Origin of the sequence: Catenibacterium sp. AM22-6LB (genome assembly GCF_003435615.1) — a bacterium.
GTDB classification, from domain to species: Bacteria; Bacillota_I; Bacilli_A; order Erysipelotrichales; family Coprobacillaceae; genus Catenibacterium; species Catenibacterium mitsuoka_A.
The window spans coordinates 1-57,671 of record NZ_QTUM01000001.1 but is presented as its reverse complement, the minus strand read 5'-3'; the positions used below and the strand labels follow the sequence as shown (position 1 = coordinate 57,671).

Sequence of the window (57,671 nt, the reverse complement as noted above, 5' to 3'; positions counted from 1 at the left end):
ATTTTATGAGAAAAATGGGATTCAAATATGTATGTAATAGTAGGAGGTTATTTTATGGATGAACTATTTGAAACCATTTTTTTCAAAGCTCTGAAGGCAGACTCTACAGATATTCATTTTAAGCTGACAGATCATTTGAGTATTCAATTCAGAGTATTTGGAGAGTTACAGCCCTATCAGGAATATGAAAAGACAACAGGGGCTAAAATCATGAATTATTTGAAATATAAGTCTTTTATTAATGTGAATTATAAGATGGTTCCTCAAACGGGTGCTTTTCATTATTATTTGAATGAGCATATCTATTTCTTACGTGTCTCTTATTTGCCAGGTATGGATTTTGAAAGTATCGTTATTAGAATACTGAATAATCACGAAAACATTACTATTAATGAGATCTCAGAAATAGATGATTTTACTTTCTATCTTAATGAAGTATGTTATCAAAAGTCAGGGTTATTTTTGGTGGCAGGTGCAACTGGTTCAGGTAAATCTACAACTTTATATGCGATTTTAGATAAGATTATTGAAATGGGTGGAAGAAATGTAGTCACGCTAGAGGATCCTATTGAAATAGTAAAGGAACATTGTTTACAGACAGAGATGAATGAAAGCATGGGAATAGACTATTATAATTCATTGAAACAGATTTTAAGACATGATCCAGATGTAATAATGATTGGTGAAATAAGAGATGAGAAGACAGCAAAATTGGCTATTACATGTGCTTTGACAGGACATCTGGTATTATCTACTATTCATGCGAGTAATTCTTTACTAGTTATTAAGAGAATGTTGAATTTAGGTATTAATGAAACGGATTTAGAGGATGTACTTATAGGTGTAGTAACTCAGCGTATTAAATATGATAGAAAAAATAGAAAGGTCATTATACTTCCTGAAACAATGAATAAGAACCAAATTAAAACATATTTTCTTGATCATACTGTCAGCTATCCATCATTTAAGGATAATGCACTTATGCTTATTAAAGAGAAGCATTGTGATCAATATTTGTTTAAGGATGAACTAAATGGACAATGATCTATTGTTTCTAGAAAACCTTTCTAATTTACTTGAGCAGGGTTATGGCATAGAAGAAACATTACTTATTTGTAAAGATATCAATAATCATCCCAGCATTGATACAATACTACAGAAAATATATGATGGGGAAGACTTAACAGACGCTTTATTAGACCCACATCTTCCTAGATTATTTATAGAATTCTTTACCTTCTTTTCTATGCGTTTTACTATTTCTGATGCAATTAAGAATAGCTTAAAGATCTATAATGAAATAATTTCGATAAGAAAGAAATTAACATCACAGATGACTTATCCTTTAATTTTAATTGTGTTTTTACTTTTTTTCTCATTATTTGCGACATTTATTCTCTTTCCAAAAGTGACATCGTTATTTAGTTCATTTGGAATGAATCCATCTTTGAGCTTTAGTATTCTATTTTTTATTATTCGTTTGATTCCTATTCTTATAATCGGTATATTAGTTGTACTTATTGTTTCTTTTGTTTATTTCCTTATCGCACTTAAGAAAAAGAAGTATTGGATTATTGAGCGTTTTCTTAAAGTTCCTTTTTTGAAAAAGTATATTCAAAAGTATTTCACATTTAAGTTCTGTCTTTATTTTAATGAATTATTAGAGGATCACATTGATTCAAATACAATTATAACTATGTTGAATGAGAATATGACTCAGAGTGATATTAAGATAGTATTATATGAGATTTATACAAGATTAAAGGAAGGAGAGCAGTTAGAAAATATTATTGATGGTTTTCCTTATTTTGATCATCTCTTTGTATCTATGTATAAGATGTATTTAAAGAATCCTGAAGAAATAGGCTCAATGAGGGGTTATTTAGATATTTCTCAGGAACAGATTACATATGCAGTGAACAAGTTTACTAAATTCTTTGTACCTATTGTTTATGGGTTTGTCGCATTTTTCGTCATCACTATTTATGTAGCAGTTATAATACCGATGATGAATGTTATTGGAGATATTTAGGAGGTTCTATGAAAAATAATAAAGCAGGTTTTACTTTAATCGAAATGATATTCTGTATTTCTGTTATTCTTGTGATTTTATTACTTGTTATTCCTAATGTTACAAGTAAGAATAATGTAGTAAAAGGCAAAGGATGTGAAGCACAGGTGGAAGTTGTTAATTCACAGATTATACTTTATCAGATAGAACATGATGAATTACCTACAAGTATTTCTCAATTAACATCTGGTTCTAATCCTTACCTCACTCAAAAACAGGCTACATGTCCAAATGGAAAATCTATTTATATATCAAATGGACAAGCTTATGTATAAGAAGGGATTTACGGTTATTGAGATGTTATTTGTTTTGTCTATTACAATCTTTCTATCATCACTTTGTATGACTATGCATACACGCACAATTAATGAACAGGAAGAAATAGCGCTTATTAAAGCAATGTTTGATGAAGCAAGAGCAATGGCTATAGTAGAAAAAGATACAGTAAAGGTATCAGTCTCTAATCATCGCATTGATTTGAGTGGGAAAGAAAATAAGACGTTAAATCTAGAGGAAGGCTATCAGTTTCTTACAAATCATACATTTACATATAATGATCACGGACGTATTAAAATAGCCAAGACTCTTGTTTTAAAAACACCTCATCATACAAGAAAGTTTGTGTTTCAGTTAGGAAGTGGTGCTTATTATGTTACTTAATCATAAAGGAAATACACTTATTGAGTCACTTTTCGCATTGTCTATTTATTTGATGATTGTGGTTTATTTTGTTGGATCTTTGACTGTATTGAATAAGGCACAGCTTAGATTTAGATATGTTCAAGAAAATAGTAATAAACAGGAATTACGCATTGCAGAGGAAGGAGATGATCTCCAATCAAAACTCAAAGAGGCTTTACGCTCGTAGAAATGTTGTTGTCTTTAAGTATTTGTTTAATGATTGTCTTGAATGTACCTTCTATCATACGTGTCTTAAAGATCCCTGTAGTGAGTTATAATCAGGATATTGCGGTAGGCGCTAAACAGCTTGCTGATTATCTTCTTGTTTCCAAGATTAAGACATATAGTGAAGATATTGGATATTATGATGAGAAAGGTGAAGAGAATACCATTATCTTTGATAAGAGAAGGCTTGTTAAAACACCTGGGTATGAAATATTAATAACTGATATAGATGATGTCATTTTCTTTGAAAAAGATGCATATATGTATATGACCATTACGAGAGGACAACAGAAATATACATATATGATCTGTGATTTATATAGAAAGCAGGAAGATTATGTCGAGGAATAGGGGAAGCATATTACAAGTAGTTTTAGTGATCTTCCTAATATTATTTACAAGTATATTCAGCTATTGTACGCTTGTAACAAGACAATATGAATTAACACGCTATCAGAGAATGATGAATGAACAAAGACGTATAGAAATACTATTAAGAAGACATTGGCGTTCTACAATTGATCAGGACATACTACTTAGTGATACCTATGAAATAGAAGAGAGTATTATTAGTTATACTGTAGACGATGATGGAAGGGATTATCTTATTGATTGTGATATTACCACAAAGTCTTATCACTATACCATGCAGGTTAAAATTGATATGGAAACTTTAGATATGCATGAGTGCATATATGGGCATTAATGGATACTTTACTTTATACTATTATTTATGATATAATGATGTCCGATTAGAAAGGATGATATAAAGTTATGATTAATGCAACTGATTTAAGACCAGGAGTAACATTTGAATATGATGGCAATCTTTATGTATGTTTAGATTATAGCCACAACAAGACAGCACGTGCTGCTGCAAACATTCGTGTTAAGATGAAGAACATGAGAACAGGAACTACTACTGAAATGACTTTTGGTAGTAATGCAAAGGTAAAGAAGGCTCAGGTAGAAAAGAGCAAAATGCAGTATTTATATGACAATGGTGGTATGTTAGTATTCATGGATAATGAAACATATGATCAGGTTGAAATTCCTGCAGACCGCTTAGAATGGGAAATCAACTTCATGAAACCTTCTGATAATGTAGAAGTAACAAGCTATGAAGGTGAAATTTTAGGTGTCGCATTACCAGTCAATGTACCATTCAAGGTTATTGAAACTGAAGCAGCAGTTAAAGGTGATACTGCAACAGGTGCAACTAAGTATGCAACTATTGAAACAGGTTACCAGATCAAAGTACCTTTATTTATTGAAGAAGGCGAAGTTGTTGTTGTAAATACAGTTGAAGGTAAATATACAGGAAGAGCTTAATCTCTTCCTTTTTTTCATAGGGGATATTGTATCAATACTTGTAATTATCCCTGTTTTCTTATAAAATATAAGGTAAAGAAAGAAGAGGTAATAGTATGGCACGTAATGAATATTATACATATAAGGATAGCCCAATTAATGGCGATATCATGATGAGTGTTCAAGTTTTTGATATTATCACTAAGCAGGTAGCTGCTGAAGATAAGGATATTAAGCTTGATACATCAAAAGGTTTTTCTGTAACAGGTACTAAGAATCTTGTGAACTGTACAATTAAAGATAATGAAGTTTATATTACAGTTCATGTTCGTATTAAATACGGTACAAACATTACAGCCAAGACAAAAGAATTACAGAAGAAAATTGCTTCTGGAATTAAAGAAATGGCTGCTGTGACAGTAAAGAGTGTTGATGTTGTAGTAGAAGCTATTGATTTCTAAAAGCAAGTCTAACTTGCTTTTATTTTTTTTGAAGAAGCAAAAAGATGTAAAATCTTTTATAAAAAGTGTTGATGTGTTAAAATGAATGAGTATTATGGAGGTCCTTTAAAATGGAAAAAACAATTAGACAAATCGCTAGAGAAAAAGCAGTTATTGCAGTATATCAATGGTTAACAGTTGATGCATCTAAGGAAGAACTTAAAGAATATGTTCATGCTGATGAAGCATTACTTGAAGGAAGATCAGCAGAACAGTTCTGTTATTGGTTGATTGATACAGTTATGGAAAATAAGAGTTCTTATGAAACTTTATTGAATACTAAATTAAAGAGAGGCTGGTCTTTTGATCGTTTAAATAAGATGGAACAGGCCATTCTTCTTGTTGCAACATGTGAATTATTAGAATCAGAATTAGATAAGAGTATTGTAATTAATGAAGCAGTTATTAATGCAAAAGAGTATTGTGATGAAGATTCTTATAAATTTATTAATGGTGTTTTAACTGCAATTGAATAATGGAAAGACAATATGTAAGCGTACATGCTTTAAATCGTTATATTAAAGCTGTACTGGATAGTGATATGCAGCTTCGAACTGTATATATTCGTGGCGAGATATCTAATTATCGTCCACATCCCTCAGGTCATATGTATTTTACTTTAAAGGATGATCAGACAGAATCATCCATTAGTGCAATTATGTTTGCATCACAGGCACGTTATTTAAAGTTTAGACTAAGAGATGGTATGAAGGTATTTATCACAGCACAGGTTTCTGTATTTGAAAGAGCAGGAAGATATCAGCTTTATGTAAGAAGTATGCAGGAAGATGGTTTAGGTAATCTTTACCTTCGCTTCAATGAGTTAAAGCAGACCTTAGAAAAAGAAGGTCTCTTTAATACAATGCATAAAAAGGCTATACCTGTAATGCCTGAACGTTTAGCTATTCTTTCAGCTAGACAAGGGGCTGCCTTGCAGGATGTGTTACGTATACTCCATCAACGTTATCCATTAGTTAGACGAGATATCTATCCTGTACCAGTACAGGGAAGAGATGCTTATAAGTATATTGTAGAGACATTAAGACAGGTTGACCAATTGGGCTATTCTACTATTCTTCTTGTAAGAGGTGGAGGTTCTATTGAAGATCTATGGAATTTTAATGAAGAGGCACTCGCACGTTGTATTTATGATTTAAAAACACCTATTATTACAGGTGTAGGACATGAGACAGATTTTACATTAGTTGATTATGTTAGTGATTTACGTGCACCTACGCCTACAGCAGCTGCAGTAGCTGCAGTACCTTCTCAAAAGGAACTTTTAAGTCATCTCGAAAATAAGATTATGCAATTATCGAATGTCATGAGAAAGACTATTTATCTAGAAAAACAAAAACTAGAACAGTATACACATTCCTATGTTTTTACTGATCCTTCTAGAATATTCGAAACAAAATTCATGAAATTGGATAATGTTCATCTTAAGCTGAATAATTATAAAATTAGAATTAAACAAAAATCACATTATGAAATGCATAAAAAAGCAATTCAACTCAATACGTTGATTAAACAGAAACAATTGATTGAGACAAAGAATATCAGTAATAAACAGGAATTACTTAAAAATTGTTTTGAGAATTATTTGAAAAATAAAAAGACTTCTTTCTCTTATTGTATTGAAAAACTTGATTTATTAAGTCCTTTAAAAACATTACAAAGAGGTTATATCATTTCTAAAAAAAATGATGCAATCATTAAGAGTGTGAAAGATCTTCATACAGATGATACAATTACACTTGTTTATGCAGATGGTGAAAAAGAAGTCATAGTGAAGTAGGTGATGATATGGCAGAAAAGACATATGAAGAAGCAATGGCACGTTTAGATGAAATCATTGATTTATTAGAAAACAATGAAGCGTCCTTAGATGAGAGTTTAGATCTTTATAAAGAAGGCGTGTCACTCGCTGCATTTTGTGATACAAAATTAAAAGATGTAGATCAAGAAGTAACTAAAATTTTTGAGGAAAATCAGTTAAAAGATTATCTAGGTGATGATGATGAATAATATGATTGAAGAAGTGAATGAACGATTAAAAGAAATCTTATCTCAATATCGTCCAGGTTTAGTAAAAGAAGCAATGACTTATTCTGTGATGGCTGGCGGTAAGAGATTAAGACCTCTTCTCTTTATTCAGACATTAAGAGCATATAATGTGGATTATCATAAATATATAGATATTGCATGTGCTATCGAAATGATACATACATATTCTTTGATTCATGATGACCTTCCAGGAATGGATAATGATGATTTGAGACGTGGTAAACCAACATGTCATAAACAATTTGATGAAGCCACTGCCATTTTAGCAGGCGATGCTTTATTGAATGAATCTATGAATGTGATTTTAAGAATGGATTTAAATGATGCACTAAAACTCAAGGTATTAGTTTCTTTATATCAGGCATCCGGGATGGATGGAATGATTTATGGTCAGCAGCAGGATATGTACTTTGAATCGCATAAGGCATCTCTTGAAGAATTACAGGCTATTCATCATGATAAGACAGGTGCACTTATTTCTGTACCAATGAAGATTGCTGGACTTATTGCGAAAGAAGAAGACGCAAACGCTTTAGAAGATATTGGATTCAAACTTGGCCTTGCATTCCAGATTCAGGATGATATTCTAGATGTCACAAGTACAACTGAAACATTGGGCAAAAGAGTAGGTAGTGATATTACAAATCATAAGTCTACATATGTTTCATTACTTGGTTTAGAAGAATCACAAAAGCGTGTAGAAGATTTATTTGAAGAATGCTTAGCTAATGTGTATGGTTTACAACTTAACCATGGATTAATGATTGAATTATTCCAAATTATTATGAAAAGAGTGAATTAAATGGAAATTAAGAAGATTGAGAATCCTCGATTCTTGAAACAATTGAATATTACAGAATTAAATCAATTATCACAGGATATAAGGGATTTTTTAATCGAAAACGTTTCTCAGACTGGCGGGCATTTCTCTAGTAATCTAGGTATTGTGGAATTGACTGTTGCTCTTCATTATGTATTTGATTCACCTGATGATAAATTTCTTTTTGACGTCGGACATCAGTCTTATGCTCATAAGATTTTGACTGGTAGAGCATCTCAGTTTCCTATGTTAAAGAAATATGGTGGATTATGTGGCTTCCAGAATCGTCAGGAAAGTATTTATGATCCTTGGGAAGCAGGTCATTCTTCTACAACTATATCAGGGGCAACAGGTCTGGCTCTTGCTCGAGATCTTAAAAAAGAAAAATTTGAAGTAATAAGCGTGATTGGTGATGCTGCTTTAATGAGTGGAGAATCTTTAGAAGCACTCAATTTCCTTGGTGGTATAGATACAAAGGTTATTGTGATACTAAATGATAATAATATGTCTATTTCACGTAATGTAGGAGGATTATCTAATTTTTTATCTGATGTTAGAATGTCATATCAATATAACCAAGCTAAAAATAATTATACTGAAATCCTTTCACAATCTTCTATGGGACAGAAAATATTTGATGTTACTAAGAAGGTTAAGGATAAGGTAAAAAAGAAAATTTTACTTGATACACCATTTTCACAATTTGATTTGGATTATATTGGCCCAATTGATGGACATAATATAGCTGAATTGATTCGTGCTCTAGAGACAGTAAAGAGTTTAGATCATAGTGTTGTACTCCATGTCCTTACTAAAAAAGGAAAGGGATATGAACCAGCAGAAAAGGATCATTCAGGTATTTATCATAGTGTTGCACCTTTTGATATATCTAAAGGTGTGCAAAAAGTTGTTGATGATGAAAAACATTCATGGAGTCAATCAGTAAGTGATCATATTGAGTATTTGATGAGTAAGAATGATGATATATGTGTGATAACTCCTGCAATGATTACAGGAAGCTGTTTACAGAATATCTTTAAAAAGTATCCTGAGCGATCTTTTGATGTGGGTATTGCAGAAGAACATGCGATGACTCTTGCAGCAGGTCTTTCCCAAGGAGGAGAATTTCCGTTCTTAAGTGTTTATTCTTCTTTCTTTCAGCGTGCTTATGATCAATTGAATCATGATATTGCGAGAATGCATCTTCCATGTCTTATTGGAATTGATCGTGCCGGACTTGTAGGTGGTGATGGTGCAACACATCACGGTGTCTTTGATATTGGTTTGATTGCACCTATTCCAGGAGTAGTTATCATGGCTCCTAAAGATGAAGTAGAAGCGCAGAAACTTATCAATACAGCATATTACAACAAAGACTATCCGTATGTGATGCGTTATTCTAAAAATAAAGTCCTTAATACCCATCAACATACTGATGAGACTATAAAACTAGGTCAGTGGGAATTAATCAAAGAAGCAAATGATGCAATGATTAATGTAGTGACTTATGGCGATAATGTGAACGCTGTAGTAGAAATGGCAGAAGCAGATCATCTACCTATTAATATTATTAACGCACGATTCATTAAGCCGGTAGATACAGAAATGTTGGAAAGAATAAGCGATAAACCAATTATTGTTTATGAAACAGACCTGATCAATGGGTCTTTAGGCAGTATCATGAGTTTATATTATGAAAAGAATCATATAGATGTTGATATGAGTTTTATAGGTATTGAAGATCACTATGTCACTTTTGGAGATAATGAATCCTTATATAAACAGGAACATATTTCGTTGAATGATTTGAAAAATAAAATTGAGGAAATAAAACATGAAAAAAGAAAGAATTGATATTTTATGTGTCCAGCAGGGGTTGTTTGAGTCTAGAAATCAGGCTCAAAGAGCCATTATGGCGGGCATTGTAAGAGATGAAAATGATTATATTGATAAGCCAGGAACAAAGATTCCAGTTGATACAAAACTTTTTGTCAAGGGTGAAAAATTAAAATATGTATCACGTGGTGGTTTGAAACTTGAAAAAGCGATTGAACTATACAATTTAGATCTTACAGATGTCATTATGATTGATATTGGTTCATCTACTGGAGGCTTTACTGATTGTGCTCTTCAGCATGGGGCAAAGAAGGTTTATGCTGTAGATGTAGGAACCAATCAGCTTGTATGGAAACTTCGTAATGATGAACGTGTAGAAGTCATGGAACAATATAATTTCCGTTATGCTAAGCTTGATGATTTTAAGTATGGCATGCCTACATTTGCTTCTATTGATGTTTCTTTTATTTCTTTAAGACATATGTTCAATGCATTAAAGAATGTGATTGCGCCTGATGGTGTAATCGTATCTTTAATCAAGCCTCAGTTTGAAGCAGGTAAAGATGATGTTGGAAAACATGGTATTGTAAAGGATCCAAAGGTTCATAAAAGAGTTATTGAAGAAGTCATTGGCTATGCAAATGATAATGGCTTCTCTTTAAAAGGTTTAACATTCTCACCTATTACTGGTGGGGAAGGTAATATTGAATTCTTAGGTTATTTTGTAAATGATCATCAAGAGAATTCAGCTTATTGTATTGATGATGTTGTAAGTGAAGCACATAAACATTTTAATGAAAGTAGGTGATTTTAAATGTTGAAAAGTCTATTTATCTCTTCTTTTGTCATTATCGATCAAACAACCGTTGACTTTGATGAAGGCATGACAGCCTTAACAGGTGAAACAGGCGCAGGTAAATCTATTATTATTAATGCACTCGAACAATTATGTGGTGCAAGAGCATCTTCTTCACTTGTAAGAAAAGGCTCTAAGAAAGCAGTCATTGAAGGTGTTTTTGATATGAATGATTCAATTCAGAAGATTCTAGACGAATTGAATATAGACGGTGATGATGATCTTATTATCATAAAAGAAATATTAGACAATGGACGTTCAACAATTAAAATCAATTATCGCACTGTCACAAATAGTGCTTTAAAACAAGTGGCTCCCTACTTATTAGATATTCATTCACAATATCAAACACAAGAAATATTTAATGTAAAAAATCATTTAAAGATATTGCAGTCATTTATGAATCACCAGGATGATTCATTACTATCTGAATATCATAAATACTACTTTGAATATAAGAAAATTTCACAGAAGCTCAGGAAACTTGAACAAGAGGATCTGAGTGATGAAAGAATAGAATATTATCAGAAACAGTATGATGAACTAAAGGATTTTGAATATACAGATGAAATAATTGATCAGCTTGAAGAAGAACTCAGAATGATGAAAAACTATGAATCCATGCATAAATATATGACTGAGTTTGATGAAGCTATGTCTGACAAGCAAGGTGCATTAAATCAAATAAATGATGCATTAGGTGCACTTGGTCATATGAGTAATACAGAATCTTTTAATGAATTATATGATGAATTCTATAATCAATATTATAGTATGCAGGATCTTGTAGATCGCATAGAAACAGCGTTTGATTCTATTGATTTTGATGAATATCGTTTCAATGAACTTCAGGAAGAACTTTTTACTATTCATCGCCTGCAAAGAAAGTATGGATACTCAGTAGATGATATCTATCAGGCACAGACAGAATTAAAAGAAAAGCTAGATGCTGCGTTGAATCGTGAAGATGTACTTGCTGATTTAAATAAACAAAAAGATCAAGCTTATCATGAAGCATATCAGATTGCGTCAAAACTAACATCGTTAAGAGAAGAACAGGGACTCATTTTTGTTGATACACTAGAAAAAGAATTAAAAGATCTTTATCTACCTGATGCAAAACTAAAGGTAGATATAAAGGAATGCAGTCTTAGTGATACTGGAAAAGACGACATTACGTTTATGGTTTCTATGAATAAAGGACAGGCTTTTACTCCTTTAAATGAAACAGCAAGTGGTGGTGAAATATCACGTTTGATGTTAGCCATTAAAACAATTACTATGAATCAAAACCAAATGAATACAGTTGTTTTTGATGAAATTGATACAGGTGTGAGTGGTAAAGTTGCTGATGCAATTGGATTAAAGATGCATTCTATTTCATTAAACAATCAAGTATTATGTATTACACATTTGCCTCAAGTGGCCATTCATGCTGATCATCATTATGCGATTAAGAAATCATCTCATGATGAAGAAACATATTCAACGCTTGCAGTATTAAATGAAGATGAAAGAATAGAAGAAATTGCGAAGATGCTTTCTGGTGATGTGATTACTCCAGAAGCAATCGATAATGCGAAAAGATTATTACAGGGATGAGCATATAACACATATGCTCATTTTTTAGGAGGATAGGTATGCGTATTATATTTCATATTGATATGAATGCATTTTATGCAAATTGTGAGATTTCTCAGCATCCAGAATTAAAAGGAAAACCTATTGTCATTAGTCATAATTCTAAAAGAAGTGTTGTCTCTACTGCTTCTTATGAAGCAAGAGAATTTGGTGTTCATTCCGCAATGCCTCTATTTATGGCAAAAGAGAAATGTCCTGATCTAATAGTAGTAGAACCACATTTTAATCTTTATCATAACTTATCACAAAGATTCTTTGAAATCGTTTATACGTATAGTAAAAAGGTAGAAATAGCCAGCATTGATGAATGTTATGTGGATATGAGTGATTATTTCACATCGACTCATGCGCAGCCTTATGTTGTGGCAAAGGAAATACAAGATAAGATTTTAGAAACTTTATCTCTTCCTTGTTCTATTGGGATATCTCCTAATAAGTTTCTTTCTAAAATGGCTTCTGATATGAAAAAACCTTTAGGTATTACTATTATTACTCAAAGAAACTTAAAAGAAGTATTATGGCCTATAAAAGTAGGGGATATGTATGGCATAGGAAAAAAGACAGCACCTAAACTAGAAGAAGTGGGTATTAAGACAATTGCGGATATTGCGAATTATGATAACTATCAGACAATTAGACAATTTCTAGGAAAGAATACACTTATATATTATAATCGTGCCAATGGTAGAGATTTATCTCCTGTTGTTTATGAAGATACGGATATGAAATCTATTGGTCATTCTACGACTTTTGAAAGTGATATTAGTGATGAAGATAGCTTGAAAGAGGAATTCAAGAAGGTATGTTTAACTGTAGCTGAACGTGCATCAAAACATGATATGTATTCTAACTGTGTTGTGATTACATTAAAATATACAAGATTTAAAAGTGTTACAAGACAAATGCTGGTACAGGAATATATGAATGATTATGAGAAAATATATAGCTATGTGATGATGCTTTTTAATAAGCATTATACCCATGAACCATTAAGACTTATTGGTGTTACTCTTAATAATGTAAAAAGAAAAGAAGCAATCATTGAACAGATGAATATATTTGATACAAAGAATAAAGCAGTAGATCCTATTGATAGTTTGATTGAAAATATCAATAAAATGACGAGTGCACATCTGATTAAAGCAAAAGACTATCGTATAAATGGAAAAAGTTAAAAAAAGTTGTTATAATTAGCTAAGAGGTGTGATACGTGCAAGATTATGATTTAAAAGATTTTAAGAGCTATTTAATGTTTGAACGAGGATTAAGCGAGAATACTGTAGATGGTTATATGAGAGATCTAAGAGCTTTTTATGATTATATTGATTATGATATCGAAAAGTTTGATTTGGCTCATCTAGACACTTATTTTAGCGAATTAAAGGATGATGGGTATAAAGTAACTTCTATTCGAAGAAAAATTGTCTCTTTAAGACAGTATAATGAGTTTCTTTCTCGTACAAAAGGGATGAAGGATGTTATGTCCAAATATGAATTACCTAAAACTGAAAAGAAACTTCCACAAGTATTAAGCTTAGAAGAAATAGTTAAGGTGATTAATCATATTGATGATACGACCCCTGCAGGGAAAAGAAATAAGTCAATGATGCTTCTTCTTGTTAGTACAGGTATGAGAATAAGTGAACTTGTTCATTTAGAAATAAATGATATCAATCATTCAGTGTCTAATGTTCGTGTAATAGGTAAAGGTAATAAAGAAAGACTTATTCCTTTAGATCAGGAGACATTTCATTATGTTTATAGCTATATGCAAAATGAACGCTCTTTCTTTGATAAGAAAAATAGCCTTTGGCTTTTTATGATGAATGATGGTCGTCGTATGACAAGAGAAAACTTCTATAACATCTTACAGAAACTTGTACTAGAAGCAGGGGTTAGAGATCATTTTACACCCCATATGTTAAGACACACGTTTGCGACTACGTTATTGGAAAATCATTGTGATTTAAGATCCATCCAGGTTATGCTTGGACATCAGGATATTTCAACCACAACAATATATACACATGTAACACATAAGCAGATTATGGATGACTATAATAAGTTTCATCCAGGTAATGCAAGGAGGAAAGATGATGAGTAAAGAATTATACAAAAGAGTATTTGTGATTGTATGTGATTCTATGGGTATTGGACATGCAGAAGATGCAGCTTTATTTGGTGATGAAGGTGCCAATACGATTGGTCATATTTGTGAAGCAAAAGATGGTTTAAATGTAATTAATATGGAAGGCTTAGGTTTAGGTAATCTAGGAGACTTTAAAGGTATTCATCCAATTGCACATCCATTAGGTACTACTGCTACTTTAAAAGAAGTATCCAACGGGAAGGATACAATGACAGGTCATTGGGAAATGATGGGACTTAAAGTCACTAAACCTTTTAAAACATTTACTGATACAGGTTTTCCTGAAGAATTTATAAAACTATTTGAAGAAAAGACAGGTAGAAAATGTCTTGGAAACTATGCAGAAAGTGGTACTAAGATTTTAGATGATCTAGGAGAAAAGCAATTAGAAACAGGAGACTGGATTGTTTATACATCAGCTGATTCTGTATTCCAGATTGCTGCGAATGAAGAAATAATTCCATTAGAAGAATTATATGAAGCATGTCATATTGCAAGAGAATTACTCATGGATGAAAGATGGAAGGTTGGACGTGTAATTGCTAGACCTTTTGTAGGACGTAAAAAAGGAGAATTTAAACGTACACCTAATAGACATGACTATGCTTTAAAGCCATTTGGTAAAACAGTACTTAATAGTTTAAAGGATGCAGGACTAGATGTAGTAGGAGTTGGTAAGATTCCTGATATTTTTGTAGATGAAGGTATTACAAAAGGTATTCATACTGTTTCTAATAAGGATGGTATGGAAAAGACAATTGCACTTGCAAAAGAAAACCATCATGGACTCATCTTTGTGAATCTAGTAGACTTTGATGCAGTATATGGACATCGTAGAAATGCGATTGGATATGGAGATGCTATTGAAGAATTTGATGCACAGCTCTCTGATTTAATGGCTGCAATCAATGATGATGATTTAATCATGATTACAGCTGATCATGGTAATGATCCTACTTGGAAAGGTACAGACCATACAAGAGAACATGTCCCACTACTCATCTACAGCAAATCATTACATCATCCTAAAAACTTAGGATTACTTGAAAGCTATGCAGTAATAGGTGCAACTATTGCAGATAACTTTAATGTAGAAAATCCAGGTATTGGTGAATCTATATTAAAAGAACTTGAAAGGGATGCTTAATGGAAAAACAGAGAAAAATTATTATAGTCTCTCTTGCAGCAAACTTAATGGCTGTTATACTGTATGTTTTTGGAATAACTCTTGCGAAAGGTAACATCATCATTGAAGCACTATATTTTATTATGGCTTCACTACTTGTTGTATCTGCAGTTATTTCATTATTTAATAATTATAAAAAGTATAAGAAAGCACTTTATATTTATTTGATAATCATCAATGTAGTACTAGAAGTACTATTTATTGGAAATTTGATCATTTAAACGCCGTACAAAACGGTGTTTTCTTTTTTGACAAATAGAGGAGGGGACTAATAAAAAAATCCCCTTCTATTAAAAAGGGGGAGGAATAAACTAGATATATAAAGGCTCATCGTTTTTGAGTACTTGTTTATTTTTTGTTTTCGCAATATAGAAAACTTCACTTGTTTCTGCTTTATAATAAATATCTAAAGTAAGAATTGAAGTCTTCTTATAACCAAGTTCGACAAGGTGATTAATAACCATATTTTCAATATCATCTAAAGATACATCATGATAGTTATACTGTATCTGAATATTCATCTTAACAGGCTTATAAGTAGTCTTAGCAGTTGTTTTCTTAGCTACAGTTTCTTTCTTTACTGTAGTAGTCTTTTTAGTAGCAGCTTTCTTAGGTTTAGCGGCCTGAGTCGTTGTCTTTTTAGATGCTGCAGTAGTAGTCTTTTTCATAATGGAGATCCTCCTTTGATACTCTAATTATTACTATTATTATAGCACACTCAATTTACAATTCAAATGTAACAGATATAATCAAAAAATTACATAATATATATTATGCGAAGTAATATATACAAGAAAGAAACTCCCAATGAAGGGAGTTTTATAGTACTATTTTTCGTCTTTATTTGCACGATCGATAGAATCATATAACTTAGTGACATAATTACCACTAAAGCAAGACATACATAAATCACAGTTTCCATCCATATCATGCTTAACAGATTTCTTTAATCCTTCCATTGAAATAAATGCTAAAGAATCAGCTTCAATGAATTGACATAATTCTTCTACATTCATACGATGTGAGATTAATTCTTCTAGTGTAGAAATATCTACACCATAGAAACATGGGAACTTAATGGCTGGAGAAGCAATTCTAACATGTACTTCTGTGGCTCCTGCTTCTTTTAATAGTTTTACAATACGTTTAGAAGTTGTACCTCTTACGATAGAGTCATCAATCATGATAACTCTTTTACCTTTTACAATAGAAGATACAGCTGAAAGCTTCATTCTTACCCCACGTTCACGCATTTCCTGTGTTGGCTGGATAAATGTTCTACCTACATATTTATTCTTGATAAGCCCCATTTCATAAGGAATACCAGATGCTTCAGAGTAACCAATGGCAGCTGAAATAGAACTATCAGGTACACCAATAACTAAATCTGCTTCTACTGGTGCTTCTTCAAATAAAGTCTTACCACAAGTCTTACGTGCTGTATGAACATTAATACCATCTAGATTACTATCAGGTCTAGAGAAGTAAATATATTCCATTGCACATAGCTTGTTGCAGATAGGCAAAGCTTCAGTATACTTTTTAGATTTAATAATACCATCTTTTACACGGATGATTTCACCTGGTTCTACATCTCTTACATATTCTGCTCCCGCAATATCTAAAGCACATGTTTCAGATGAGAACATATAACCTCCACTTGGAAGTCTACCCATAGATAAAGGTCTTAAACCATATCTATCTCTTGCAACATAAAGAGCATCCTCTACTAAAATAACAAATGCGAATGCTCCATCAATCTTTTCTAATGATTTACAGATACGATCTACAAATCGTCCTGTTTCTCTCTTAATTAAATGACCAAGAACCTCAGTATCACTTGTTGAATTAAAGATTGAACCATTTTCTTCAAGTTCCTTCTTTAATAAGTTAGCGTTTACAATATTACCATTATGGGCAATACCCATCATACCATCAAGAGTACGGAATAAGAATGGTTGAACATTCATGATTCCTCCCCCACCTGCAGTTGAATAGCGGACATGTCCAATAGCTGCATTACCTGATAATTTTTCAATTTTTTCTTTATTAAATACTTCACTGACTAAGCCTTCACCCTTATGGATATTAAGCTTTCTACTTTTATTGCGGACAACAATACCTGCAGCCTCCTGTCCACGATGTTGTAAAGAATGTAAGCCATAATATGTTAATTGAGCAGCATTGTCATCGCCCCATATAGCAACAACTCCACATTCTTCATGTAATTCATCATGATTCTTGATCATAATAGCCTCCCTGTTTAATAGATTTCATTGATATAGCGCTTCTCAAGAGGTGTATTATCCTCCTGATTACACATCATTGTGATCATATCTGTTTTTTCACCATGAATAGACGCCATGCAATCTGTTTCGATGCGAATGTCTTTATAGAAATAAACAGAAATCGTTTTGAGGATGTCATCTAAATATTCTTTATTGTATATAAATTCTGAAATATAGACAAACTTCCCCCTATCATTATAAATCATATATCCCTGTTGTCCATACTCATTTTTAAATGTTAGAACAGAATCGTTAAATGCAGCACATCTAAATCTTAGATAATCATTAAAATAATCTTCATCACGTATTAAATAATGGTTAAAATTTGCTGTATAACGCATGTAATCATCATAGAGATGACATATATCCTGGGACAGGCAGATATTACTAGGAAGGCAATACTTAGCTTTATCAAGCTTATAAAGAATATGTCTATGAGATTCTTTAAAGCCAAAAGGCATATAAATTTCAGGATGATAAGCCTGTAAATAAATACGTTTATCTTTATAAATATCTAATACATGATTCATTAATAATTTCATGAATCCCTGTCCTTCATACTCTCTTCTTGTAGAAACTCCTAGAATAAAATAACTATCTTCGTAATCTTTTACTTTAAAAGGTACAATCTGTAAAGCAGAAATAATTTTGTCTTTAAAACGTACAACGTATGTATTCTCTTTTTTATATCTATACTTGAAATAGAAATCAGTAGAGACTTCATCTTCATCCTCAAAACGGTCCATCCAGATTTCTTTGATTGTTTCAGTATCTTCATCTGTTGCCTGTGTAACGATGGCATCATTAATAAATATACGTGTCTTTTCAACCATATGACAAGGATGCATACGTTCTTTAGAGATACGAAGATTTTCTATTCCCATATCTTCTTCTCTATTTACATATTTAAAATCCGCACATTCATGTTCTAAGAATTCTTTTCTTAAAGTCACATAAAGACCTCTAATAGTTTTATCAGCTTTTTCAATATGAATCTGTATTGTTTCATGCTTTAATGGAGAACCAATCATAAAAGCCTTTAATTCGTTATTAATAAAAATACCACCTATCTTAATAGGTAATTGATCCTGGGTAGAAAGAAGATACATAATTCCATATACTTCAGAAGTTAAGGATTCACTCTGTTCATGCTCTTCCCTTTCCCATTTTAATAGATCACTGAAAATCATAGGCATATCATCATCTGCATTCAATGTACGATATTCATAATTAGGATATTGAGAGATGAAGTTATGATAATTGTTTCTCATCTTCTGCATCTTCTTGCCTGATAATGTAATTAATTTCTCTTTATCATATACATAATCATCTAAATCCCTTGTATGCTCATACACAAATTGTCCAGGACATACTTTCTTTAATTCTTCTACAAAAGATGGAATAGCACAATCAATCATAAAAGGAAACTTATTTTCTTTTGCATAATTCACCATGTATTCAACAGCTTCTTTGTAGTATTCGCAAGATGCAAAAGGCATCGCAAAAAAGCGATGTCCTTTATAGTTATGTAACATGATGCAGAAGTGATCATGAATCTCATATTCAATATGATATTCATGATTCCACATCATCATAGTCACGAAATTTGAGTTATAGCCTTCATAATTGGCTTTATCTAAATAAGGTAAAACAGTATTTAAATCAGATAATTTTAAGGGTTTCATTTTATTTTCCAAGCATCATATGTATAAATTGTTTAGCTACACGCCCAGAATAGCCTCCGTTTCTTAATTCCCATTCCATAGCTAAACGATGGAGTTCATTACGATCAATATCTAAATGATACTGTTCAGCAAGTCCATCTACTATATCAAGATAGTGTTGCTTATCTGGATAAACATAAAGAATCTGGACACCAAAACGGGCAACAAGTGATAATTTTTCTTGTTTAGCATCATTGACATTCACTTCATTGTCATCTCTTTCGCCCCAAGTTTCCTTAATTAAATGTCTACGGTTACTTGTGGCATAAATAAGGACATTATCAGGTTTCTTTTCTAGTCCGCCTTCAATGACTGCTTTAAGATATTTATATTCTGTTTCATATTCTTCAAAAGATAAATCATCCATGAAGATAATGAACTTATAATTACGGTTCTGTAATTCTCCAATAATTTCTGGAAGATGGATAAATTGATGCTTATACACTTCAACCATTCTTAAACCGTCCTTGTAATAACGATTTAATATAGCTTTGATACTTGATGACTTACCAGTTCCATTATCACCATACAATAAGACATTATTTGCTTTCTTACCATTAATAAATGCTTCTGTATTTGCAATTAAACGATCCTTTTGACGTTCATAGCCTATGAGTTGTTCAAGTGTATTATCTTCTATATGATTGATAGAAACGATATTGCCATCTACATATCTAAAAGCCTTATTTAAACCGTATTTACCAACACCATACTTGTGATAATGATTATAGAGGATGTTATAGAAATCTTCAACAGATGTGCTTTGTGCAAGATTATTTTGTAATTCACTGAAGACTTCATAAATCTCTTTATTAATAATTGGCTTAGAATGTGAGAAATGGAAGAAAATCTCTCTATTTAGTCCTTCTAGATCATCAAATGAAGAATGAAATAAATCATAGAAGTAAGTGAGATCTCTCAATACAAGTGCTCTTAATGTATCATCAACATCTACAACACGTTCTAGTGAAAGCGAGAAGACATTTTCATGCATTGCAAGCAAATGAGTAAGTAAGCTCTGCATCAAGTGATCATGAAGATCATATTTTTCAGCAACCTGTAAGAATTTCGCAATAAAATCATGCTGAATTGCCTTATTGTCTAATTGTTCAACGTTCTTTAATAGGAAAAGAACGTCTTCATCATCTGTTAACTGATAATATACTGTTAAATCATTTAAATACACAAATAACCCCTTCTTTCATTAGTTCTTGAAGCTATGAATAGGAGCTGGAATACGTCCACCACGGTTCACAAATTCATCACAAGAGAATGAATTCACTGGCATAATTGGGGCATAACCTAATAAACCACCAAATTCAACTGTATCTCCTACATCCTTACCAATAACTGGAATAAGTCTTACTGCAGTTGTCTTCTGGTTGATCATACCAATAGCCATTTCATCTGCGATAATACCAGAGATTGTTTCGGCTTTTGTATCACCAGGAATTGCAATCATATCTAGACCTACTGAACATACACAAGTCATTGCTTCTAGTTTTTCTAAAGTTAAAGATCCTGCATTGACTGCATCAATCATACCCTGGTCTTCACTAACTGGAATAAAGGCGCCTGACAAACCACCTACATAAGATGAAGCCATAACGCCACCCTTTTTCACCTGGTCATTTAAGATAGCAAGTGCTGCAGTAGTACCCGGAGCCCCTACTCTTTCAAGACCCATGCTCTGTAAACAATCAGCAATAGAGTCACCAATAGCAGGTGTAGGTGCTAAAGATAAGTCAATAATACCAAACGGAATACCTAATGCTTCAGATGCTTCTAATGCAACCAACTGACCTACACGAGTGATCTTAAATGCAGTTTTCTTGATGATTTCGCATAGTTCACCAAAGTCTTTACCTTTTGCGTTCTTAATTGCTTTATGCATAACACCAGGACCACTGACACCAACATTAATAATGGCGTCTGATTCACTGATACCATGGAATGCACCAGCCATAAATGGGTTATCATCTGGGGCATTACAGAAGATAACAAGTTTAGCACAGCCAATAGACTCAATATCCTTAGTAGCATATGCAGTCTTTTTTACAATCTGTCCAAGTAATGCGACAGCATCCATATTAATACCAGTCTTAGTAGAACCAACATTAACACTTGAACATACAAATTCAGTTTCCTTCATAGCCTGTGGAATAGACTCAATAAGCATACGTTCAGCTTTAGTCATTCCTTTAGAAACAATGGCAGTATAACCACCAATAAAGTTAATACCTAATTCCTTTGCACATTTATCTAGTGTTTTTGCAATCTGTACATAGTCTTCTGGCTTCTTGCAGGCTGAAGATCCGATAGTTGCAATAGGCGTAACTGAGATACGCTTATTCACAATAGGAATACCATATTTTTTTTCAATAGACTGTCCTACAGGTACAAGATTTCTTGCAGTAGACATGATTTTGTTGTAAATATTGTCACAAAGAACATCTAAAGAAGAATCAATACATTCAAATAAGCTAATACCGATTGTAATAGTTCTTACATCTAGATTTTCCTCTTCAATCATTTTATTTGTTTCAATAACTTCAAACTGATTAATCATCTACACATCTCCTTATAATCTATGCATCATATTAAAGATTTCTTCATGCTGGATTTTAATATCAACACCAATTTCTTTACCTAAAGCAGCAAGTTCATCTGCTAAGTCATTAAATGCTTTGCTAGAAGCATCATGATTGACAATCATCATCATATTGAAATAACCTTGTACAATAGTCTGAGAGATATCTAAAATATTAATATCATTCTCAGCAAGATAAGTACATACCTTTGCAATAATACCTACCTGATCCTTTCCAACTACAGTAATAATACCTTTTTTCACAGTCGAATCCTCCGTTTTCATAAATTTTTAAACATTATAGCAAAACTAAGTAAAAAGATAAATAAAAAGTGTAAAAATATGCTTAGACTAAATAATAGCCTTTAAAAGTAATTTAAATTGATTGTAATATCAAAAAAAGAGAAGGAATATCTCCTTCTCTTTTGTGTGTTTATGTTATTCGCCTAATAATTTAAGAGCACTAGCAAGAACAGCCTTACCGTTCATTGTTCCGTAATCTCTCATATCGATAACGTCAACAGGGATAGCACCAGCTTTTCTTGAAGCAGCTAACTTTTCGATTGCAGCTTTCTGGAATCTAACCTGTGGGCCAAGTAAGATACAGTCAACTTCTTCTAATACTCTAGGTGCATCAGAGAATGGTAAAGCGAAGATTTTTGCTTCAACTCCCTGTTCCTTAGCTGCGGCTTCCATTTTAGTTACTAATAAGCTAGTAGACATACCTGCAGAACATACTAATAAAATTGTTTTCATTGTCATTACTCCTTTTCTAATTTCTGAATTTATTATACTAATTTTTAGCCATGATGTAAACACTTACCCAAAAGTTTTTTTGGCACAGTACAAAAAAGGATATTCAAAAGGCTATAAATTTAATTTATAATATTTTAGAGGTGGTTAAAATGAAGATGTTAGTTGTAAGTGATTCGCATATGTATAACGATATATTAGAAAATATAACAAATAAATGGAAAAACAAGGTGGATTTATTGGTACATTGTGGAGACTCCTCTCTCCTTCCAGATAATCCATTACTTAAAGATTATGATATAGTTGTACATGGAAATCATGATGAAGAAGTCTTTCCTCACTATGTAGTTTACAAAGATATATTTGTGACCCATGGTAATGATTATCATGTCTATGCAGGCTATGATGAACTTATAAAAGCATGTAAAGAAAATCATTGCACGATATGTTTTCATGGACATACACATGTGCCTACGATTCAGATTCATGAAGGAATCATTTTTGTGAATCCAGGTAGTGCGATGATCAATCGAGGAAGTTATGGTTATGGAACATATGCCATTGTGGAGACAGAACCATTTCATGTCATCTATTATGATAATCTAGATCATCATATCTGTAACAAGGAAGTTCTTGAAGAAGGTATGGTATTACTTGATGAATTTAAAAAGATTGTAAAGAATATGAAATAAGGGAGATAGCGAACTATCTCCCTTTAAAAATACTATTTTTCTTCTAGTCTTTTTCTCTTATATTCAATGATGAACATGACTTCCTTTAGATCTTCATCTGGTAATTCAGATAATAATCTAGCAATATTCGCAATATTATAGTAGTCATATTTCTTACCACTCATGATTTCTTCTACACTACGTCCATATAAGCGTGAAAGAATTTTTAATTCCCCTACTGTTACATCTCTTTTACCATTTTCAATATCTGAAATTGCAGAATGAGGTACATTAAGATGTGCAGCAACTTCTTTTTGTGTTAAGTTCTTAAAAGTTCTATAAGTTTTTAGACGTTTAGCGAGATCCATATCTAATGCCATAAGTTTACCTCCCCATTTCTATCTGTAGTTTATTATAACACAAAAAAATAAAGGTGGCAATTTAGGAATTATGAAAAATATAGATTTTATCTAAAATATTATTTGAAATATCCTACTACATAAGGCTTCTTTAAATCACTTTTTTTCCCTTTAGAAGTACGTTTTTTTATGTCTTCTAAAACGGTTACAGTCTCATTTTCATCTTCTGTAGTCAACATAATAAAATATGAAATATTTAGAGATTGATGGTTTTCTACATAGATTGGTTCATTATGTAGTATATGATTACGACATTGATCATCAGTAAAGATATCAAAAGAAACACCTTTTCTATCTACAATCTTATAAGAATGTTTTTTGCACATACCACAATGTGGTACTTTCTTATGGAAATAAGATTGTGAAATGACACAGTGTTCAGTGATCATATTCTCTGTTTTACCATAGATAGGCAAAATAAGATCAACATTATAATCCTTCATCTGTTTAATCTGTTTTCTTGTACATTCAAATGATGCAATGACTGATTCTTTAAATGCATAAGCATCATAATGGTTATAAATATTAAATCCCTGACCAATAATAAGAGGATGATCTTTTAACAATCTATAACTGCCAAAGTCATTGACAATTAACGTATTGAATTCTTTCAATAAAGGATTGTGAATGACTTCCTGTATATCTTTATCATGCATAATACGAGGCAGATAAAGATTAGGTACTTTATCATATTTTTTGAAGCATTCTAATGCTTCTTTTAGATCTGCATCATAGTAGTAGTAGACATGATCATAATATCTTAAGGCAATTTCTAACTGTTTTATATTAGAAACTACTACATGATACTCAGATACACTTTGTGGAATGACTTTAAGAGGCTGTATTTCTTTAATAGGAGCCTTGTGGTGCTTTTTAAAGGCAAATAATGCATCTAGCTTAGAAAGTGCCTCACGACGCATATTATTAATGATTGTGATAGGTATAAATAATTCACCATATAACTCTACATCAATCTTATCTGCTTCATACACAGTATGACCAAGCTTATTGAGATGATCAATGATATTCTCTTTAGTGGCAGCACGCTTTGATGCTTCTTCAATGATTTGTTCACTTACTACAGATACTTTTTCTTCATCACATTTTACAACAAGCGTACAAGGCTTATTAAGAGATGCTTTAAAGTACATATCAATCTTTCGATATTTCTTTTCTTCCTGATATGTTTTCTGCATACGGTTAATTGTATCTACACTGATTGTCTTATTAACAGTTCCACCCTTCACTACATCATCAAACTCAATCTGAACATTCATGCCTGCTTCTGCTTTATTGATGAGCTTATTTTGATAATAAATCTTATTGACAGGTCGTCCTTTATCTATTTCAGTAAAGACAATAGAATCACCCTGTGTTAAATCATTTTTTAGGGCTATAGAGACACGTTTACTACGGTAGTCATATCCTTTAACATAACCTAAGAAAACGCCCTGATTACCTGAAAATGTCTCGTCTACAATCTTATCAGCATGAAATGGATAACCAGATGTATAATGACGATTAAACATCTGTTTCATATCATTGAAGTTCTCTTTTGTATAGCTAGGTGTATTCTCATAATAATGTTTAATAGCTTTAGAATAAACCTGAGTGACTGCAGCTACATATTCAGGACGCTTCATACGCCCTTCTATCTTTAAAGAAGCAACACCTGCTTCAATATATTCATTAATATGATCAGATGTACATAAATCCATTGTAGACATGAGATAACTTGTATCAATCACTTTGCCATCTTCTTCTAAACTATAAGGTAAACGGCATGGCTGTGCACAGGCGCCTCTATTACCACTTCTTCTACCAATCATACTAGACATCAAACACTGTCCAGAATAAGCCACACATAATGCACCATGCGCAAATACTTCTATTTCTAAATCTGTATGAGAACAGATATATTTAATTTCATCAATGGTATTTTCTCTAGCAAGAACAACTCTTTTAACACCTAGATCTTCAAAATAACGTAATGCCTCTAATGACATCACACTCATCTGAGTAGAAGTATGAAGTTCCATATCAGGATATCTTTCATGAACAAGCTTTAATAAGCCTATATCCTGAATAAGAAGTGCATCTATTTGTAACTCATATAAATTATCAATTAATGAAATGACATCTTTCATTTCATCATCTTGATATAATGTATTAACAGTTACAAATATTCTTACATTTCTTAGATGAGCATACTGAATAGCCTGGTCTAGTTCTTCTAGATTAAAGTTCTTAGCGAAGGCACGTGCTGAAAAGGCAGTTGTTCCAAGATAAATCGCATTAGCGCCATTCGCAATAGCGCCCTGCAGAGACTCAAAATCACCTGCAGGGGCCAATAATTCAATTCTATTCATTTATACGAGCTTTTGAGCTAAATCATAGCACATACGTGCTGATGATTTTGCAGCTTCCTTAAGATATTGATCAAACTGGATAGAACTGCTGCCTTTATCAAAAATATCACTTAAGCCACGCGCAATAATAAATGGTTTATTAAAGACTGTACATACCTGAGCTACTGTTGCAGCTTCCATTTCAGAACATAATGCATCAGGGAAGTGTTCTTTGATTGTATCTACCTGGTCTTTTCTTGCAACAAATTGATCACCAGAGACAATAAGACCACTATATACTGTTAAGCCATTATGTTCAAAGATTTCTTTTGCATAAGAAACAAGTGTCACATCGGCTTCATAGTAAAGAGGCATATCAGGTACTTGTCCATATGGGCGTCCAAAAGCAGTGACATCGACATCATGATGCGCTACCTTTTCACTGATGATGACATCTCCGACATTTTCTTTTAAATCAAGTCCACCTGCAGAACCAACATTGATGACATGATCAATATCAAAGTTCTTTAATAAAAGAGTAACTGAAATAGCTGCATTGACTTTACCAATACCACCCTGGACAACTACAACTTCTTTTTTTCCTAATAAACCTTCATAAAAATGATAATTACATTCCTGGTATTCTTTTTCAACATTCATTAAAGCAAGTATTTCATTGACTTCTTCTTCCATTGCACCAATAATACCTAACATGTTAATCCCTCACTTTCTTTACTACAAATATAATACGTTCACACTCTTCCTTGTATTCACCAAAATCACTATAATAAGCAATTGACTTAAATCCTGCTTTTTTAAGCATCTTAACATATTCTTCAACAGGAAGTGTTTTTTGACGATGTGTTTCATCAACATGATGACCATCTTCATCAATAATAATATGATGGGTAATTCCACCTTTATGATCACTTTCTACATCCCATGAGAAGAAGAAATCTTCATCTTCATTCTTTTCATGGTAATCATCTAAAATCACATTACATTTATAAAGACTGTTCACATCAAAAATAAATGTTCCATTATATTTTAAACCTTCATAAACATTATTAAAGACATCTTGCACCTTCTTTTTGCTTAAAACATAGTTAATTGCATCTGTTAAACAAAGAATAGTATCTACAGGCTGAGATAAGGCAAAATCACACATATCAATTGTTTCAGTTAGAAGTTCAACACCTTCATCCTTGGCTTTTAAAGCAGTGATATTTACCATATCTTCAGATAAATCAGTAGCTAGAACCTGATGACCTTCTTTCGCAAGTTCAATAGCAGTTAATCCAGTTCCACATCCTAGTTCTAATACTGTTTTAAGATTAGCGTGTTTATGAATAAATTCTAAATAATCTGAATAGAAGTCCGGGTCCATTAAAGAATCATAATAATAAGAAAACTCTTTATAGGCAGCCATTATGCAAGATACTCCTTGATATCAATAGTAGGCATATCACTCCATAATTTCTCTAAATTATATTCTTTACGTGCTTCTTCAGAGAAGATATGACAGATCACATCACCTGCATCAATAAGGATCCATTCCGCATTACCACGGCCTTCTATGCTTTTAATTTCAAAACCATTTATTTCACACTGGTCAACTACATTATCCTGAATCGCATTTAATAAGCGTTTATTAGATGCAGTACATAAAATAAATGTGTCATATAAAGGAGAGGCGTTCTCCATATTGATTGCCACAATATCCTGGGCTAATTTGTCGTTCATTGCTTTTACAATACATTCTACTTTAGTCATTATTAACTCCTTTTACATATTTATCATAAACTTCAAAGAAACATGGGTCGATTGGACGATGCTTCTTTGTGGAAAATTCATAAAAATCAGTCAGACAGTTTCTAAATCCTGCTTCAATATCATGTTTACATAAAGTAATCTGTTCTGATGAATCATAACCTCTTAAAGGGTCTAATTTATCAGCACAATATAAACACATACCAAGAAGACTCATAGATGTAGAAGCTGTTGTATGATCTTCAATGGCTTTTAAGATTTCTTCATCACTGATAAGAAATTCATTCTCACATACATAACGTGAAAGCCATTGATGCCAGATAGGTTCAGGCTGATCTAAATGAGATGCATAATACTTCTTCATCAGTTTTTTAGCCTGATTATGAGGCATTTCTTTTGCAACATCATGCATCATACCAGCAATATAGCCTTTGAGAGGATCAATGCCATTGCTTTTACAGAAATCTCTTGTGAGAGAAGCGACACTTAGAGTATGCTTATAGCGTTTTTCTTTCATTCTATTTCTAATCATTGTATCAAGATATAAGCCATTTTTAGAAATATATTTGAGTACATCTTTATCGAGCATATCTAATGCCCCTTCTTTGATTTCTGTGCTAGATGCAGTTATTTCTACATTATCCATCTTAATAAAGTGATATCTCTCTAAATTAGGATGAGCTGTAGGATAACCACCTCTATTAAAGGCTACTAGCTGGACTAATTCTGATATTTCTTCAGCTTGTTTCCATTTTTCAAACGCCATAGCCTGATCCATACCCATTAAATAATATAAATTATCATTAGGATACATTTCTTTTAATGCATGAATCGTATTAATTGTATAATTCTTTTCATTACTTGTAGAATCAAGCTCAATAGTACAAACCTTCATTTTTGGTTCCTGGTGAATCGCAATCTCTATCATTTCTTTACGCATATCGCCAGGGGCATTCTGTTTATCCTTCCAAGGGTTGTTTTTAGTAGGAATGAAGTAAAATGAATCAAGAGAAAGCAAAGATAAAGCCTCCTTTGCAATCTCTATATGCCCTTTATGGATAGGATCAAAACTACCACCAAGTAATCCAATATTCATTAGATCTTATAAATTCCTTTTTCACTTGATTTATAGAAAACGATTGTATGTCCAATAATATGAACAACATCTGCTTTAGTACCCATTGAGATTTCTAAAGCTACTTCATTCACTGTTTCAGGGCAAGTATCTAATAACTTCACTTTAATAAGTTCTTTAGCCTTTAATGCATCATTGATGCTGTTGATCTGTTTTTCTCCTACACCATCTTTACCAACCTGAAAAATTGGCTTTAAGTTATGTGCTTCGCTTCTTAAAAATTTTTTCTGTTTACTATTTAACATTCATATATCCTCTAAATTAAACTTTCTCTCATAAATACATCAATACCTTCAGGTACATAAACCTTGATCTTGCCTTTAGGTGCATGAATACATATAAATCCTAAACCAGAGATCACAATATCACGTTTTTCTTCTGGTAAAGTAAATTCATAAGCCTTCATTTCTTTCATTGATGAAGCGGGTCCATAAACCTGTAACTGTTTATGTCTATTAAATAATTCATCTGCTTTTTCAGTCTTTGTACGATGAATCTGCATATTTCTAGAAAAGTAGCAGATGAAGTTTCCTTTATCTCCCTTTGTATAATCAATTCTTGCAAGACCGCTAAAGAAGATTGACTGATCATCATTCAACTGGTATATCATAGGCTTTACTTCACCCTGAGGCATAATATAAGCCAAATCCTTTTCATCTACAACAGATGTGTACTGATGTTCATTCATAATACCTGGAGTATCATATAAAGATGAATGATCATCAAGAGGAATCTTGATTAAATCAAGAGTGGTACCAGGGAATTCACTTGTAGTAATAAGATTAGATGCATCTGAATAGTTCTTCAACATACGGTTGATAAATGTAGACTTACCAACATTAGTAATACCTACAACATATACATCACGGCCATGACGGTATTCATCAATCTTATCAAAGATTTCATCAAAGTTCATATTTTTCTTACCACTTGTAATAACTACATCAAGAGGCTTGATACCATATTCCTTGAACTGTCTTCTTACCCATGTATTAAGTCTATGTTCCTTTAAAGACTTAGGTAAGATATCTCTCTTATTCGCAAGTACAAGTACATCATTATATCCAATATGACGCATAAGACCAGGCACAAGAGAACCATTAAAGTCAAATAAGTCAACGATATAAACAACTAAACAATCTTTTTCTCCTACAGTCTGTAAAACATGTAAGAAATCATCTTTAGTTAAATGAGATTCCATCTTCTGATGATAATGCATTAATTTATAACATCTCTGACAAAGAATCTTTTCCTTGCTTAAAGCAGATTCTGGCACATAGCCAGGCTTTTTTGTATCAGCGCATTGAATGATGGCGCCACATCCATAACATCTTATTTCTGTCATATATACCTTCCTTTTCTTAGGTCATTTTACACTATTTTTATTCAATTACATAGAGCTAGCAAGGATATTTCCTACTTTTCATCAAGATAATCATCCATTGAAATGAATTCGAACTCAGTATCAGGGTCCCCTTCCATTTCATCAAAGAGATTTGGATCTTTAATTGTAAGATCTACTTTATTTTCTTCTACTTTCTTTTGTACATGCTCTTCAATAATCATAGAACGAGTGAGATGTACATCATCAATAAAGTCAAATGGACATTGTTTTAAAGTGTTAGCCTTTGTGCTAAGTGCACCAAAACTAATATCTTTAGACACAATCTTCATTGTTTCTGTACCACTCTTAACTACAAATTCATCCTGTGGATTAGAGATGAATCCAGTAAAGATTTTAGTTGGTTTAGTTTTTAATGACTTAAATAGTAATGTTCCTTTTGTTGCACGATGACATGCTGGAATATCACTGATATGTATACGTTTGAAATGTGCAGGGTTTAAAATAAGTAATAAAGAAGAGACAACTGAAGGATCAAAGACACACATAAAGGCCACTTCATCATCACGCATATTAATCCCCTTTACACCACCTGCTTTTACACCTAATACAGATATTTCATCTTCACTATATAAAGTACCATATCCTGCTTTAGTGACAGTAATAATCCCCTTTGTTCCATCACTGATATCAACACTCACTAATTCATCATTGTCTTTCAAGTTCATACACTTTAATGGCTTAGAGAAGCGGCTAACATTAAAGTCTTTAATACTTACACGTTTAATTTGTCCATTCTTACTTGATAAGACAACATATTGGTCTAAATCGAATGATTTTACAAGAATATTACCAATAATCTTCTCATCATTACCTAATTTAATTAAATAACTTAGATGTTTGCCTAAATCCTTCCACTTGAAGTCTTCTAACTTATAAACAGGGACAAAACAATAGTTACCCTTGTTAGTAAATGAAAGAATAACATCAAGTGTATTGGCTTCAAATAGGTCAACAAGCATATCCGTATCTTTCTTACCAAATGTATTTTCATCAGATGCCTTATAAGAACGTGTAGAAATCTTTTTGAAATACCCGTCACGTGTAATAGAAACATACACATCTTCAGAAATAATCATTGCCTGCTGATTGACGGATGTATCCATGATTTCATCTTTGATTTCAGTGAGACGAGGTGTTGGATATTTTTTCTTAACCTCATTTAACTCATTTATAATTACTTTTCTTAATACTTTTTCACTATTTAAAATCGCATTTAAGCTTTCAATAAGAGCCTGTAATTCTTTCTGCTCATTTTCTAAAGATACAATATCAGTATTAGTTAAACGATAAAGCTGTAAAGTCACAATGGCTTCTGCCTGTCTTTCAGTAAAGCCAAAAGCGTTCATTAAATTCACTTTTGCATCTGATTTATCTTTAGATGCGCGAATTGTTTTTACAACTTCATCTAGAATAGAAATAGCTTTAATAAGCCCTTCTACTATATGCTCACGTTCCTGTGCTTTATTAAGATCAAAAATAGAACGCTTAGTTACGACTTCACATTCATGCTTGATATAGCCATCAAGAATATCTTCAATACCCATAAGTACTGGACGCTTATCTTTGATTGCAGTCATATTATAGTTATAGTTCTTCTGCAAATCTGTATTTTTAAAGAAGTAGTTTAATGTATTTCTTGCATCAACATCTTTCTTTAAATCTACCGCAATACATAATCCATTACGGTCAGATTCATCTCTGACTTCAACGATTCCATCAATATCACGATTAAACTGAATTTCAGCCATCTTTCTTACAAGTTCAGCTTTATTGACTTCATAAGGAATTTCTGTAATAAGAATCTGATTGATATTTTTCTGTTCAACAATCTTATAACGTGAACGGACAACAACCTTACCACGACCAGTTCTTAAGGCTGTCGCAATATCACTTGCCCCTTCTACTATAGCACCTGTTGGAAAATCAGGCCCTTTAATAAATTGATGAAGATCATCAAATGAGCAATGTGGATGCTTAATACGGTAAATAGTAGCATCAATGACTTCCTCTAAGTTGTGAGGAGGAATATCAGTGGCATAACCAGCTGAAATACCTGTGGCCCCATTGACTAATAGGTTAGGATACTTAGCTGGGAATACAGTTGGTTCATATTCTGTATCATCGAAGTTAAGTGCCATCGGCACTGTTTCTTTATCTATATCTTTAATTAAATCTAACGCAATTGGTGCTAATCGTGCTTCAGTATAACGCATGGCAGCAGCCGGGTCATTATCAATAGACCCGTTATTCCCCTGCATATCTACTAAAGGCATACGCATCTTCCAGTCCTGTGATAAACGGACCATCGCTTCATAAACAGAATAATCACCATGAGGATGATAATTACCAATAACTGTACCAACAGTCTTAGCAGACTTACGATATGGTTTAGTAGGAAGATTTCCTTCCTTCCACATAGCATATAAAATTCTTCTTTGTACTGGTTTTAATCCATCTCTTACATCAGGTAATGCACGATCCTGGATAATATATTTAGAATAACGTCCAAAGCGGTCACCCATGATATCCTCTAAGGACATAATAATATTTTTTTCTGTCATGTTTGATCACCTATCCTTCCATAAAGAAGCTATCTTCTAATGAGAACTGTACATTGTTTTCAATCCATTCACGTCTAGGTTGTACTTTATCACCCATTAATACAGAGACACTTCTTTCTACAATTGCAGCATCATCGATAGTAACCTGAATAAGAGTACGAGTTTCAGGGTTCATAGTTGTTTCCCATAACTGTTCTGCATTCATTTCACCAAGACCTTTGTAACGCTGTACATCATAGCCTCTTCCCATTTTCTTACGAGCGGCTTCTAAATCTTTTTCATCCCAGCAATAAATAACATTATCTTTCTTGCCAGACTTCTTAGAAACTTTATAAAGTGGTGGCATGGCAATATAAACCTTACCTGCTTTAATCAAACCACGCATATAACGATAGAAGAATGTAAGCAATAAGATCTGGATATGTGCCCCATCAGTATCGGCATCGGTCATGATGATAATCTTATCATAAGCACTATCATCCACATTAAAATCAGCACCTACACCTGCATTAATTGTATTAATCATTGTACTGATTTCTTCATTCTTTAGGATATCTGCCTGTGTTGCTTTTTCTGTATTAATAACCTTACCACGAAGTGGAAGAATAGCCTGGAATTTACGGTCTCTCCCCTGTTTTGCACTACCTCCGGCAGAATCACCTTCGACAAGATATAATTCATTCTTACGCTTATTTTTGGATTGTGCAGGTGCTAACTTACCACTTAAGAATTTTGCTTCACGGTTATTCTTACCTTTTCTTGCCTGCTCCTTAGCTTTACGTGCTGCCTGTCTTGCATTAGCTGCCTTGATCATCTTTTCAATCAGTTTCTCTGCAATATCTTTATTTTCTTCTAAGAAATAAGTAATACGTTCAAAAGTCACATTTTCTAGAATATTACGGGCAATAGGAGAACCAAGCTTAGATTTAGTCTGTCCTTCAAACTGAAGATACTTTTCTGGAATCTTAACAGAAATAATAGCATTCAATCCTTCACGTACATCACTACCTTCAAGATTCTTATCTTTTGTTTTTAATAAAGCATATTTTCTTGCATATTCATTAAATACTTTAGTTAAACCAGAACGGAATCCTACTTCATGTGTACCTCCATCTCCAGTACGTACTAAGTTAACAAACGAAATAATATTTTCCTGATAGCTTTGTGTAAACTGCATCGCAATTTCTACTTCTATTTCGTTATTAGTATCATCAAAAGAGATAATAGGTGAAACAGCTTCTTTATCATTATTGATCCAGTCTATAAATTCTTCTAAGCCTTTTTCATACTGATATGTTTCATCTTTATCAGTACGTTCATCAATAAGTTCTATTGTCATTCCCTTTAATAAGAATGCATCTTCACGGAGTCTTTCACTAATTGTCTGGAAACTAAATGTTGTGGTAGAGAAAATAGACGCATCAGGCTTAAAATGAATAATAGTACCTGTCTTATTAGTTTTTCCTACTTTTTTTAACTTTCCAATTTTTGTAGCACCATTTTCAAAGCGCTGTGTGTGAATCACACCATCACGATGGACAGTCACCTCTAAAAATTCACTTAACGCATTGACGACAGAAGACCCTACACCATGTAAGCCTCCTGAAGTTTTATAACCACCATCTTCAGAAAATTTACCACCTGCATGTAATACAGTAAGAATAACTTCTGTAGTTGGCTTTCCTGTTTCTTTATTAATACCTGTTGGCATACCACGGCCTTCATCTTCGACCGTTACGCTATTGTCTTTATGTAATGTAACTGTGATCTTCTTACCATAACCAGCAATGGCTTCATCAATAGAGTTATCAACAATTTCCCATACAAGGTGGTGTAAACCACGAGAATCAGTTGAACCAATGTACATTCCTGGTCTTTTTCTTACGGCTTCTAGCCCCTTTAAGATTTGAATATCGGATTCATCATAATGTGTATTTGACATGAGCATACCTCCTCAACTTGACTAGTATAACACAAAAAGGTTTTTTTAGGAAAGTTTGATTTTTTGTAGTATTTATGTATAATGAATTTTTGTGAGGTGAGTCGATGAAATATTTAATTATAATCATCTGTTTATTAATAAGTTATCTATATGGTTCAATACCTTTTGCATTAGTCATTGGTAAAGTGTTTTATAATACTGATGTTCGTCAATATGGATCACATAATCTAGGTGGTACCAATGCAGGAAGAGTACTAGGCAAAAAAGCCGGAATAACAGTTATTTTACTTGATGCAACAAAATGTATCATTACCATCCTACTAACAGGATGGATTGCGAAAGTATCTGGTATTTCAGCTAATATCATTTATCCATGTGCACTATTCTGTATGATTGGTCATTGTTATCCTATCTTTGCGAATTTTCAGGGTGGTAAGGCTGTATCAAGTGCAATCGCCTATACATTAATGACTAATATATATGGTTTTATTATCGCAGTTGCGGTATTCTTAATTACATTAAAGACAACTAAGTATGTATCTTTATCTAGTATCCTTGGTGCAACAGCTGTACTTATTGCATCACCATTTATTGGATATTCTACAACTGGAATCATTACTAATATATGTGTTGTCGCACTTATTGTCTATAGACATCGTGCAAATATTATAAGAATAAAAGAAGGAACAGAAAATAAAGTCAAATGGTTTTAGCCATTTGACTTTATTTATTTAGAAAATGATTCATTTGACTGGTGTGGAAGGAAATCATTATTTCCATAAACTTCGACACTAAACTCGCCATTACTATAATCCACAATTGTTTCAGAACAGCCATCCACAACAGGACTATTGACTTTAATATAGTCTTTTCTATCAAGGTTCATGATAGTGGCCATAATAATAGTAAAACAGAATCCATGAGTGACAATAAAGACATTATCATAAGGCTTCTTTACAAGATCATTTAAGAAGTCTTTAACTCTTTCTTCAATTTCATCATAGGTTTCCCCTTCTGGAATACCATTGGATATTTCAGGGTGACACCATAAATCATGATAAGCTTTTTTATATTCCTCTGGAATTTTATCAATTTTCTGTCCTTCTAATATTCCAAAGTTCATTTCTCTAATGCGTTCATCAGTAATGATGGACTGATCATCAAATAAGAGTTTTGCGGTATCATAGGCACGCTTAATAGGACTAGAATAAATAGCATCATAATGGTTATTCTTGATGTGTTCTTTTAATGCAAGAATATTGTCCATGCCTTCAGGACTTAAAGGAGAATCTTTACATCCTTGAAGTCTTTTTTCTTTATTCCAAAGCGTTTTAGAATGTCTAGTAATTGTAATTTTCATATTAAATAAAAATAAGGGTATTATCCCTTATTTATACTGATCATTGACACTTTTCATGATTCTCTTGATCTGAGTTTCGCTAGGTTTACGTCCCATTTCCATAAACATAGCACGAATCATTTTTTCTGAAATTGGTGGGTTTTTCTTTAATTCTCTCTTGAACATCCATCTTGCAAAGAAGAATCCAACAAGAGCACCAATAATTGTAGTAATAATATATCCTGCTACCATTGTAAATACCTCCGTTAACGTTAAATAATTATATCAAACTAGATTATGTTTGTAAATTGTTTTAGTGTTTTAGCACTAATTAAAGAGAGAATATCCTAAGATACCCTCTCTTTTTAGTTGTTTTTATAATGAATTGTATTCTTTTACTACGTTTTCTACAGTAAAGCCATATTCTTTGATGACTCTACTTGCTGGAGCACTCGCACCAAAAGTATCAACACACATAGTCTTACCATCTAAACCAACATATTTATGCCATCCAAAATCAGATAACATTTCTACAGAAAGACGCTTTCTGCAGCTATTTGGTAAAACGGATTCCTTATATTCATCACTCTGTGCATCAAATAAATTCATTGAAGGCATAGAAACAACACGTACTGAATGTCCCTGTTTTTCTAATTCTTCCTGTGCATGAATAGCAAGACCCACTTCTGAACCAGATGCAATAATGATACCTTCTAAGTCACCAGACTCTTTTCTAGCAATATAAGCACCATGTAATACATCTTCATAAGTAGAATTTGTAAGGTTTTCTACTGGCTGTCTAGTAAGAATTAATGCAACTGGCATATTCTTTGTTTCAACAGCAATCTTCCAAGATGCAAGCATTTCATTTGCATCAGCTGGACGTAATACTTCAACATCAATACTGCTTCTAAGCATTGCAAGCTGTTCAACAGGCTGATGTGTAGGACCATCTTCACCAACTGCAATAGAGTCATGTGATAATGGAAGAATGATTGGACATTCCTGTAAAGAACCCATTCTTAAGGCTGCTTTAAAGTAATCACTGAATACTAAGAAGCCCCCTGCTGAGATCTTAACACCCTTATGTAATGTCATACCATTCATGATAGACACCATTGCGAATTCTCTGATACCAAAATATACATTTCTTCCAGTATAGTTTTCACAGCTAAATCTTCCTTCGCCCTGGATTGATGTCTTAGTAGATGAAGATAGATCTGCAGTACCAGATAAGAATGTAGGGTTCTGCTTAGCCACTTCCTGAATAATTCTATGAGAAATATTACGAGTTGCTTCTGTATAACCTGGTTTGAATTCCTTTTGAAGTTCTGTAATATCTAAATGATAATTACCTTCAATAGCATTTTTATATTCTTTATATTCTTCTGGATATTTTTCAGCATATTCTTCAACAGTCTTTAACCATTTCTTATATGCTCTTGTACCACGGTCTTTTACGTTCTTTTTGAAATCAGCATAAACTTCTTCAGGAACATAGAAAGGATCATGGTCAAATCCATAAGATAACTTAGCATTCTTACCGTCTTCTTCACCTAGAGGTGCACCATGAACTTTATTAGTTCCCTGATTGCAAGAACCATAACCAATAACAGTCTTCATGATGATAATAGATGGTTTGAATAACTCTTTCTTAGCACGCTTTAATGCACGGTTGATGGCCTGAATGTCATTACCATCAGCCACTTCGATAACCTGCCAATTCATTGCTTCATATCTCTTCTTTACATTTTCACTGAATGAATATGAAAGAGGACCATCAAGTGTTACTTCATTGGCATCATAGATAACAATTAACTTACCTAATGAAAGATGACCAGCAAGAGATGATGCTTCATAAGTCACACCTTCCTGCATATCACCATCACCACATAATACATATGTGTAATGATCAACAATTGAACAATCTTCCTTGTTGTACTTTTCAGCAAGGAACTTTTCAGCAATTGCCATACCTGTGGCTGTAGGAATCCCCTGACCTAAAGGTCCTGAAGATGCATCTACACCATCTGTGATAGTGATTTCTGGATGTCCAGGTGTTTTTGACTGCCACTGTCTGAACTGTTTTAAATCATCAAGACTTAAATCATAACCAGAAAGATGTAATAAAGCATAAAGTAAAGAACTAGCATGACCACTTGCAAGAACAAAGCGATCCCTATTTTGCCAACTAGACAAAGAGGGATTTATGTTCATCACCTTAGTAAACAATGTGTATAAAGCAGGTGCGCCATCTAGAACCATACCTGGATGACCAGAATTTGCCTTATTGATCATGTCAATACAAAGCGATCTTATTGTAGCGATCGATAAATTCGAATCCATTTCGAGTACCTCCTAATCACCACCATTATACATAATTTTAATGATGTGTAAACCATTTTTACGCAATAAAAAAGACAATCTTTTCATAAAGACTGTCTAGTTTACTTTTTTATGCATTCTTGCTTTAGCAGGAGTGACATCGTTACCATTTGCATCAACAACTTTGATACTCTGAAGCTGCTGTTCAAAGCCCCTTCTAAATTCTTTTAGGTATTTCTGTCTAAGCTTCTGCTGACGAACCTGTTCTTCAGGTGTAAGACCTACTGTCTTCTTTTTATGAGCAAGTGCATTAATTTCATCGATAAGTTTCTGATCAATAGCCATGATGACCTCCTGTATAATTTAAACAAACGAAAAGACCTAAGAGGCGTTGATTATCCCTGTTAAATACAGGTGGGCACCTTGTGAAAAACTTTAGGATCCCTACTCGTAGCAGGTCTTCAACACCGTCTTTCTAACAATCAGGTTCCCTTATCAAAAATGTAGGAAATCCATATACTCTCAGGTCACCACCATTATAGCATAAGTGCCTTTTTAGTCAACATCTAGGCGTTATCCTTAAGTGGTCTAACAATAAAATTAGATGTTAAATCCTTACAAAATAGAGGTAAAATATTTTTAATATCATCGATAGTAAGAGCCTGATAGGCCTCAAATAGATCAAATAAATTAATACCTTCTAAATAGTACTGGCTAAATAATGAAGCAATTGTTTCAATAGAATTAAAGAAGCCAATAAGAGTTCCAATATTATTTCTTTTCATTCTATTGAATGCTTCTTCATCCAATGTCATATGAGGAATATCTTCAATAAGTTTATGTATATGAGATAGAAGTTCCTCAGGTTTAGGACTATCTCCTGCAAAAATAATATGGGAGAAATCACGCTCTTGTGAGAAGTTAGTGAAGAAAGAATCATTGATGAGCCCCATCTTAGTCCATTCATCTCTTAAATCACTACTCTTAGAGAATAACATATCCATGAAGATATAGAATGAAAGCTGTCTTTTGAGTTTTTCTTCTGGTGATTCAGGCACATTGTTTATTTTTATTGCGACATTGACCTTAGTCATAGTAACATCCATTTCATTTTCTTCATAAGCTTTAAAGATAGTTTCTGGTTCATTGTGATCTCCTCTTACAATTGGAGGCATATCATTGAAATCTTTCTTTGCCTGATTATCTCTAATAACGGACATGAGGTGTTCTGGATCAAAGTTTCCTGACACAAATAACATCATATTAGATGGATGATAGAATGTATGATAGCATTTTTGTAAGATGTCATAATCGATTTCCGCTACTGTTTCAACAGTACCTGCAATATCAATTCTAACAGGATGATTATGATAAAGGTTGCTGATGGCACCAAAATAACCACGCCAGTCAGGATCATCATTATACATGCCTATTTCCTGATTAATGATGCCCTTTTCTTTTTCAATACTTTCAGGTGTAACATTGAGTTCCTGCACGAAATCTAATAATAATTCAGTACATTCATCAACATTCGCAGCTGTATTGAACAAATAAGCAGTACGGCTATGAGAAGTGAAGGCGTTACTGCTCGCACCAAGTGCAGCAAACTTTTCTGAGGCATCTCCATCTTCCATATCAAACATCTTATGTTCTAGAAAATGAGCGACACCATCAGGTACTGTGATTAAATCTGTTTCTCCTAGAGGAACAAAGCTACGGTCAATAGAACCGAAACGTGTTGAAAATAAGCCATATGTCTTAGTAAAGCCATCTTTTGGCATCAAATAGACATTAAGTCCATTACTCATCTTTTCATAATAGAGCGTTTCTTTAATTGTTGGATAATAAGTTTTCTTCATAGAACTCCTTTCCAGTTAAGAAATAGATGGTATCTAATTCTATACTTTGAGCACATTTGATGACATCTTCTTTTGTGACATTTTTAATTGCATCCTGTTTGTCTTCAATAGTATCCTGACTATTAATGATATCTCTTCTCCAGTTGAATGAGATAATGGCATCAGGATCATCATCTACTTTAGATAATGTATTGATAAGCATAGTCTTTACCATTGATAATTCTTCATCAGTGATATGCCCAGCCTGTAAGTCTTTGATCTGTTTTCCAATTAACTCTTTAGTCTTATCATAATTATTCATATCAATACCTGCTGCAATGGTCATAATACCATTCATTGGATCATAACTTGAATGAATAAAGTAACATAAGCTGTTCTTTTCTCTGACTACTTGGAATAGTCTAGATTGAGAATAACCTCCTAATAAATTAGAAAATACGCTCATTGCAGCTGTATTTTCACTTAAGGTACAGCAGTTTGCCTTATAACCCATAACGAGCTTAGACTGGACGATATCCTGTTTTTCAATAATATCTAAAAGATGTTTACGATCATTTTGATACATATAGGCACTAGGATAAGGATCATGTTTCACTTCTGGGAACTGTAGCTTTTCTTTGAAGATAGAGATAATACTTTCATCTATATCCCCTACTACATAAACATGCTTATCATCATTTTGAATCATATCTTTATATGTTTTTACAAGAGTATAAGCATTGATGTTTTCCATATCCTCTATATAGCCTGTAGAACGTAATCCTAGCACACTTCCTCTGCCCATATAATCTACCATGCGATCAAAGGCATAGCCCATCTTATCGTCCATATCAGCCATAATACGATATGTGATTTCCTGTTTCTTAAGTTCAGTCATTTCTTCATCAAAATGCCCATCTACAATATAAGGATGATTTACTAATTCATTTAATAAATCTACCTGTTTAAAGAGTAGATTTTCATTGATAGGAAGGAATTCCTGATTAACACATGTATTCTTAAAAGTAATAATATGACCTTTACCTGCAGAAGAAATATTCGCAGAAAGATTTGCACCATATAAATCTTCTAGTGTTCTAGATAAGTCCTTTTGTGTTGGATGCTTCATAGTTCCAGTGATCATTAAAAATCCTAGAACACTTCTACTTGTGACTGTTTCTCTTGTAAAACGTCCTTTAAAACGAACAGAGATTGTAATATCTTTAAATTTCTTAGATGAAATCAAGTGAAGTTGATATCCATTCATTTGATAGATCTTGTTCATTGTATACCTCTTTTCTTTCTCTATTCATTATAACTTTTTTGTATAGTAGTGCAAGAAAAAAGGACTCCCTAAGGAGTCCAGCTCTATTAACGTTTAGATTTATCGTAAGGTACACCATCTGCACGAGGCGCAGCTGAGTTCTTAGATGTGAATGCTAATAGAATTAAAGTGGCAACATATGGAATTAATTTATATGTTGTATCAGGTAAAGACATTTTAGCAAGTAATGGAACTGAGTTATATGTATAAGACAATGTCTTCATGAAACCAAAGAAGAATGCTGCACCAGCAATTCTTAATGGTGCCCAGTTACCGAAGATTAATACAGCTAAAGCTAAGAAACCATAACCAGCAACAGTGCAGGTGAACTCTGTAGAGATAGGTAGAATATAAATAAGTCCACCCATACCAGCTAAGAAACCAGAAATACCTACACCTAGATATCTGATCTTATAAACACTGATCCCTGCAGCATCTGCTGCCTGAGGGTTTTCACCACAAGAACGGATTCTTAAACCAGTCTTAGTTTTCATAAGGAAATACCAAGAAATGATAAGAATCGCAATGCCTAGTAATGTAGTAAAGTAGCAGTTCTTGAAGAATAAATCACCAAGTACTGGAATACTGCTAAGTCCAGGAACTTCAGAAATTCTGAATTCATTAGTGAATGAAACATTCTGCATACCATCCTGTACGGTTTTTGCGATGAAGATACCAAGTGCTGGAGCAAGCATATTTAATGCAGTACCAGAAATAGTCTGGTCAGCACTTAAATGAATGGCTGCAAAGGCATGAAGCATACTAAATAGTATACCAACAATACCAGAAATAAGTAAACCTGTTAATAATAGTGGCAGACCATGAAGAATATCATTAGACTGCATATAATTCAAATAGAATACACCAGCAAAACCACCAATGATCATAATACCTTCAAGGGCTAAGTTAACAACACCACTTCGTTCAGAGAACATACCACCCAAAGCAACAATCATTAATGGAATGGCAAATAGTAAAGTCTGAGCAAAAAGGAAATAAACTAAACTCATTCTGTTTTACCTCCTTCATTCTGCATTTCTGCTTTTCTCTTTTTATTTCTTTGATAACGTTCTAATAAGGCTTTAATGAATAGTGTGAATGAAGCGAAGTAGATAATAACAGCAACGATAATATCAATAACTTCAATCGCAATATTAAGTGACTGCATATAGTTACCACCAACATTCATATAACCAATGAATAAGGCAGCAAAGATACAGCCAATTGGATTAGAGAAACCAAGCAAGGCAACTGGGATACCGTTCCAGCCTTCGTTTGGTAATGTTTCTGTGATTGGTAATGTTTTACCAGTACCACATAAGTATGTTAAGGCTCCTCCTACACCAGCAAAGAATCCTGAAATCATAAGGGCTAAAACGATACATTTCTTTTCGTTCATACCTGCATATCTTGCTGCATCTTTATTGAAACCACATGCTTTTAGTTCATAACCAAAAGTAGTTTTATTCATGATAAACCAAGCAAGTACACAAAGTAAGATTGCAATGATAATACCAAGGTTAACACGATCACCAAAGATCTGATTTAAGCCAAATCCAGGAATACTACGTGCTTTAGATACAGCATAACTTTCTGCACCTGTAGAGTTGTAGATAGTGGCTTTAATGCCTTGGATAACAAGTAACATACCAATATAGTTACACATGATACCAGAAATAACAACGTTTACATTACGAGTTGCTTTTAAGATACCAGGAATAAGTGCCCATAAAGCACCAGCAATACCTGCACCTAAAATAGCAAAAATCCATACTAAGTTATCTGGAATAAAAGTAGCTCTTAATGCGATAAATACAGCAGTGAAGCTTCCTACTAGATACTGACCAGGAACACCGATATTGAATTCACCACATTTATAAGCAAATGAAACAGATAGACCTGTCATCATGATTGGTACAGCTAAATAAATAACCTGTCCAATACTAGATAACCCTTCTCTAAAGCCACCTGTTAATAAAATAGATAATCCCTGTAATGCATCACTAGGATTAGCAATTAAGATAATGATAAAACCAACGACTAGCCCCATTAAAATTGCGATTAAAGAAGACACAATTGATTTGAAACTGGCACGTTCCATTAAAGCGGGTTTATTACTTTTCATAACCTTCTCCTCTCTTAGAACCTGCCATATAAAGTCCTAATTCCTGAATAGTAGTCTCTTTTGGATTTAGATCCGCAACGATTTCCCCTTCATACATCACTAAAATACGATCTGATAAGTTCATAACTTCATCAAGTTCAAGTGACACAAGTAATACTGCTTTATTGTTGTCTCTTGTCTTAACAATCTGCTTATGAATAAATTCAATAGCCCCAACATCTAGACCACGTGTAGGCTGTACAGCGATAAGTAAGTCATCATTCTGTTCTACTTCTCTCGCAATAATGGCCTTCTGCTGGTTACCACCGGACATACCACGTACAATAGAATTTCTACCTTCACCTGAACGTACATCATATTCTTCAATAAGATGATCAGCATAAGTATTCATTGCATCAAAATTAATAATGCCATGATTCTGGAAGTCTTTCTTATAATATGATTTTAATATCAAGTTTTCACCAAGAGTATAATCAAGAACTAACCCATGTTTATGACGGTCTTCTGGGATATGAGATACTCCATGATCATTACGATAACGAATACTTTTATGAGTGATTTCTTCATCATTTAAGTAAACATGACCCATATTAGGCTGTTCAAGTCCAGTTAAGTTATAAATCAATTCACTCTGACCATTGCCATCAATACCAGCAATACAAACAATTTCTCCTTTTCTTACTTCAAATGAAACATCATTTAAAAGAAGTTTATCTGAAGTCTTAGGCTGATAGCTTAAATGGTCAACCTTTAATACAACATCAGATGGTTCATGTTTATCTTTAGTGACTGTCAAGTTTACCTTATGACCAACCATCATTTCTGATAACTGTTCTTTAGTCACATCAGCTACATTGACTGTACCAACATATCGTCCCTTACGAATGATTGTACAGCGATCCGCTACTGCTTTGATTTCATTTAACTTATGAGTGATGAAAATGATGGATTTACCTTCCTTAATAAGTTCCTTCATGATTTTCATTAACTCATCAATTTCCTGTGGAGTGAGTACTGCTGTAGGTTCATCAAAAATCAAGATATCATTATTTCTATATAACATCTTTAAGATTTCTACACGCTGCTGCATACCAACAGTAATATCTTCAATCTTTGCATCTGGATCAATGTTTAAATGATACTTCTCAGATAAGCCCATCACCTTCTTACGCGCATTATCTGTCTTGAGCTTACCGAATAACCCCTTTTCTTCAACCCCTAAAATAATGTTTTCCAAAACAGTGAAATTATGAACAAGTTTAAAATGCTGATGCACCATACCAATGTTATATTTATTGGCATCATTTGGGTCATTGATTTTAACGCTTTGTCCATTAATCTTTATTTCACCCATATCAGGCTGATAAAGACCAAATAAAATACTCATCAAAGTAGATTTACCAGCACCATTCTCACCTAATAAAGCATGAATTTCGCCTTTTTTTACTTGAAGAGTAATATCGTCGTTAGCTTTAATACCAGGGAATTCTTTTGTGATATTAAGCATTTCAATAGCATATTCCAATATTCTCACCTCTGACCATATTATACTATAAATTGTTCACTTTAAAAATAACTAAATGTATTTTTGAATATAAAGAAACATATACAAAATAAGAAATTTGATAAGAGCTTGGAATGATATTAATGTTTATATGTGTAAAATTATTAATATGATAGGATTTGGTAAGAGAGGGTATGACTAAAATAAAAAAGTGAAACAGGGTATTAAAAGATACTACCACAATCGTTCAGATTGTATCGCTCATTGTTTTAAGATTAATCTTTTAAACGAATCAATATGGGAAAATTTGATTAAAAAGCAATGTGAAAGCAGTTGGCGCAAGTTACAAGATTAAGTTTGTAAATGAGTTCAGAGAAGTGTGCGAGAAACTTGGAATTATGTAATTAGCTGTTTTTAGAGAAGCTATGGAAGCCTTTATTTGCTTTTTGGTGTATGCTAAAAATTATTCTTTTATAATATGAGCAATCTATCTTTGCTGCCCATCTGTTATCTTTCTCAATTGAAAAAAGTGGCTATTTAAGCCACTTTTATAGATTCTATTTAGTTTTCGTAAGATACTGTTACGTTAGTTAAAGCATCCTTTAATACTTTTGTATTAGGATCACCCTTCGCATTTTCATCAACATCAGAGTAAGTAATAATCTTTACTTTACCATCTTTAACGTCTTTGAATACTTTTTCGTAATCTTTCTTTGTGAATTTCTTTAATCTTGAGAAATCAGTTGATAGACCAATGTAGTCGCCTTCTGCACCTAATACATGAGCGCCACCTTCAAACTTGCCATTGAAAGCATTTGTGATTTCATCTAATACAGTCTGTTTAACACCCTTCATAGCTGAAGTGATAACAGTCTTAGAATCATCTTTCTGGTCACTATCTACACCAATAGATTTCTTGTTTGTATCTTCTGCAGCAGCGAAGATAGAGTTACAAATCTGTCCACCACAAGCAAAGATTACATCAGTACCACCATTGTACCATCCAGTAGCTTTAGTCTTAATTTCTGGTGATTCATTGAATGTACCTGTGTAAGTATATTTTGCAGAAACTTTAATATTTAATTCTTTTGCAGCGTCGTTAGCACCCTGTAAATAACCATAACCATAGTTAATTACTGCAGGAAGTGCCATACCACCCATGAAGCCAATCTTTGTGTAGCCTTCTTTTACAGCAGCATAACCAGCTAAATAACCTGGCTGCTGTTCTTTATAAGTTGTACAGAAAACATTATCCGCAACATCTACAGGATTATCTTTTTCATCAGTAGGTGTGAAGTCAATTGCAACGAACTTAACATCCTTGTATTTTTTTTCATTCTGAATAGTTCCTAATGCAGCAGCAAATTTGAAACCTGGTAAAACAACGACTTTTGCACCATTGTCAACAGCGTTCTTGATCTGATCCTTATAACCAGCAGTATCGAATGAAGCAGGTTTATAATATTTATAACCCTTATCATTTTTAGTTCCATACTCTTTTACTGCTTCCCATGCTGACTGGTTGAACGACTTATCGTTAATTCCTCCTGAGTCAGTAATCAAAGCGATTTCTGTTTTTTTTGTGTCCTTTTTAGAACTAGAACCGCAGCCAACGAGTACCATTGAAAGTACTACAGCAGATGCCATAAGCTTTTTCATATTATTCAATTCCTCCTTTTGATATATAATAATTTTAACACTTTATTGCTACTTTATAAAGTGTTAACGCTTAATTAATCAAAAAAAGAAGATATCTTAAATATCTTCTTCACTATAACCTCGAATATAAACTTCTCTTGGTTTAGAACCTATCTGTGGGCCAATTACACCATTTTGTTCTAACTGATCCATGATACGAGCTGCTTTATTATAGCCAATTCTGAATCTTCTTTGTAATAAAGAAGTACTTGCACGTTGTTCTTTAATGACAAATTCACGGCATTCTTCATATTCTTCTTCTGTATCATCTAAAGAATCATTGACTGAAGAGCTGCCATTTGATACTTCTTTCGCATTGACATAATTATCATCATAGTTTGCATCCATCTGTTTAGAAACAAACTCTACAACGCGACTTACTTCTTCATCTGCTACAAATGCACCCTGTACACGTACTGGTGAACTAGAACCCATTGGACTAAAGAGCATATCTCCTTTTCCAAGTAGTTTTTCAGCCCCTGTTGCATCTAATATTGTACGTGAGTCAACACTTGAAGATACTGCAAAGGCAATACGTGATGGAATATTAGCTTTGATAACACCAGTAATAATATCAGTAGATGGTCTTTGTGTTGCGACAATAAGATGAATACCTGCAGCACGAGCCATCTGTGAAATACGCATAATACAGTCTTCTACTGTTTTAGAAGCGACCATCATTAAATCAGCAACTTCATCTAAGATAACAACATGATAAGGCATGATTTCTTTTTTATCTTCATCATTAGCCTTTTCATTGAACGTTCTTGCATAAATATTATAGGATTCCATATTACGCTGTCCATTATCAGCAAAGACTTCATAACGTCTTTCCATTTCTGCAACAACCTGCTGTAATACACCTGCTGCTTTTTTAGGATCAGTGACAACAGGAGATAATAAATGAGGTACGCCATTATAGTTAGATAATTCAACCTTCTTAGGGTCAACCAGAATAAGTCTTACCTCATCTGGTGTTGCTTTCATAAGAATAGAAGTAATAATAGAGTTCACACAGACTGATTTACCTGAACCAGTCGCCCCTGCAATAAGTAAATGAGGCATCTTATTGAGTTCTGCGACAATCAGGTTACCAGATACATCTTTACCTAGTGGAACAGCTAACTTGTTATCCCATGTATGATCACGCATAGAAAGCTGATAAACTTCATTAAATGGGACCATAGCGGCTGTCTTATTAGGTACTTCAATACCAACATAAGGTTTACCTGGAATAGGTGCTTCAATTCTAATTTCTTTGGCAGCTAATGCAAGCTGAATATCATCCTGCAACTGCAAGATACGATTAACTCGTGTACCTGCTTCTAGCTTAATTTCAAATTTAGTAACTGTAGGTCCAATATAGAGATGGACTACATTCGCATTGACACCAAATTCTTCAAACATGTTTTCAAGAATCTTTCCTGTACTTTTAGCATGTTTAGCTTCTTCTGATAAGTTACCTGTATTACGAATAGGATTTAATAAATCAAATGAAGGAAGCTGATAAACACCATCCTTGTATTCCATCTTTTTAGGTTTCTTCTTTTCAATATCTAAACGCATACTCTTTTGATTAAAAGTAAGATCTATATCAGGTTCCTTTAAAGGTTCTTTCTCTTCAAATACTTTATCAGGGAAGAATCCCTTTTCTTTTTGTTTAGGTGCAAAGAAATCCTTTACTTTAGATGTTTCTTTCTTGTTTTCAAATACTTCTACTGCATCCTGTGCTTCTTTTTCATTCTGCTTGATCTTATATTGATGAATATACTTACTAGAGAATAATGCAAGACCGGCTAGTAGTAAAATAATACCAAAAATAAGAGTTCCAATAGGAGAAAATAAAGCACTTAGTGGTGCATATAATAATGAACCTATTAAACCACCACTTGTTACACCATCGTGCTTTATATAGTTATTCATACTACCTGTAGAATGCATATTACCTGCATACGTACAAATAAGTAAGATACCAATAATCATCATAACAAGCCCTATAGCTTGTGGTCCTTTCCATTGAGGGGCTTCTCCCTTTATTACAAAATAAGCAGATACAATAGAGAGTATAATAAGAATTGGATAAATCATCATACTACCAAAAATATAAACCATGAGTGTATGGAAGAATCCCCCTACTATTCCTAATTGACATATACTAATAAAGAATATAAACAATAAAAATAAGGCGATGAGTCTTACTTTGATCTTGTTAGATTTAGGTTCTTCTTGTTTTTTTGGCTGTTTGGATACAGGTGCTTTTTTAGGTTTCTTTGTTTTCTTTTCAGCCATGTTTTCACTTCCTTTCGTAGTTTTAAAAAGCAGGAATAAATCCTGCTTATATTTCTACTACAACACCAATGAATACAGGTTTCTTACCTGTTTCTTTCATAATATAACGCATAGATAATTCTTTCATCTCATTACGTATATCTTGAACATCCATTTGAGGATCATCCTTTAACTTAGAAACAACACCCTCACAGATATTAATAATTTCTTTAATGACATAACCAGAATCTTTTAAATAAACAAATCCACGTGTCTGACAGTCTGTCTGGGCAATGATTTCTTTAGTACGTGAATCAATAGTGACACCTACTACTACAATACCATCATTAGATAACTGGATACGGTCATCAATAACCTTTTCTCCAACATCACCGACACCAATACCATCAATCATGACATCTTCGATTTCAATGACTTCACGATTTTCATCTAACTGTCCATTTTCAAAAGTACACTTTTCACCATTATCTAATATTACGATATGATCATTATCAATGCCCATTTCATTAGCAATATGTGCATTAGCTACAAAACGACGATATTCACCTTTGATTGGTACATAGTACTTAGGATTAAATAACTGAATAAATACTTTGATATCTTCGATAGAAGCATGCATTGATGGTAATTCTTTATTTTTAAGAATATGAACATCAGCAGGAGTTCTAAATAAATCATTCTGTGCTTTATTCGCAATTTTTTCAGTACCTGGAAGTACTGGAGAAGCAACAATAAATGTATCCCCTTCTCTGATTTTTAATAGTTCATCCCCACCATCTAAAATATCACAAATATCATTATAGATTGTATTAGGTGCACCACTTAATAAAATAACATAGTTAGAATCCTTTGCTGGAATACCTACATTTTCTTTCTTACCTAGATATTTACTTGGCACAGTAATAACTGGTTCACGTGTTGTCTTTTCTAAACGAATAATACTATTTGTCTGATCATACTTATCACGACCATAGAAGACAATCTGACGATGATATTTCTTAGTAAGTTCTACAATCTCCTTTGTTCTAAAAACGTTTTGGGCATAAGAAGAAATAATAATTCTACCAGATGCATCTTCAAACATAGATTCAATCTTATTTGTAAGCTTATGATTTGGAGAAGTATAACCAGGATTACTTGCACCTGATGATTCAACCATTAAGGCAAGAACGCCCTTCTTCCCAATTTCCATCATCTTCTGGATATTACATCTAAATCCTTCAGGAGAACCAAAGTCAATAATGAACTCTCCACCATATACAACATATCCATCAGGAGTCCAGATGGCTACACCAACACTTCCAGGAATAGAATGTGTTTCAGGGAAGAATTCTACTGGGATACCAGCAATCTTAATAGATTCATCACGTTTTACACGAATGAGTTCCATATGAAGATTTTTTTTCTGATGTCTTTGATAATGATCAATCATCATTTCAATGAGGTCTGCAGTTAAATTAGGCGCATATACAGGAACACCCTGAATAGCATTTAATAAATAAGGTAATGCCGCCATAACATCATTATGTCCATGAGTGATAATGATGGCGACAATATCCTTCTTTCTTTCAATTAAATAATCAAAACTTGGAATGATGATATCAACACCAAGCTTATCTAAATCCGGAAAACGATAACCTGCATCTATGATGAAAATCTTTCCGTTTACTTCTATACTGTACATACTCTTGCCTACTTCGGCTTGTCCACCTAGAGGCATGATTTTAACATTATTGTGTTTCATAATACTCCTTTCAATATGTTCAACCTATCACATTTAATATATTTTAGCATATCTTTCTATTCTTCTCAAATAGAAGCGGTTATAATGAAGCAGGAGGTTTTTATGGTACATATCATTTTTCTTACAATATTGGCATATTTTGCTTCAAGACTCAGTTTAATACATAATAATTTATCTGGAGTCATGAGCATGCCACAATATCATTATCCAATGCAATGCTTCTTCTTTGTGTTTTTAATCTATTACTGGTATCAGTTATACCAAATCACAAAACGTAAAGCACTTGTCCATATATCAGGTCTATGTCTTCTTATAAGTCTTTTTATGCCATTTAAAAGATCAAGTCATGACTTCTTTTCAGAATGTCATACTTATATAGGTTTTATTGGGATTGTGTTCATAGTCATTACTCTTGCAATGTTTCTCTATGATTTACATCAAACTCATACTTACTTAGCCTATAAGCTCCTGCAGCTATTGATATCATTATGTCTTATGTTAACGACTGTATTATACTTTCTTGCAGATATTACAGGCTTGTTTGAATGGCTATGCTTTCTATCCTTTATCATTTTCCTAGAAACTTATAAACATTCTATCTCGCATTATCTTTAAGATAAGCAGTACTTGGATGTTTTTCATCATAATAGACAGTGACTTCCTGTCCTACTCTTAAAGTACCTAACACAGGTACTTTTCTTTTAGACTTAAATAATAGTAATTGTCTTGCTGGCTTTAATACAGCTTCTTCTTTAAATGAATAAACGTGATGATCAACTATATACTTTACAGTCAATGTAATCACCTGACCAGTATTCACTATATTAATAATTGAACCTGTTGTTTCTGTCATACAAATCACCCTGCTTTCGTTGGTATTATAGCACGATTTGAGTCATTCTTATTACTATAAGATACATTTTTTAATAAGGGATTTTCAGTTACTTCAAACATCTTCTTAATAATATCCTCCTGGATATTACATTCATCAATCATTTCTGTATTCTTAATAAGTATTGCAGCACTTTTAGTAGGAATAGTTACAAGCTGGGCAAGTTCTTTCTGAGTCACTCTACGCTTGCTTGTAAGGCATAGATAAAGTCCTAGGACAAGAGAATTAGGATTATCAAGACATTCTGATAAAACAGTATGTGCCAGTAAATCTTCTTTATGTCCACAATGAGCACAGATGAAACATCTATTTTCCTCATCATAAATATAATGAGAACTACCACATTCTTCACAAGCAAATCCTTGGGGCCATTTGATATTATAGAAGAAACGGATTCCTGCAAGAGAATCATTCATATAGATATTCATTAAACGATATAAAGAGTAATTATTTTTATTCATATTTATCACCAAAACCTTTCTACATCTATGATTATAAAGGATTTAGAAATATAATGCGTTGAAGTATTTGCTCATAATGCCTATTTATAGGTGTTTTGAATATTTTTTAATATAAAAAAACCTCGGATTAACCGAGGTGATTTTCAGATGGCGTCCACGAGGGGATTCGAACCCATGACCGCACGCTTAGAAGGCGTGTGCTCTATCCAGCTGAGCTACGTAGACATCTCTCTTGACTGCTCATGTATAATAACATGCCAAGAGATGTATTGCAAGTGCTTTTTTACATAAAAACACGCATTATTTTCACAGAAATATGAAAAAATGTGCATTGTTCAATATAATTTAAATATCACAAATTATGAAACTCAGGAATCATTTTATTATATGTACAGTACTGTGTAAAACCTAACGCTTTTAACTGCTTTTTAGTATCTTCTATATAGGCACCTAAATGATCTTCCTGATGACTATCACTCCCTATTGTGATAATAGTACCACCAAGTTCTAAATAAAGTTTAAGTATATCTTTAGAAGGCATTAAATCATCTAGTTTATAGCGTACTGATGATGTATTGATTTCAATTCCCTTGCCATCTTTGATGACTATTTGAAGAATCTTTGTAATGATATCCTTATGCTTATTAAAGCTATCATAGCCATCATGATTATCGTAGCGCTTCATGAGATCCATATGACCTAGAACACTATAATTTTTATAGTTCTTTACTACATCATATAATTCCTGGTAGTATCTTGTATAATATTCTTCTTCAGTTCTCCCTTTTTGATAATCTCCTGTCCAGAATTCCAAATCATCTACCTGATGAATAGAAAGGATAATAAAATCATAGGGATAAGCTTTAAATAATGCTTCATATTGGGGAATTGTATGTACCTGGATACCAAATTCTAATCCTAGCTTAAGTGTAATTTGATCTTTATACTTTTCTTTTACACACAGATATTCTTCATAATACTTAGGATAATCAACATTGGTGATAGGCTGTCCATTGAGATATACAGGACCAAGTGGATCATCCACATCTCTTTTAATGCCATAATCTACATGATCAGTAAAACATAATTCTTTAATTTCTTTTTTAATACCATCCTTTACAACTTCTTCCATTTCATAAACAGAATCATCACTATAGATAGTATGTACATGATAATCACCTGACTACTCCCACGGGCAAGCCCGTGGGGTTCTGATTGCCAAGTGTAGCTTGTAATCGTACATCATTTTCAGACTTTGGAGTTACAAGTGTAAATCTATTTGAATCAGAACTTTCATTACCAAGCAGTCCAGCGACCACATTAACGGTAAATTTCTACTTTCGTAAGGAAGTATAGTCAATCTCCCTGAATATATTTTACGCTATCTTAATTCCGCTATTTAATACCTTGATTTCGTTAACCTTAATCCATTCGATTAGGGCTTTTTCTTTGCTGTAACACTTATCAAATTCAGAAATGCATTTGTTTTTATCGATATTTTTAGTTCTGTAGTCGTAACAGTATAATAGGAATGATGAATACCAGTCTCTTTGTACCTCAGTACCATCTTGCAGCTTATACATTCGCTCAGATAGTTTCTTTTTAATATAGTCATCAATAGTATGGTCGTACTGTGAGGCTCTGTAATCATTAGATACTTCAATATATGTACCACCTGATACCTTGAATTTCTGTTCTACAGCAGCTTGAAACCCAGAAGGACATCTGTTCTTTATGGATCTGCCAAAACGCTTTTTCCTATTAAACTTGCCTTTGCTATTGACCGTAGTTTCTTTAGCTCGTCTCATAAGTTTGCCTGCATTTTTAGGTTCTGTGATAAATACATCTCCAAGACTTCTTAAATGGTTAGCGTCTTCATTTATTGCAAGCTGTCTATTTATAGCATTAATACGACATAATTCAGAGTGCTTTGTTTTCAGTTTCTTATAATGATTTGAATATTTCCAGGTTTTACGGCCTTTTTTAACAGTACCATCATCATTATAATTCTGCGGATTAGTTGCACGTCTTGACCTGTCCATAGCACGGTAAAGCAGACGTTCTTTTCTCTCAGAAGTCTGAATACTGTTGCCACGCTCTGAAAGATTCTTCAAGCCCACCTCAGTATCAGATGTATAAGCAACAGTCTGTGTACCTATATCAGCACCTATAATACCTTGGCCGAGCTTATGTCTTGGGTTGCCATGCTTATCATATTTTGGCTTTGCTTTACCATCGATAGTAAGATGCAGATATACTCTGTATTTACCTCTTATCTTCTTGGGAACAAGCGTAGCATAGCAGGGGCTGTATGTATCTATGCAACAGCCATCTTTAATAAGAGTATTAACAGCCCTGTCATCCAAAATCTCAGATTCGGCAAGATATGATAAAATGGCATCTACTTCATCCTGCTGGAATCTATCATTAACCTTTATTCCAAATACCATCCTGCCAAGTTTGAAATGAAGCTTATTATCTGTAACGGATATAGGTATACCACGGTTGATCTGCTTTGCACGAATACAAGGCAGTTCTCCATATTTTGAGAAATGTAAGATATTACCATTACCATATAAACATTTTTCCATGCCACGCCATATATCTTCGGCCTTAGTCAGAGCAAATACAGCGTCTACGCCATATTTCTTGCCTATTGGAATCATGGATGTTCTGCAGTATTCCCATGTAATATTATAAGCTTTCTGCATTTCATTAAGTTGTTTGGCATAAGTTTTTCGTTTATCCCTATCTTTAGTGTTACCATACAGAAATAATAATTTACGGTATCTCTTTGTACGCATAAGTTGGTCATAATTCTTTCTCATAAGACCAACAAGTTCGTTACCTGCTTTTCTGATCTTATTCGAAAGCTTTACAACTTTTTGTATATCAGAAGAAGACATATCAGTTTCAGCAACCAAGATATGCCTGTCAGAAAGCTTATGAAATTGTTTAAGATGTCTTTTATGTTCTTTATCAGTCATCATTTTTCTGCTCCTTAATATCTTAATTACTGTAGATATAAAATACCGCATCCTGCAGAATTGTATTAATTGTGGAAATGCCTTGAATAGTTCAATAGCACTTATATCTTTAAAAGTCCCTACAACATCACAGAAAGCAGCAGTTTGTGGTACATCTACAAAGACATGTATATGGTCAGGCTTCACTTCAAGAGCCTTAATGTGGTAATAGATTTTTCTGTAATATCTGTTTCAATATTTCCTCTACATTACCTTTTAATACCAGAAATATGAATTTAGAATACCTGATGATGTGATACTGTATCAGATATTTTCAATACGAAGCACTATGATATTGTTTCTCACTGTCTTGTTCACCTAATTGATATTTTCTTGAATTCCTCTACGCAGCAAGTCAAGAAATATGATACTCTCACCTTCCTCAACAGAATAGATACGTGCAGGGTTTTCAAGTTCTGTTTTCCATCCAGCAGGAATGGAAATATTTATTTGTACATTGTCACTTTTAGTTCGTGCCATTACTTTTTCCCACAACTTGAATGATATGCTGAATTATTAGGATTGCACAGTTCTGCATGGTTATTATTGTTCGCTATATGTGCAGCATTATTAGGATTTTTCCGATTACAGTGATAGTTGTTTTATTGTATGTGTGTTTATATCATAGTTACTTTTACTAATGATCTGTTGACTTTCTATACTTTAATATACATAGATTATATATCATTTTTCTAAGTATTTATCAAGTGAAATGTGGCTTTCAACCCACACGCAAGCGTGTGGGTTTTTCGCCACAAAATTTATAACATATTTGTTCACCTCATAATTATCTTAACATGAAAAAAGGATGCGTGAACACCCTCTTATTAAGAAATTCTACCATCCTTCATCTCATAAACAGTATCTGCAATATTCATTGTAGATACTCTATGTGATACAAGAACAATTGTTTTTTGTTTTGAAGATTCTTTTAATGATTTCAAGATAATACCTTCATTGAGTGAATCTAAGTTAGATGTTGGTTCATCCATAAGAATCATTGGTGCATCATGTAGGAATGCACGCGCAATTCCGATTCTTTGTTTCTCTCCTCCAGATAATGTATCACCTAACTCCCCTACTTCTGTATCATAACCTTTAGGTAAAGCCATGATGAAGTCATGAATCGAGGCTTTCTTAGCTGCTTCCATAATTTCTTCACGTGTAGCATCTTTTTTCGCAATCGCAATATTATTTGCGATAGAGTCATGGAAGAGATGCGTTTCCTGTGTGACATAGCTTTCCATATTACGTAAATGTTTTGTAGGAATCTGTTTGATTTCTTCTTCATCTACAGTAATAGAGCCTTGATGCACATCCCAGAAACGCATTAATAATTTTAGTATTGTAGATTTACCAGAACCACTCACACCATGGATTCCTGTAATCTTACCAGGTTCTAGTTTTAATGAATAATCATCTAGGATTGTTTCATCATCATATGAGAAAGTAACATGATTAAGTGCAGCTCCTTTAAAGGAGTCATTAGTTTCTTTGTCTCCTTCTACTTCTTCTACAAGAGGCTTTTCTTCAAGAAGTGAAAGAACACGTTCACCACTTGCTAAGGTTTGATTGAGGTTATTAGAAAGACTTGATAAAGCGACTACGGGACCAAATGACCCCATCATGGATAAAGTACATGTAATAATACCTTCAAAACCTAATTCATGATTAAGATAAAGGAATAGTGTTAAGAAAAGCATACCAAATGAAGCTAAAAGAATAACTGTATTTGTGATAGAACGCTGAGCCCCTTCTCTATAGCTTAAGTATTCCTGCTGTTTTGCAAGTTGCTTAGATCGCTCAATGATTTCCTGCTTTCTTTCTTCACCCTGATTATATTGGATTGTTTCATCTAATCCACGTAAGGAATCCAATACAAAACTGTTTAATTCACCAAAATTATTACGAAATGTCATCCCTTCAGCACTTCCCAATTTGCCATTAATAACTGGTATAATCACACCAACAATAATATAAGCAATAAGTGCAAGTGATCCAGCTAAATAATGATAATGTCCAATAAAGAGTACCATAAATAAAGAAGTGAGGAATGCGATACAGATAGGAGAAATAGTATGTGCATAGAAAACTTCTAATAATTCTGTTATGAAATGACGATTGTCAAGTGGAAATATCACATTTCTTTGATTATCG

Annotated in this window: 56 protein-coding genes, 1 tRNA gene, 1 other RNA gene and 2 pseudogenes; 22 read left to right on the top strand and 38 right to left on the bottom strand. The window is 33.1% G+C overall.

Annotation, left to right across the window (positions count from 1 at the left end):
- The first annotated feature begins 54 nt into the window (after window positions 1–54).
- The 20 genes from DW269_RS00300 (at window position 55) to DW269_RS00205 (ending at window position 15,564) form a co-directional block, all read left to right on the top strand.
- On the top strand, window positions 55–1,044 hold the full coding sequence (locus DW269_RS00300; protein WP_117458044.1) for an ATPase, T2SS/T4P/T4SS family: 990 nt from the start codon (window positions 55–57) through the stop codon (window positions 1,042–1,044).
- Complete coding sequence (locus tag DW269_RS00295) at window positions 1,034–2,032, top strand: type II secretion system F family protein (RefSeq protein WP_117458043.1); 999 nt, start codon at window positions 1,034–1,036, stop codon at window positions 2,030–2,032. Before DW269_RS00300 ends, DW269_RS00295 begins: the two co-directional genes overlap by 11 nt.
- A gap of 8 nt (window positions 2,033–2,040) precedes the next feature.
- Window positions 2,041–2,346 carry a competence type IV pilus major pilin ComGC gene (gene comGC, locus DW269_RS00290; protein WP_022424354.1) on the top strand — a complete coding sequence of 102 codons (306 nt, stop codon included), beginning with the start codon at window positions 2,041–2,043 and terminating at the stop codon, window positions 2,344–2,346.
- Window positions 2,339–2,731, top strand: coding sequence for a competence type IV pilus minor pilin ComGD (gene comGD, locus DW269_RS00285; RefSeq protein WP_117458042.1), 393 nt, complete (start codon window positions 2,339–2,341; stop codon window positions 2,729–2,731). Before comGC ends, comGD begins: the two co-directional genes overlap by 8 nt.
- A complete protein-coding gene (locus DW269_RS00280; RefSeq protein ID WP_117458041.1) occupies window positions 2,721–2,939 on the top strand; it encodes a hypothetical protein in 219 nt (72 codons plus the stop codon). Before comGD ends, DW269_RS00280 begins: the two co-directional genes overlap by 11 nt.
- A gap of 29 nt (window positions 2,940–2,968) precedes the next feature.
- The gene (locus tag DW269_RS00275) at window positions 2,969–3,328 is read left to right on the top strand and encodes a ComGF family competence protein (RefSeq protein ID WP_230310094.1); all 360 of its coding nucleotides are present in this window, start codon (window positions 2,969–2,971) and stop codon (window positions 3,326–3,328) included.
- Window positions 3,315–3,683 (top strand): hypothetical protein, encoded by a 369-nt coding sequence (locus DW269_RS00270; protein WP_117458039.1) that lies wholly within the window; start codon window positions 3,315–3,317, stop codon window positions 3,681–3,683. The genes DW269_RS00275 and DW269_RS00270 overlap by 14 nt, the downstream gene beginning before the upstream one ends.
- A gap of 68 nt (window positions 3,684–3,751) precedes the next feature.
- A complete protein-coding gene (gene efp, locus DW269_RS00265; RefSeq protein ID WP_117458038.1) occupies window positions 3,752–4,309 on the top strand; it encodes an elongation factor P in 558 nt (185 codons plus the stop codon).
- 95 nt (window positions 4,310–4,404) lie between these two features.
- On the top strand, window positions 4,405–4,749 hold the full coding sequence (locus DW269_RS00260) for an Asp23/Gls24 family envelope stress response protein (protein WP_022424360.1): 345 nt from the start codon (window positions 4,405–4,407) through the stop codon (window positions 4,747–4,749).
- Between the two features lie 110 nt (window positions 4,750–4,859).
- Entirely contained in the window at window positions 4,860–5,264 is a 405-nt protein-coding gene (nusB, locus tag DW269_RS00255; RefSeq protein ID WP_117458037.1) for a transcription antitermination factor NusB, read from the top strand.
- Window positions 5,264–6,586, top strand: coding sequence for an exodeoxyribonuclease VII large subunit (xseA, locus tag DW269_RS00250; protein WP_117458036.1), 1,323 nt, complete (start codon window positions 5,264–5,266; stop codon window positions 6,584–6,586). Before nusB ends, xseA begins: the two co-directional genes overlap by 1 nt.
- 8 nt (window positions 6,587–6,594) lie before the next feature.
- Window positions 6,595–6,816, top strand: coding sequence for an exodeoxyribonuclease VII small subunit (gene xseB / locus DW269_RS00245; RefSeq protein WP_022424363.1), 222 nt, complete (start codon window positions 6,595–6,597; stop codon window positions 6,814–6,816).
- Window positions 6,809–7,657 (top strand): polyprenyl synthetase family protein, encoded by an 849-nt coding sequence (locus DW269_RS00240; protein WP_117458035.1) that lies wholly within the window; start codon window positions 6,809–6,811, stop codon window positions 7,655–7,657. Before xseB ends, DW269_RS00240 begins: the two co-directional genes overlap by 8 nt.
- Window positions 7,658–9,529: a 1-deoxy-D-xylulose-5-phosphate synthase gene (gene dxs / locus DW269_RS00235; RefSeq protein WP_117458034.1), complete on the top strand. Its 1,872-nt coding sequence runs from the start codon at window positions 7,658–7,660 to the stop codon at window positions 9,527–9,529.
- A complete protein-coding gene (locus DW269_RS00230) occupies window positions 9,510–10,319 on the top strand; it encodes a TlyA family RNA methyltransferase (protein WP_117458033.1) in 810 nt (269 codons plus the stop codon). Before dxs ends, DW269_RS00230 begins: the two co-directional genes overlap by 20 nt.
- 6 nt (window positions 10,320–10,325) lie before the next feature.
- On the top strand, window positions 10,326–11,969 hold the full coding sequence (gene recN / locus DW269_RS00225; protein ID WP_117458032.1) for a DNA repair protein RecN: 1,644 nt from the start codon (window positions 10,326–10,328) through the stop codon (window positions 11,967–11,969).
- Between the two features lie 38 nt (window positions 11,970–12,007).
- On the top strand, window positions 12,008–13,183 hold the full coding sequence (locus tag DW269_RS00220; protein ID WP_230310093.1) for a DNA polymerase IV: 1,176 nt from the start codon (window positions 12,008–12,010) through the stop codon (window positions 13,181–13,183).
- A gap of 35 nt (window positions 13,184–13,218) precedes the next feature.
- Window positions 13,219–14,112 carry a tyrosine recombinase gene (locus DW269_RS00215; protein WP_117458030.1) on the top strand — a complete coding sequence of 298 codons (894 nt, stop codon included), beginning with the start codon at window positions 13,219–13,221 and terminating at the stop codon, window positions 14,110–14,112.
- Window positions 14,105–15,304 (top strand): phosphopentomutase, encoded by a 1,200-nt coding sequence (locus tag DW269_RS00210; RefSeq protein WP_117458029.1) that lies wholly within the window; start codon window positions 14,105–14,107, stop codon window positions 15,302–15,304. The genes DW269_RS00215 and DW269_RS00210 overlap by 8 nt, the downstream gene beginning before the upstream one ends.
- The gene (locus DW269_RS00205) at window positions 15,304–15,564 is read left to right on the top strand and encodes a hypothetical protein (protein WP_117458028.1); all 261 of its coding nucleotides are present in this window, start codon (window positions 15,304–15,306) and stop codon (window positions 15,562–15,564) included. Before DW269_RS00210 ends, DW269_RS00205 begins: the two co-directional genes overlap by 1 nt.
- A 90-nt stretch (window positions 15,565–15,654) precedes the next feature.
- Here the strand turns inward: DW269_RS00205 and DW269_RS00200 are convergent, their stop codons facing one another.
- The 7 genes from DW269_RS00200 to DW269_RS00170 all read right to left on the bottom strand — a co-directional run bounded on the left by DW269_RS00200 (window position 15,655) and on the right by DW269_RS00170 (window position 22,701).
- Complete coding sequence (locus DW269_RS00200) at window positions 15,655–16,011, bottom strand: DUF6465 family protein (RefSeq protein WP_117458027.1); 357 nt, start codon at window positions 16,009–16,011, stop codon at window positions 15,655–15,657.
- Between the two features lie 159 nt (window positions 16,012–16,170).
- Entirely contained in the window at window positions 16,171–17,592 is a 1,422-nt protein-coding gene (gene purF / locus DW269_RS00195) for an amidophosphoribosyltransferase (protein WP_117458026.1), read from the bottom strand.
- A 14-nt stretch (window positions 17,593–17,606) separates the two neighbouring features.
- Entirely contained in the window at window positions 17,607–19,316 is a 1,710-nt protein-coding gene (locus DW269_RS00190; protein ID WP_117458025.1) for a GNAT family N-acetyltransferase, read from the bottom strand.
- Between the two features lies 1 nt (window position 19,317).
- On the bottom strand, window positions 19,318–20,541 hold the full coding sequence (locus tag DW269_RS00185; RefSeq protein ID WP_117458024.1) for an ATP-binding protein: 1,224 nt from the start codon (window positions 20,539–20,541) through the stop codon (window positions 19,318–19,320).
- Window positions 20,542–20,559: 18 nt separating this feature from the next.
- On the bottom strand, window positions 20,560–21,924 hold the full coding sequence (locus tag DW269_RS00180; RefSeq protein WP_117458023.1) for a PFL family protein: 1,365 nt from the start codon (window positions 21,922–21,924) through the stop codon (window positions 20,560–20,562).
- Between the two features lie 12 nt (window positions 21,925–21,936).
- Window positions 21,937–22,209 carry an ACT domain-containing protein gene (locus DW269_RS00175; protein WP_255413810.1) on the bottom strand — a complete coding sequence of 91 codons (273 nt, stop codon included), beginning with the start codon at window positions 22,207–22,209 and terminating at the stop codon, window positions 21,937–21,939.
- Window positions 22,210–22,383: 174 nt separating this feature from the next.
- Window positions 22,384–22,701, bottom strand: a complete 318-nt coding sequence (locus tag DW269_RS00170; protein WP_006506646.1) for a PTS sugar transporter subunit IIB — start codon at window positions 22,699–22,701, stop codon at window positions 22,384–22,386.
- Window positions 22,702–22,850: 149 nt separating this feature from the next.
- Here DW269_RS00170 and DW269_RS00165 point away from each other — a divergent pair, with 149 nt between their 5' ends.
- A complete protein-coding gene (locus DW269_RS00165) occupies window positions 22,851–23,390 on the top strand; it encodes a YfcE family phosphodiesterase (protein WP_117458021.1) in 540 nt (179 codons plus the stop codon).
- A gap of 32 nt (window positions 23,391–23,422) precedes the next feature.
- On the opposite strand, the gene DW269_RS00160 is transcribed toward DW269_RS00165, so the two are convergent.
- The 10 genes from DW269_RS00160 to parE form a co-directional block, all read right to left on the bottom strand.
- Complete coding sequence (locus tag DW269_RS00160; protein ID WP_117458020.1) at window positions 23,423–23,749, bottom strand: helix-turn-helix domain-containing protein; 327 nt, start codon at window positions 23,747–23,749, stop codon at window positions 23,423–23,425.
- Between the two features lie 98 nt (window positions 23,750–23,847).
- The gene (locus DW269_RS00155; protein ID WP_117458019.1) at window positions 23,848–26,157 is read right to left on the bottom strand and encodes a U32 family peptidase; all 2,310 of its coding nucleotides are present in this window, start codon (window positions 26,155–26,157) and stop codon (window positions 23,848–23,850) included.
- A complete protein-coding gene (locus DW269_RS00150; RefSeq protein WP_117458018.1) occupies window positions 26,158–26,850 on the bottom strand; it encodes a 5'-methylthioadenosine/adenosylhomocysteine nucleosidase in 693 nt (230 codons plus the stop codon).
- A 1-nt stretch (window position 26,851) separates the two neighbouring features.
- On the bottom strand, window positions 26,852–27,565 hold the full coding sequence (locus DW269_RS00145; protein ID WP_117458017.1) for a class I SAM-dependent methyltransferase: 714 nt from the start codon (window positions 27,563–27,565) through the stop codon (window positions 26,852–26,854).
- Window positions 27,565–27,909, bottom strand: a complete 345-nt coding sequence (gene rsfS, locus DW269_RS00140) for a ribosome silencing factor (RefSeq protein ID WP_117458016.1) — start codon at window positions 27,907–27,909, stop codon at window positions 27,565–27,567. Before rsfS ends, DW269_RS00145 begins: the two co-directional genes overlap by 1 nt.
- Complete coding sequence (locus tag DW269_RS00135; RefSeq protein WP_117458015.1) at window positions 27,902–29,002, bottom strand: nicotinate-nucleotide adenylyltransferase; 1,101 nt, start codon at window positions 29,000–29,002, stop codon at window positions 27,902–27,904. Before DW269_RS00135 ends, rsfS begins: the two co-directional genes overlap by 8 nt.
- Entirely contained in the window at window positions 29,002–29,286 is a 285-nt protein-coding gene (yhbY, locus tag DW269_RS00130) for a ribosome assembly RNA-binding protein YhbY (protein ID WP_117458014.1), read from the bottom strand. The genes DW269_RS00135 and yhbY overlap by 1 nt, the downstream gene beginning before the upstream one ends.
- Window positions 29,287–29,297: 11 nt before the next feature.
- Window positions 29,298–30,386 (bottom strand): ribosome biogenesis GTPase YqeH, encoded by a 1,089-nt coding sequence (gene yqeH, locus DW269_RS00125; protein WP_117458013.1) that lies wholly within the window; start codon window positions 30,384–30,386, stop codon window positions 29,298–29,300.
- Window positions 30,387–30,457: 71 nt separating this feature from the next.
- Complete coding sequence (parC, locus tag DW269_RS00120; protein WP_117458012.1) at window positions 30,458–33,007, bottom strand: DNA topoisomerase IV subunit A; 2,550 nt, start codon at window positions 33,005–33,007, stop codon at window positions 30,458–30,460.
- A gap of 10 nt (window positions 33,008–33,017) precedes the next feature.
- Window positions 33,018–34,949: a DNA topoisomerase IV subunit B gene (parE, locus tag DW269_RS00115; protein ID WP_117458011.1), complete on the bottom strand. Its 1,932-nt coding sequence runs from the start codon at window positions 34,947–34,949 to the stop codon at window positions 33,018–33,020.
- Between the two features lie 104 nt (window positions 34,950–35,053).
- Between parE and plsY the strand changes: the two genes are divergently transcribed.
- Window positions 35,054–35,662, top strand: coding sequence for a glycerol-3-phosphate 1-O-acyltransferase PlsY (gene plsY, locus DW269_RS00110; RefSeq protein ID WP_117458010.1), 609 nt, complete (start codon window positions 35,054–35,056; stop codon window positions 35,660–35,662).
- Between the two features lie 14 nt (window positions 35,663–35,676).
- On the opposite strand, the gene DW269_RS00105 is transcribed toward plsY, so the two are convergent.
- The 21 genes and pseudogenes from DW269_RS00105 to DW269_RS00005 form a co-directional block, all read right to left on the bottom strand.
- A complete protein-coding gene (locus tag DW269_RS00105; protein WP_117458009.1) occupies window positions 35,677–36,309 on the bottom strand; it encodes a histidine phosphatase family protein in 633 nt (210 codons plus the stop codon).
- Window positions 36,310–36,336: 27 nt separating this feature from the next.
- Window positions 36,337–36,540: a YneF family protein gene (locus DW269_RS00100; RefSeq protein ID WP_006506632.1), complete on the bottom strand. Its 204-nt coding sequence runs from the start codon at window positions 36,538–36,540 to the stop codon at window positions 36,337–36,339.
- A gap of 123 nt (window positions 36,541–36,663) precedes the next feature.
- Window positions 36,664–38,634 (bottom strand): transketolase, encoded by a 1,971-nt coding sequence (tkt, locus tag DW269_RS00095; protein ID WP_117458008.1) that lies wholly within the window; start codon window positions 38,632–38,634, stop codon window positions 36,664–36,666.
- 96 nt (window positions 38,635–38,730) lie between these two features.
- Window positions 38,731–38,958 (bottom strand): DUF896 domain-containing protein, encoded by a 228-nt coding sequence (locus DW269_RS00090; protein ID WP_022424391.1) that lies wholly within the window; start codon window positions 38,956–38,958, stop codon window positions 38,731–38,733.
- Between the two features lie 29 nt (window positions 38,959–38,987).
- Window positions 38,988–39,145: non-coding RNA, 6S RNA (gene ssrS, locus DW269_RS00085), on the bottom strand.
- Window positions 39,146–39,179: 34 nt separating this feature from the next.
- Entirely contained in the window at window positions 39,180–40,472 is a 1,293-nt protein-coding gene (gene yfmH / locus DW269_RS00080; protein ID WP_117458007.1) for an EF-P 5-aminopentanol modification-associated protein YfmH, read from the bottom strand.
- Window positions 40,444–41,736, bottom strand: a complete 1,293-nt coding sequence (gene yfmF, locus DW269_RS00075; protein ID WP_117458006.1) for an EF-P 5-aminopentanol modification-associated protein YfmF — start codon at window positions 41,734–41,736, stop codon at window positions 40,444–40,446. The genes yfmH and yfmF overlap by 29 nt, the downstream gene beginning before the upstream one ends.
- 86 nt (window positions 41,737–41,822) lie before the next feature.
- Window positions 41,823–42,785, bottom strand: coding sequence for an ABC transporter permease (locus tag DW269_RS00070; protein WP_117458005.1), 963 nt, complete (start codon window positions 42,783–42,785; stop codon window positions 41,823–41,825).
- On the bottom strand, window positions 42,782–43,900 hold the full coding sequence (locus DW269_RS00065) for an ABC transporter permease (protein ID WP_117458004.1): 1,119 nt from the start codon (window positions 43,898–43,900) through the stop codon (window positions 42,782–42,784). Before DW269_RS00065 ends, DW269_RS00070 begins: the two co-directional genes overlap by 4 nt.
- A complete protein-coding gene (locus DW269_RS00060) occupies window positions 43,890–45,425 on the bottom strand; it encodes an ABC transporter ATP-binding protein (RefSeq protein ID WP_117458003.1) in 1,536 nt (511 codons plus the stop codon). The genes DW269_RS00065 and DW269_RS00060 overlap by 11 nt, the downstream gene beginning before the upstream one ends.
- 540 nt (window positions 45,426–45,965) lie before the next feature.
- Entirely contained in the window at window positions 45,966–47,063 is a 1,098-nt protein-coding gene (locus tag DW269_RS00055; protein WP_117458002.1) for a BMP family protein, read from the bottom strand.
- Between the two features lie 96 nt (window positions 47,064–47,159).
- Window positions 47,160–49,391, bottom strand: a complete 2,232-nt coding sequence (locus DW269_RS00050; RefSeq protein WP_117458001.1) for a DNA translocase FtsK — start codon at window positions 49,389–49,391, stop codon at window positions 47,160–47,162.
- 46 nt (window positions 49,392–49,437) lie between these two features.
- Window positions 49,438–51,135, bottom strand: coding sequence for a ribonuclease J (locus DW269_RS00045; RefSeq protein ID WP_022425555.1), 1,698 nt, complete (start codon window positions 51,133–51,135; stop codon window positions 49,438–49,440).
- A 595-nt stretch (window positions 51,136–51,730) separates the two neighbouring features.
- Window positions 51,731–51,988 (bottom strand): DUF3592 domain-containing protein, encoded by a 258-nt coding sequence (locus DW269_RS00035; protein WP_117457999.1) that lies wholly within the window; start codon window positions 51,986–51,988, stop codon window positions 51,731–51,733.
- A gap of 5 nt (window positions 51,989–51,993) precedes the next feature.
- A complete protein-coding gene (locus DW269_RS00030; RefSeq protein ID WP_117457998.1) occupies window positions 51,994–52,488 on the bottom strand; it encodes a hypothetical protein in 495 nt (164 codons plus the stop codon).
- A gap of 148 nt (window positions 52,489–52,636) precedes the next feature.
- Window positions 52,637–52,713 (bottom strand) — tRNA-Arg (locus DW269_RS00025).
- 127 nt (window positions 52,714–52,840) lie between these two features.
- Window positions 52,841–53,665, bottom strand: a pseudogene (locus tag DW269_RS00020) (histidinol-phosphatase HisJ family protein); the annotation flags it as partial.
- 199 nt (window positions 53,666–53,864) lie between these two features.
- Entirely contained in the window at window positions 53,865–55,478 is a 1,614-nt protein-coding gene (locus DW269_RS00015) for a hypothetical protein (RefSeq protein WP_233503265.1), read from the bottom strand.
- An 84-nt stretch (window positions 55,479–55,562) separates the two neighbouring features.
- Window positions 55,563–55,661: pseudogene (locus DW269_RS13165) on the bottom strand (IS200/IS605 family transposase); the annotation flags it as partial.
- A 171-nt stretch (window positions 55,662–55,832) separates the two neighbouring features.
- A complete protein-coding gene (locus tag DW269_RS12685) occupies window positions 55,833–55,994 on the bottom strand; it encodes a hypothetical protein (RefSeq protein ID WP_195921154.1) in 162 nt (53 codons plus the stop codon).
- Between the two features lie 347 nt (window positions 55,995–56,341).
- The coding region (locus tag DW269_RS00005) for an amino acid ABC transporter ATP-binding/permease protein (protein WP_147321667.1) at window positions 56,342–57,671 on the bottom strand (1,330 nt) is incomplete at its 5' end.

Coding starts and splice junctions, on each gene's coding strand:
- DW269_RS00150 (WP_117458018.1), bottom strand. CDS start 26,850: ATGTTAGGTATTATTGGTGCAATGGAAGAAGAAGTCAATGAAATACTT.
- recN (WP_117458032.1), top strand. CDS start 10,326: ATGTTGAAAAGTCTATTTATCTCTTCTTTTGTCATTATCGATCAAACA.
- DW269_RS00190 (WP_117458025.1), bottom strand. CDS start 19,316: ATGAAACCCTTAAAATTATCTGATTTAAATACTGTTTTACCTTATTTA.
- DW269_RS00205 (WP_117458028.1), top strand. CDS start 15,304: ATGGAAAAACAGAGAAAAATTATTATAGTCTCTCTTGCAGCAAACTTA.
- DW269_RS00220 (WP_230310093.1), top strand. CDS start 12,008: ATGCGTATTATATTTCATATTGATATGAATGCATTTTATGCAAATTGT.
- DW269_RS00145 (WP_117458017.1), bottom strand. CDS start 27,565: ATGGCTGCCTATAAAGAGTTTTCTTATTATTATGATTCTTTAATGGAC.
- DW269_RS00165 (WP_117458021.1), top strand. CDS start 22,851: ATGAAGATGTTAGTTGTAAGTGATTCGCATATGTATAACGATATATTA.
- DW269_RS00180 (WP_117458023.1), bottom strand. CDS start 21,924: ATGATTAATCAGTTTGAAGTTATTGAAACAAATAAAATGATTGAAGAG.
- DW269_RS00240 (WP_117458035.1), top strand. CDS start 6,809: ATGAATAATATGATTGAAGAAGTGAATGAACGATTAAAAGAAATCTTA.
- nusB (WP_117458037.1), top strand. CDS start 4,860: ATGGAAAAAACAATTAGACAAATCGCTAGAGAAAAAGCAGTTATTGCA.
- DW269_RS00030 (WP_117457998.1), bottom strand. CDS start 52,488: ATGAATAAAAATAATTACTCTTTATATCGTTTAATGAATATCTATATG.
- DW269_RS00260 (WP_022424360.1), top strand. CDS start 4,405: ATGGCACGTAATGAATATTATACATATAAGGATAGCCCAATTAATGGC.
- DW269_RS00135 (WP_117458015.1), bottom strand. CDS start 29,002: ATGAATATTGGATTACTTGGTGGTAGTTTTGATCCTATCCATAAAGGG.
- DW269_RS00210 (WP_117458029.1), top strand. CDS start 14,105: ATGAGTAAAGAATTATACAAAAGAGTATTTGTGATTGTATGTGATTCT.
- DW269_RS00065 (WP_117458004.1), bottom strand. CDS start 43,900: ATGAAAAGTAATAAACCCGCTTTAATGGAACGTGCCAGTTTCAAATCA.
- parC (WP_117458012.1), bottom strand. CDS start 33,007: ATGACAGAAAAAAATATTATTATGTCCTTAGAGGATATCATGGGTGAC.
- DW269_RS00045 (WP_022425555.1), bottom strand. CDS start 51,135: ATGAAACACAATAATGTTAAAATCATGCCTCTAGGTGGACAAGCCGAA.
- DW269_RS00070 (WP_117458005.1), bottom strand. CDS start 42,785: ATGAGTTTAGTTTATTTCCTTTTTGCTCAGACTTTACTATTTGCCATT.
- DW269_RS00155 (WP_117458019.1), bottom strand. CDS start 26,157: ATGAATAGAATTGAATTATTGGCCCCTGCAGGTGATTTTGAGTCTCTG.
- DW269_RS00280 (WP_117458041.1), top strand. CDS start 2,721: ATGTTACTTAATCATAAAGGAAATACACTTATTGAGTCACTTTTCGCA.
- comGC (WP_022424354.1), top strand. CDS start 2,041: ATGAAAAATAATAAAGCAGGTTTTACTTTAATCGAAATGATATTCTGT.
- DW269_RS00090 (WP_022424391.1), bottom strand. CDS start 38,958: ATGGCTATTGATCAGAAACTTATCGATGAAATTAATGCACTTGCTCAT.
- DW269_RS00105 (WP_117458009.1), bottom strand. CDS start 36,309: ATGAAAATTACAATTACTAGACATTCTAAAACGCTTTGGAATAAAGAA.
- DW269_RS00055 (WP_117458002.1), bottom strand. CDS start 47,063: ATGAAAAAGCTTATGGCATCTGCTGTAGTACTTTCAATGGTACTCGTT.
- yqeH (WP_117458013.1), bottom strand. CDS start 30,386: ATGACAGAAATAAGATGTTATGGATGTGGCGCCATCATTCAATGCGCT.
- xseA (WP_117458036.1), top strand. CDS start 5,264: ATGGAAAGACAATATGTAAGCGTACATGCTTTAAATCGTTATATTAAA.
- DW269_RS00035 (WP_117457999.1), bottom strand. CDS start 51,988: ATGACAGAAACAACAGGTTCAATTATTAATATAGTGAATACTGGTCAG.
- comGD (WP_117458042.1), top strand. CDS start 2,339: ATGTATAAGAAGGGATTTACGGTTATTGAGATGTTATTTGTTTTGTCT.
- rsfS (WP_117458016.1), bottom strand. CDS start 27,909: ATGACTAAAGTAGAATGTATTGTAAAAGCAATGAACGACAAATTAGCC.
- DW269_RS00170 (WP_006506646.1), bottom strand. CDS start 22,701: ATGAAAACAATTTTATTAGTATGTTCTGCAGGTATGTCTACTAGCTTA.
- DW269_RS00160 (WP_117458020.1), bottom strand. CDS start 23,749: ATGGCATTAGATATGGATCTCGCTAAACGTCTAAAAACTTATAGAACT.
- tkt (WP_117458008.1), bottom strand. CDS start 38,634: ATGGATTCGAATTTATCGATCGCTACAATAAGATCGCTTTGTATTGAC.
- DW269_RS00200 (WP_117458027.1), bottom strand. CDS start 16,011: ATGAAAAAGACTACTACTGCAGCATCTAAAAAGACAACGACTCAGGCC.
- xseB (WP_022424363.1), top strand. CDS start 6,595: ATGGCAGAAAAGACATATGAAGAAGCAATGGCACGTTTAGATGAAATC.
- DW269_RS00100 (WP_006506632.1), bottom strand. CDS start 36,540: ATGGTAGCAGGATATATTATTACTACAATTATTGGTGCTCTTGTTGGA.
- dxs (WP_117458034.1), top strand. CDS start 7,658: ATGGAAATTAAGAAGATTGAGAATCCTCGATTCTTGAAACAATTGAAT.
- DW269_RS00295 (WP_117458043.1), top strand. CDS start 1,034: ATGGACAATGATCTATTGTTTCTAGAAAACCTTTCTAATTTACTTGAG.
- plsY (WP_117458010.1), top strand. CDS start 35,054: ATGAAATATTTAATTATAATCATCTGTTTATTAATAAGTTATCTATAT.
- yfmF (WP_117458006.1), bottom strand. CDS start 41,736: ATGAACAAGATCTATCAAATGAATGGATATCAACTTCACTTGATTTCA.
- efp (WP_117458038.1), top strand. CDS start 3,752: ATGATTAATGCAACTGATTTAAGACCAGGAGTAACATTTGAATATGAT.
- DW269_RS00050 (WP_117458001.1), bottom strand. CDS start 49,391: ATGGCTGAAAAGAAAACAAAGAAACCTAAAAAAGCACCTGTATCCAAA.
- yhbY (WP_117458014.1), bottom strand. CDS start 29,286: ATGTTAAATAGTAAACAGAAAAAATTTTTAAGAAGCGAAGCACATAAC.
- DW269_RS00275 (WP_230310094.1), top strand. CDS start 2,969: ATGATTGTCTTGAATGTACCTTCTATCATACGTGTCTTAAAGATCCCT.
- yfmH (WP_117458007.1), bottom strand. CDS start 40,472: ATGAAGAAAACTTATTATCCAACAATTAAAGAAACGCTCTATTATGAA.
- DW269_RS00270 (WP_117458039.1), top strand. CDS start 3,315: ATGTCGAGGAATAGGGGAAGCATATTACAAGTAGTTTTAGTGATCTTC.
- DW269_RS00300 (WP_117458044.1), top strand. CDS start 55: ATGGATGAACTATTTGAAACCATTTTTTTCAAAGCTCTGAAGGCAGAC.
- DW269_RS12685 (WP_195921154.1), bottom strand. CDS start 55,994: ATGGCACGAACTAAAAGTGACAATGTACAAATAAATATTTCCATTCCT.
- purF (WP_117458026.1), bottom strand. CDS start 17,592: ATGATCAAGAATCATGATGAATTACATGAAGAATGTGGAGTTGTTGCT.
- parE (WP_117458011.1), bottom strand. CDS start 34,949: ATGTCAAATACACATTATGATGAATCCGATATTCAAATCTTAAAGGGG.
- DW269_RS00230 (WP_117458033.1), top strand. CDS start 9,510: ATGAAAAAAGAAAGAATTGATATTTTATGTGTCCAGCAGGGGTTGTTT.
- DW269_RS00015 (WP_233503265.1), bottom strand. CDS start 55,478: ATGATGACTGATAAAGAACATAAAAGACATCTTAAACAATTTCATAAG.